A 55,203-nucleotide genomic window follows, 5' to 3' on the forward strand; every position below is an offset into this window, starting at 1 on the left:
AAATCAGCGTGGCGAAAGACCTGGACAAGGTCGAGGTTGAAAAACTTGCGCTCAGCACCGAAGCTGTTCAAAGGGCGCTGGATGGCGCCGTTCCGAAAAAAGTCATTGTCGTACCTGGCCGGATCGTAAATGTCGTCGTTTGATCGCAGAACCTTTTTGCTTATGCCGCTTGCGCTGACCGCTTGCGGCTTTCAGCCTGTTTATGCACCAGGTGGTACTGGCGCGACTCTAAACGGCAGGGTCGCTGTCTCAGCTCCGAGCGACGTGAAAAGTTTTTTGCTTGTCCAGAACCTTGAGCAGAAACTCGGCCGCAGCGCGGCCTCCGGCAGCGAATACAAGCTAGCTGTAAGCGTGTCCACAACCACACGTGCCGCGTCTATCTCAACCTCGAACGAGACCAACCGTTACACAATTGATGGCCGGGCAAATTACTCTCTGACTTCTGAAGAATCCGGCCAAGTAGTGGCATCTGGTCAGGTGATTGATTTCGTTGCCTATTCAGCTGCCGGATCGACTGTTTCCACGTTGGCAGATGAGCGTGATGCAACCGAACGGCTGATGGAGATTCTGTCGGATCATATCGTAACTCGCCTGTACACCAGTCCGGATATCACCGCATGAAGCTTAGCCCGCGTGAGGCCGACGGCTATTTCACCAAACCGGACGTGGATAAGCTGGGTTTGTTGATATATGGGGCCGATGCAATGCGGGTTGCCCTGAAACGTCAGCAGGTTCTGGCGGCACTACTAGGACCGGGTGCCGAAGAGGAAATGCGTTTGACCCGGATGCCTGCTGCAGAACTGCGTGGTGACCCAGCTATGTTGCTCGATGCAGTCAAAGCTGTCGGCTTTTTTCCAGGTGTTCGCGCTGTTTTTGTAGAGGACGCAACTGATACCGCAGCCGCCGCAATTCTCGCAGCGCTAGAAGATTGGTCTGCAGGGGACGCGCAGATTGTTGTCACTGCCGGACAGCTCAAGCCCAGTTCGAAAATCCGCAAAGCGTTCGAAGCACACCCGGAAACCTATGCCATCGGTATATATGACGACCCGCCGTCCCGCGCAGAGGTCGAGCGGGTGTTGATGCAGGCTGGTTTGCAGAACATCCCACGCGACTCGATGTCGGTGCTGTCCGAACTTGCCGCCGCACTCAGCCCGGGAGATTTCGCCCAAACCGTTGAAAAGTTGTCGCTTTATAAACGGGGTGATGATGGCAGTCTTTCCATCGAAGACATCGAAGCATGTTCCCCAAGCTCCACAGAGGCGGCACTTGATGACGTACTAAACGTTGTTGCCGAAGGCAGGGCAGCAGAGATTGGGCCTCTTATCAGAAAATTGCAGGCACAGGGTACAAACGGAGTGACGCTATGCATCGGCGCGACTCGGCATTTCAGGACGCTTTACGCTTGCGTATCCCACCCCGGAGGCGCTGCGCAGGGTATCAGCAAATTGCGTCCTCCTGTTTACGGAAAGCGGCGTGATCGCATTTTACGTCAGGCGCAGGGTTGGGGAGCGCCCAGGTTGCAAACGGCTTTGACTGTGTTGACGGACACGGACTTGTCGCTGCGATCAGCAGGTCAGACTGCACCTGCCATGGCGCTGGTCGAGCGCGCTATGATCCGTCTGGCGATGCTGGCCCGTTCGAGCTAATTCCGGTCGGTCTGGTCCAACCAATCAGCAGCAGCGCGCCCTGCCCAGCGTCCTGTCGCCAAGCACCCGGTCAGCAGATAACCTCCTGTTGGGGCCTCCCAATCCAACATTTCGCCTGCGCAAAAAACCCCTGGCTGGCCCCTAAGCATTAGGTCGTCGTTAACTGCGTCCCTACTCACCCCTCCTGCTGTCGAGATCGCCTCGTCCATTGGGCGAAGGGCAGTGTAATGAATTTGCAGTTTTTTTAGATTTTCAACCAGACGATCAGGCTGCCGTGCATCCGCTTTTGTCATTTCATAGAACAGGGCGATTTTTTGAGCAGGCAACCGCAGTTTGGATTTTAACAAATGCGTCAGTGTCGCCTTGGACCTGCTGGCCGAAATACGTGCTTGGATAGCGTTAGGATCGAAATCGGGAAGAAGATCGACGCGCAACGGCGCCCCTTTTCGTAAGGCTGGCGTAAGCGGATACAGGCCGCCACCCTCAAGGCCTTTGTTGGAAAGTATTGCTTCACCCCGGCTTTGCAGTTCGCCTGCCGACCAGAGTACAGATTTCAACGCTGTGCCAAAATGCGGTTGCATGTGGTGGCTCCAATCAACCGACAAGGCCGAATTAGATGGGGTAAACGGGTTGAGCGAGACATCTTTTCCGGCAAGCAGGCTGGTCCATTTTCCATCGGATCCCAGCCGCGACCAACTTGCCCCTCCTAGGGCTAGAACCGTTGCGTCGGCGTTTAGGTAAAGAACCCCTTTAGGTGTTTCGAAAATCAAATTCTCACCGTCCCAACCCGTCCAACGGCAACGCGTTCTAATCTGAACGCCGGCTGCGTCCAATCGGGACAGCCAGCTGCGAAGCAAGGGAGAGGCCTTCATAACCTTGGGAAAGACGCGCCCGGTCGAACCTGTGAACAGGTCTTGTCCCAACTCTTTCGCCCAATTCTGCACGGCCAGGGCGTCCATCTCGGAAATTACAGGCCATAGCCATGCCGCAGAATCTCCGTAGGCTCCCATTAGTTTCTCAAATGGCTCGTCCTTGGTCAGGTTCAGCCCAGACTTACCGGCCATAAGAAACTTACGGCCCACAGACGGCATTGCCTCGGCTACCAGAACATTGTGACCGGCAAGACTAAGTTGCTCGGCTGCCATCAATCCAGCAGGGCCCGCCCCGATCACCACTGTTTGCGCCATTGTAACCCTCTTGCCATCTGTTCGGATCAGCGCAATTTTTCCATCATGAATGACAGCGATCCGATCTGCCCGCTTTGCGACCGCCCAATACCAGACGGAGGCGGAAGCCTGCACCATCTGATCCCAAAACTCAAAGGTGGCAAGGGCGGGCCCACAGTTCTGTTACATGTGATCTGCCACAAAGAGATTCACGCCACATTGACCGAAGGTGAACTAGCACGCGACTTCAGCTCGGTCGAAACATTGCGTGCCCATCCACGTTTGGCGAAATTCTTGAATTGGGTTCGCAAACGCCCACCTGGGTTCCGATCAAAAGTACCTGGAAAACGACGGGGGCGTTGATCAACCTGGCAAAACCGGGTCACCAAACGCATCTTTGGTCGGTTGCATCAACCCAGCGACTTCAATGCCCAAATAATCTGGCACATTTGAAAACTGAACACCCGGTATGTGCTGAAACTCGATTGTTGTATACGGACGTTTCCACAACCACTCGCGGTTTTTTACTGACCAGATATCGGGTTCAGGCGGGTTGTCAGATGAGAAGGCATAGAAATGCAGGTCAAACCCATAAGGTTCCACGTCTTGAATTGACAACAAACGCATTCCCATTTCCCGGCAAAATGCATCCTCAGCACCAATATCGCCAGTGCGAAGAGTTACCTGACCAATACACGCCTTTTCAAAAGGCGCAGAGGGATCAGCCGCCACCTGCAGTCGATTGTCCTTGAAATCATGCTGCAACAGCTCAATCGAAAACCCTTCTGGGTCGCTCAAATGGCACATGTAACCAATGTCCAGAAACTGATGTGGCGATCCAACTTGAAAGCCCTGATCACGTAATTGAGCCTGCGCCAAGTCCACGTCCGGCACCGTTATCCCAATCTTCCAGTATCTTTGACCCCTATCATGATTATATCCACCACCGCCGGGTATCAGTAATAAATCAGCGTCTTGGCCGGTATAGCCGACTCGCCGATTGGCGCCCTCGGCCTTGACGGTCATGCCCAATGCATTCTGGTAGAACTCCGCCAGTTTCACCGGGTCGGCCACCCGCAGGCACAATGCTGCAATCCTCATTGGCACAACCTGGCAATTCCCGAAGCGACAATGGGGTCAGCCACTAACCTGTCGGCCACTAGGTCACGAGCAGTTGGCAAAAGGTTTTCGGGGTCGACAACCCGATCTACCAAACCGAATTCATATGCCTCGACCGCCGTTATTTTTTGTCCGGCCATCAATATCAACTTAGTCCGAGCCGGTCCGATCAGGGCAGCCATGCGCTTCGGGTCCGAAGGCTGGGGCAGAAAACCCAACTTCATCACCGGATAGAAGATTTTGGCCGCAGGCACTGCTATCCTTAGATCGCAGGCTAAAACCATGCCGTTTGCCCCGCCGGCAAGAGTTCCGTTCAATGCTGCAACTGTCAGGCAAGGCAAGTCTGCAATGGTTCCGGACAGGCGTTCCCACAAATCTGATGTCGTAAGTCCTGCCCGCGCCTCTTCAATGTCCGCTCCCGCGCTAAAGACGCGGCCTGCTCCTGTCAGGATTAGGGCACGAGCTTCTTGTGCAGCCTCGGCAATGCGCAACAATTCTTCGAGCATTGAGCCAGTCAGCGCATTCGCTTTTCCGGGGTTATTCAGCGTAACGGTCCAAAGCCCGTCGTCTTGTTGCAGGTCAATCACGTCAAACCAACCCGCTTGCGAATTTCCTCCTCCCGAAGGGAGATTTCCGTTCCAAGAAATTCATCTGCGTCCGTGGAACACATCCATAGCAATGCACGCGCCGGCCAATCCGCCGGAATGTGTACATCCCAGTCCAACTGGCTGACCGGGTTGATCCCACTTGCCTTGATTACGCGCTGCATGTCCGTAGCAACAGTACCCGGCGATAAGCCCATGGCACGGATGCCGTGCTGCGACTCTTCAAGATGAAGGCATTCCGTCAACATCTTTGCCCCAGCTTTCGATGCGCAATAGTGGCTCCATGCTTCCACCGGGTTCGAAGCAGCTCCTGATGATATAGTCAGTACTGTACCCCCACCGGCAGCTCGCATAAGCGGCAAAACCGCCCGCATTCCGTAAAAGATACCCTTTAAGTTGATATCAATGGCCTGTCCCCACGCCGCGACATCTGCGTTAGACAAATGGAATATGGGGTCGATGACACCTGCATTTCCAACTAGAACGTCAAGACGCCCGAATCGGTCCACGCAATCTGCAACGGCTTGTTCCACTTGCGAAAAGTCACTGACATCGCAAGACAGAGCTATGGCATTGTCACCCAATGCCGAGGCCAAAGCATCAATCTGATCGTGACTGCGCGCAACAAGCGCCACGTTGGCTCCGGCTGCAGCAAAAACGCGTCCAGCTTCTGCTCCGATCCCTCGGCTAGCACCGGTAATAAGTACGGTTTTCCCTTGCATTTGCATCGTCTAATCCCAATCCTTTGAAATTGCATAAAGTCCTACCGCGCAAATGGGGAAAGGGTCCACCCCTTGCCTCTTGACGATCCCCATTACAGGCACGACCATGCAGCAAATTTAAAAAATGAAGGACCCCCTATGTCTGTTTTTCTTCGCCGCAGTTGCGGCGCCGCTTTGGCTTATGCCATTACGACCCAAAGCGCATTCGCTGATTTAACCGCTAATGATGTCTGGTCCGACTGGCAGGCTTATTTGGGCGGAATGGGCTACACCGTGACAGGTGATCAAAGCGTTTCCGGTAATGTCACAACCATCACAGATTTCATCATCAGCTTGGCTGTTCCCGAGTCTTCCGATTCGGTGCAAATGACCATTCCCGAAGTGACATTAACCGAAAATGGTGATGGCACCGTTCAAATCGTTTACCCAGAGAGCTTTCCCGTTACCATCTCTGGTGGTGGCGAAGGCGATAGTTTTTCGGGTGATTTGCTTTACACGAACAAGAACCTGAACATAGTCGTTTCTGGCTCGCCCGATGACATGGCTTACAACTATTCTGCCGCCAGTATGGGATTTGTTGTGAATGCCTTGGACCTCGAAGGAGAAGATATTCCTGAGGACTCAGTCGATGCAAGCCTTGAGATCACTGACGTATCGGGCAATGCCCGCATGCAGATCGGCGAAAATCGTGACATTGTACAAAGCATTACTGCTGCCGGCTTGGCTTACAAACTTGTCGTACAAGACCCGGAAACCGGCCACGATATCAACATAAACGGCAGGTTAGAGCAGTTGGCATTTGACGGAACGACGATAATTCCAGCAATATTCGACGCTGCGGACATCAAAGCCATTTACGAGGCCGGCTTTGCGGTAAATGGAGCGTTTTCGTACACCTCCGGAAGTACGGATATTGAAGGTGTCTCCGAAGATGAGACCTTCTCTATGAGCAGCTCTTCGAAAGGCGGTCGCTTTTCCGGCAGCATAGACGCCAAGCGTCTTGCTTATGAAGTGTCGCAAACAGGCTCGAAACTCGCGATGACCATGTCGGAATTGCCTGTGCCCGTTGAAATCAATGCCGCCAACACAGCGATGGTAATCGAAGTACCTGTTTTGGCAACGGAAGAAGTTCAACCTTTCGCTTTTAGTCTGAACTTGAATGATTTTACCATGTCGGACGTTCTTTGGGGCATGTTTGATCCTACCGGCGCTCTACCACGGGACCCGGCGACCATCGCCATAAATACCTTGGGAACTGCTAAGATTTTGATCGACTTCATGGACCCGGAAGTCAGCGAACAGATTGAATCAGGACAGCTAGAGCCTGCAGAACTACATTCGCTGAAAATCAAAGAGCTTTTGATCTCAATGGTGGGCGCAAATCTCACCGGGGATGGGGATTTTACCTTCGATAACACCAATACCCAGGAATTCGGTGGGATGCCTGCACCGACAGGAGAGTTGAACCTGCAACTAGTGGGCGCCAACGCTTTGATCGATAAGCTTATCGCGATGGGCTTTGTGTCCGAGAGCGATGCAATGGGCGCCCGAATGATGATGGGACTCATGGCTGTTCCAGGTGAGGAACCGGATACGCTGAACTCAAAGATCGAATTCACCGAAAACGGTCAAATCTTGGCTAACGGTCAGCGTATCAAGTGATTTTCAGCTTTGGAAGGACTGAAACACAGCCCTTCGTGACAGGCCACGCCTATCCTGGGCGCGGCTTTTTCTTTGGAGTCCAATTTCACTAACACTGACGCAAATCAAAAAGGGTTCCTGCCACTGACACCAACTACAATTAGCTTGCAGGTCTTGCAGGCTGGTCAGTCCAAGGCTAGGTCCAATGACACCACACCCGGAGGCCTTATGACCCAAACACCAGAAGAGATCAGCATTAATCTGCTGGATGCAGCCCGTAAAGCCGGAGCCGAAGCCGCGGATGCGATTGTTATTGATGGGTCTTCCGTTTCAGTCGATGTGCGCGAAGGTGCGTTGGAACATGCCGAGCGTTCGGAAGGCACAGATTTGGGATTGAGGGTTTTTCTGGGTAACCGACAAGCCATTGTATCCAGTTCTGATAGCCGTCCAGAAACAATTGCTGCGATGGCCGAACGTGCTGTGGCTATGGCCCGCGAAGCTCCCGAGGATCCGTTTGCCGGCTTGGCAGACCCTTCACAGCTGACTTCAAATTGGGATTTGAACGCTCTGGAGCTGTTTGATCCAACTCTTGAACCCAGCGCGGAATCTCTGTTGAAGGACGCATTGGCAGCCGAAGCCGCTGCTCGCGCAGTTTCAGGAGTGACACAAGTATCAGACGCCGCTGCGGCTTATGGGACGCACCGCGTTCATCTGGCCGCTACAAACGGGTTCTCCGGTGGTTACATGCGCAGCAGTCGCTCGACCTCCTGTGTTGCTATCTCGGGCGAGGGCACGGGGATGGAGCGGGACTATGACGGTGACAGTCGAAGCTTCCAATCCGACCTGCGCGATCCTGCCGAAATCGGTCGCACCGCTGGTCAACGGGCTGTCGAAAGAACCGGCGCGCGAAAACCCGAGACGGGTTGCTTTCCAGTTTTATTCGATGAACGTATTTCATCTTCATTAATCGGACATCTTTTGGCTGCCTGCAATGGTGCCGCAATTGCGCGTGGGGCATCATGGTTGAAAGATTGTTTGGGACAACAGGTCCTGCCAGAACATCTGTCGCTGGTCGAAGACCCCCACCGCCCACGCATTTCCGGCTCGCGCCCGTTCGACGCCGAAGGATTGCCAACCCGACAGCGGGCCATCGTTGAGAATGGCATTTTAACGGGCTGGACACTTGATCTGTCCAGCGCACGCAAACTGGGCATGGACTCAACCGGAAACGCAGCACGCGGTGTATCCGGACCTCCATCGCCCAGCAACTGGAACCTGAATCTGACACAGGGAACCCAGAGCCGATCGGATTTGATGAGAGACATGGAAACCGGTCTTTTGGTGACCTCCATGATTGGATCGACGATCAACCCTAATACAGGCGATTACTCCCGCGGTGCGTCTGGTTTTTGGGTCGAAAACGGGGAAATTAGTCACCCAGTCAACGAATGTACCATTGCTGGTAATCTTCGGGAAATGCTAATGCGCATCATTCCGGCCAACGATGCACGATGCTACCTGTCGCGGGTTGTGCCTTCTATTCTGATCGAAGGGATGACTCTTGCCGGCAACTGATTTGTCCTTGCTGATTGAAGCGGCGTATGAAGCAGGAAAAATCGCTACGCGATATACCGGACCTCGCGCGAAGCGCTGGGATAAGCCCGGAGGTGCGGGGCCAGTGACCGAGGCAGATCTTGCGGTGAATGAGATGCTGGAACGCGATCTGTCATCAAATCGGCCCGACTATGGCTGGTTAAGTGAAGAGACTGAGGATTCGTCCGATAGACTGAACCGCGAAAAGGTATTTATCATCGATCCAATCGACGGCACGCGAAACTTCGTCGAAGGTTCCCGAACCTGGGCGCATTCCATTGCCGTGGCCGAGCACGGCGAAGTCACCGCTGCCGTTATTTATCTGCCAATGCGCAATCTGATTTATGCTGCCGCCAAGGGCCAAGGCGCTACCCTGAATGGGGAACCCATACAGACCTCGGACCCAGGCATTATGCATGAAGCAGAAATTCTGGCCGCAAAACCCAATCTAGATCCACGCCACTGGCAATCCGGCAACGTTCCGGTATTCGTCAAAGCGTACCGCCCTTCGCTTGCCTATCGCATGGCACTGGTCGCTCAGGGCAGGTTTGACGGGATGTTGACCCTTCGTCCAAGTTGGGAGTGGGATATTGCAGCCGGAGACCTTATTCTACGCGAAGCAGGTGGCCTTTGCACCGACCGGCTTGGCCAAGACCTGCGCTTCAACAACGCCCATCCCCGCCTAAACGGAGTAGTCGCGGCGGGACCTAACCTGCATGGTCAGATTTTCATCCATCTTGACCCAAGGGGACCGGGATTGCCGGGATGAGCAAACCGCGCTCTCTCAGCCTTGCGGCCTATCGTGTCCTGTCCTGGGGTGTGCCAACTAAAACTGCAGGGACCCAAACACCTCGACCCGATGGTGAATTGTTGTGGGTTCACGTGAACGATCCCGGCAGGATTCGCGTTGTCGATGATTTTTGTCGCAGGTTATTGTTGCTGCGGCCGGAGTTATCTTTGTTACTGACAGCTCCATCCGGCGTCGACGTTTCCACTTGGGAAGATTGTATAGCTTCGCCGATTAATTTACCAACGGATCAGACTGGGGCTGCTCGTGCCTTTTTGGACCATTGGCGTCCTGATATGGGCATCTGGATCGGTGGCGGCGTGACGCCCAATATCGTTACCCAGGCCAATGAACGTGAAGTCCCACTCATCCTTGTCGAGGCGAGCGTGGACGTGAAAGTCGCGCCGGGTGGGCGCTGGTTACCGGATATCAGTCGATATACTCTCAACTGCTTTTCAAAAATTTTGGCGACTTCCGAAAAAACTGCACGGCAAATTCGCCGGCTAGGTATTCAAAACAGCAAGATCGCTGTCTCACCACCCCTTCGGATCAACCCGAACCCACGACCATGGCCTGAAGACGAGTTAATCGAAACCAACCACGCATTGGCGGGTCGCCCAGTTTGGCTGGCAGCTTGGGTTCAAGACAATGAATTCATCTCCGTTCTCACTGCGCACCGTCAGGCAATGCGAATGCTCCCGCGTTTGGCGTTGGTTCTTCATGTCGCCGACGGGTCCGAAATGGTCCAGCTTACGGACAGGCTATCATCTATGGACCTGCGTTGCGCCAATTGGGATGATGGCCAATTGATCGAAGACAGCACGCAAGTCATCCTGTTTTCGGACCCCGAAGACCTTGGCTTGTGGCATCGGATATCGTCGTTGACCTTTATGGCAAACTCGCTTGAGCGGGGCATGGGAGGACATGATCCGTTGATCTCGGTCGCTCTGGGATCCACTGTCATCCACGGGCCCCATGTGGAAAGACATCAGGATGCTTATGACAGGTTGGACAAGGCTGGCGCAGCTTTGAAGATCGCGTCTGCCTCAGAGCTGGGTGACGGTATCGTCGCGTTAATGGCACCGGATCGTGCGGCGGAAATGGCGCTGGCCGGTTGGGCGGTTGTAACGGAGGGGGCGCCACAGGTCGACCAGTTGACAGAATTCGTTCAAAATGAACTGGACTCGCAGAGAACCCAAGATGCGCGCACCTAATTTTTGGAATACCAGCCCCGACAAGCTTGACGTGTGCGCCCGTCTTCTAGCCCCAATTGGGCGAGTTTATGCTGCAGCAACAGCGCGCCGGATTGCGTCTGAGCAAGGGCTAACCCCAGGCGTCCCAGTAATCTGCATTGGCAACTTGCATGCTGGCGGGACAGGCAAGACACCGACTGCGATCTGGGTACTGGAACAATTACGCGATGCCTGGCACAACCCCCATGTTGTCACCCGCGGCTACGGCGGTTCATTGAAAGGTCCCGTTCAAGTCGATCCAGCTCGTCACAGCGTCGCTGAGGTCGGCGACGAGCCGCTGTTGCTTGCGTCCTTTGCCGACGTTTGGGTCGCCAAAGACCGTGCTGCTGGCGCTCGTGCAGCCGCAGAATCCGGTGCTTCGGTCATCGTATTGGACGACGGTTTTCAAAACCCATCTGTGAAAAAGGATTTCTCGATCATTGTAGTCGACGCCGAACGTGGTTTCGGTAACGGGCTGTGCCTTCCCGCCGGACCTTTGAGAGAACCCGTAAGTGTCGGGCTTAAAAGAGCGGACCTCTTACTGTCGTTGGGCGGGGCAAATGCTCAGGAAAAGTTTTCTGCTCAATGGGACGCTAAAGTGAAAGTTCCACGCGCTACCGGACAGTTGACTCCGTTGCAAACAGGCATGGATTGGGCCGATACTCCTGTTCTTGCCTTTGCAGGTATCGGATATCCCGAGAAATTCTTTCAGACCTTGCGCCAGCAAGGTGCGCAGTTGTTACGAGCCGAAGCGCTTGATGACCATCAACTTCTAACTCCGGCCTTGATGGGGCGGCTGGAGAATGACGCTCGAGAAATCGGCGCGCAATTAGTGACAACTGAAAAAGATGCGGTACGCCTGCCCGCCGCTTTTCGCAGTAAAGTCGTAACGCTTCCTGTCCGGCTACAGGTAGACGAAGCCGAACAGGTTAAGGAAATGTTGCTGGGTGTTGCACCGCCGCCGTAACGATGTCTTAGGTCGGGTGGCGACCCTTAGGTAAGGGCAGCCACTTTTGAACTCAGCTGCCCAGTTCGCTTTCGATCAGCTTTTTGAATTCTTCGTAGGATTGGTTGTCAACTTTTTTGCCGTTGACGATGAATGACGGCGTTGCCCGAATGTCATCACGCTCAGCGTTTTCCTGATACCATGCAACCAACGTTTGAGCGCGCGTACCGTCTTGCAAACAAGCGTCAAGTTGCTTGTTGTCGATTCCAGCTAGGCGGCCAATTTTGCGAAGCTCATCCACGATTTCGGTCGGTCCACCTGCGCGCGTCCATTCCGACTGCCCTTCGTAAATCAAGTCTGTGATGCCAAAGAATTTTTCAGGCCCGGCACAGCGCGCTACCATCGAGGCCCACAAACCATAGCGGTCGAAGTAAACCTCACGATAAGTGAACTTGACCTTTCCGGTGTCAATAAAATCCTTCTTGAGCTTCTTGTACGCCCCTTGGTGGAAATTCGCGCAGTGCGGACAGGTATAGGACGCATATTCGATTATCTCGACGGGCGCGTCAGCGGCCCCCTGAACCATTTCGACAATAGTCGAAGTATCCAGATCAGCCTCTTGTGCTTCAGCACTGCCAATTAACGTGGGCGCTGGTGTCGAATTCGGCAAAGTTAACCAATAGCCGCCCGCGGCTACGGCTACGACCGCACAAATTACAGTTGCAATACGGCTCATTCTAAGCCCTTTCTTAGTGTTTCTGTTTGGATAAAACGTTCCGGCCAAGACGTTCAAGGGCCGCGCGTAAATCCACATCATTTACGTCACGCGACACTTTATCGGCCTCAGCTGCGATTTCAGGTGCGATTTCAGGATTTTCCTGTTTCGGTTTGTGGTCGAAGCTGGCCTGCCCATCTGCGAATCCCGTCGGAGCGGTCTGGGTAATTCGGATATTGGTTATTGCGCTAAACCCATAGACCGCATTCACGCGTTCTCGAATTTGTTCCTTTTGCATATCCAGTATCGGGGCCTGAGGTCCGGTCGTAAGCACGGTCAGAGTAGCCCCAAAATTGCCATTGCCATACCCTACTTTCACCGGTCGGGCGATCGCGGCAATGTCTTGGCCCACAATTTCAGCCCAATGGGTCAGCAAACGCGAAACGGCAAACCCGCGGCTCTCGCCAGCGCGCCGAATTTGATCGTTCAGCAAGGTTGCGGTGCGCTTGAACCCGCGGGTAGAAGAACGTCTGCTTTGCATCTGGTTTCCAACTTTTCCGCGCCTATTGTAATGGGTGATGGCCACGGCGCCAGCGAAACTCGACAGGAAGATAGATAAAACTTGCGTGACTCCGCTGAATCAGACGTAAGCACCGCTTTGCTGAGGTGGTACGACGACCATGCTAGAACCATGCCGTGGCGTGTTGCGCCAATGGATCGTGTGGCAGGATGTGTACCCGACCCTTACCGGGTCTGGCTATCCGAAGTCATGCTGCAACAGACAACCGTTGCCGCCGTTCGCGAATATTTCGTCCGCTTTACAACGCGCTGGCCAGACGTAAAGGCTCTGGCGGCTGCTCCCGACGATCAGGTCATGGCTGAATGGGCTGGTTTGGGTTACTACGCCCGCGCCCGCAACTTGTTAAAATGCGCACGGGTCATAGCGACTGTCTACGACGGGAAATTTCCAAGCAGCTATGAAGCCTTGACGAAACTACCGGGCATAGGCCCGTACACCGCTGCAGCGATTGCCGCGATAGCATTTGATCGGCCTGAAACCGTAATGGATGGCAACATTGAGCGCGTTATGGCCAGGCTGTTTGACATTCATGACCCTTTACCAGGTTCAAAGCCCAAACTGAAGAAAAGGGCTGCCGAGCTTACACCGGATGAACGTCCGGGTGATTATGCCCAGGCCGTCATGGATTTGGGCGCCACCATTTGCTCACCTAAGTCGCCAGCTTGTGGCGTTTGCCCAGTTCGAACATGGTGCCGTGCCCAGTCTGCTGGCTCACAATTCGAGTTGCCCAAAAAGTCCCCTAAAAAACCAAAACCGACCCGGCACGGCCACCTGTACATTGCACGGCGAAACGATGGTGCATTGCTTTTGGAACGCAGGCCGGAAAAAGGTTTGCTCGGTGGCATGCTGGGATGGCCTGGATCAGACTGGTCAGAAACCCCTGTGCCTGCGCCACCCTTTCCGGCAGATTGGACCGTGTTGAGGGGCGAGGTCCGCCACACTTTCACGCACTTTCATTTGATACTGCGCATTTGGACCGCAAACTTACCTGACGGAACCATTCCAGAAGGTTTGATCATTCTGGACAAACACAATTTTCGCCCGAATGATCTTCCTACCGTGATGCGCAAAGCCCATTCCCTTTGGCGCGGGCAATAGGTCACTGCGAATTAATTGCGGCGAACTAGACTGCCCACTCCAGGTACGGAGCACCAGGATGATCGAGCCGAACAAATTGTCACGCTGGCGAACTGCATTGCCTTTCTGGGCCTCGTTCCTTCTGATTCCTGTCATCTGGATTTCGGCAATTGCTGGGGGACAGTGGATTCTTTTGGTTCCACTGTCCACTTGGTGGGCCTATGCCGTGCTGGATCATTTTGTTGGCCTGAATCTGGATAACGCTATCCCTGAAACACCTGATGGTCAGCTACGCTGGTACATCCTGTTAACCAACGCCTGGGCACCTGTTCAATTCATCACTCTGTACGGGCTAATCTGGTATGTGAGCGGGTCGCAAACACTGTCATCGCTGGAAAAGATCGGTGTGTTTTTCGGCATGGGCGTGATTTCAGGCACAATTGGGATCAATTATAGCCACGAGTTGATGCATCAATCGGACAAGCTTGAACGATGGCTGGCGGATATTCTGCTCGCCATGGTACTCTATTCTCATTTCCGGTCCGAGCACCTTTTGGTTCATCATCGCTATGTTGGAACTCCACACGACCCAGTAACTGCGCGTTACAACGAAGGGTTTCACCGCTTTTACCCTCGTGTCTTGAGGCAAAGCCTTGTTTCCGCGTTCCGAGCCGAGCAACAAAAACTGGCCCGGAAAGATTTGCCTTGGACCGACAAGACTAATCCATTCTGGCGATACTGGATTCTGCAGGGCAGCATGCTTTTGTTGGCGCTTGCTGTCGGTGGCTGGGCCGGACTAGGCCTGTTTCTGGTCCAGGCTGGCACTGCAATCTGGCAACTGGAATTGGTTAACTACGTCGAACATTACGGGTTAACTCGTAAATATTTGGGCGACGGAAAGTACGAACATGTACGCCCGCGGCATTCCTGGAATTCTTCCCAAAAAGCCTCAAACTGGCTACTGATCAATCTTCAGCGCCATTCTGACCACCACTACAAGCCGAACCGCAGATTTCCTTTGTTGCAACACCATTCACAGGACGCAGCACCGCAGCTCCCTTACGGTTATCCCGTCATGACAGTCGCTGCTATGATCCCACCACTTTGGAGACGTGTCATGAACCCCAGGGTACAAGCCTGGAGGCAACAATATTACCCTGAGATCACGAACTGGCGCCCTTACAACAATGCTCAAAACCCGGCACCTAGGACTTAGGTCAAGCCCGTTTCACCCAGGTGGATTGTCAGCGGATCGTAAAACCCAGATATCCATCGGCAGGCTAACGCCACGGACTGTTTGTTGATTCAAGGCGACAAAACCAGACATTGTTTGTTGTGTACTGGGAGTTTCCTTAGATGATTGCAATCTAACCGCGTCGCTTATGACGACACGGGCGCTGTACTCGCGCGTCATCGCCTCCAGCTTGGCTGCAACATTGACCGCATCGCCAATTACAGCAAATTCCAAACGGTTTGCGCCAATATCGCCCAATACTACGGAGCCATAGTGGACACCAATTCCAACGGCAATTTCAGGCTCCCCGGCGCGGACGCGCTCCAGGTTCCAGCGATCAATGACCCCTACCATAGCTTTTGCACAGGCCATAGCGTTACTGGCATCCAGAGGCGTTGGAACCGGCGTCCCGAAAGTCGCCATTAAACCATCCCCCAAATATTTGTCCAACGTACCGTGGTGACGAAAAACCTCGGTCTCCATTCTTGCGTGAAATCCGCGCAGAACTTCGATCACGTCGTAAGGATCGCGACCAGCCGCAAAGTTTGTGAACCCGACGATATCGATGAACAATACTGCCACGTTTTCTTTCCGAACCTGCTTCAGCGGTTCGTCGTTCTGACTCAGCGCATCAACCACGTTGGGTGAAAAATAGCGGGAAAGATTTGCCCGTTCGCGTTCCAGACCGGCATTGCTCATCAATAGCCGATTGAGACGTTGCATCGAAACGCCCAGCGTCACGGCCACCATCACAAAGACTATGACCTGTTGAACCCGCTGCGGCACCATAAAGCTGTTGGGGTCAAGCATCTCTGCCACGTCAGGATATCCTTGCAAAGCTTCGGCCACTCGCTCGCTGATTCCAGGAATTGGCGACGCAACCCACCAGGCAATGACCCAGCCAATCGTCCACATTCCTGCAGTCCAGGTTCCGATGGCCACTACCGTTCGCCAGGAATAAGCCAGCGTTCCAGCCGCCAAGATGATAAAGAAGTACTGGAAATTGTCGAACCTGTACTGCATGGCCAAGGGCCGAACATCATCGCTGAACGGGTTGGGAACGATCATGGCCGTTGTCATGATCAGAAGGTCCAGAAAGATCAACAGCAACTCTGTTCTTGATTGTCCAACCCGGCCAGCGCGGCGGATCAACCATCCATTCGCGCAAATCAACAGAAGAATGAAGTGATACCACAACACTTCCCAATGCGGGTTTAGAAAGATCAGCAAAACACCGGTCAGACCCATTGCAATCCATCTGGCCCGCACCGCCAGTTCCAGCCCTTCCTGCTTATGCCGTTCCAGCGCGGCCTCGGTATATTTGTTGTCCAGATCAAACTTGTCTGGCTGGGTAAGAAATATCCTATCGATACGGGATTGGCGGGCGCTTATGTCGGTCATTGCCTTAATCTCCCATACGGGCTTTCAGTTACTACACTATGCAACCACCACTGGCGCAAAAACAAAAGACCCCGCCGTAGCCGGCGGGGCAAGGCTTAGTGCCATGTGTCAGGCCACAGGCACCGGCGGTATTGGTGAAATCAGTTGTGCATCTCAGCTCGGATTTGTTGGCGCAACACATCGATCGGCACGGTTTTGCCATCTCGCTTGAAACACCAATAAGTCCAGCCGTTGCAGGAAGGCGCATTTTCCAGATGCGCACCCACCTGATGGATCGAACCCTTTACGTTGTCGCCAACAAGCGTGCCGTCGGCCCTGACCTTGGCCTTGTGGCGCTGGTTCATAGAATAGAGCTCTTCGCCCGGGCGAAGCATGCCGCGTTCGACCAGTTGACCAAAGGGTACACGTGGCTCAGCACGTTTGCTGGCGCTGACTTCAAGCGCTTCTCGGTCAAATTTGCGAACCTTGGCGATACGCTTTTCCGCAACCTTGCGATAACTTTCTTCCCGCTCGATCCCGATAAACTCGCGGCCCAGCATCTTGGCGACTGCTCCGGTCGTTCCTGTTCCAAAAAACGGGTCCAAAACGACGTCTCCCGGATTTGTCGAACCGATCAAAACACGGTGCAGCAAAGATTCAGGCTTTTGCGTTGGGTGCGCCTTGTCACCATTTTCATCCTTAAGCCGCTCATGCCCAGTACAGATTGGCAACACCCAATCACTACGCATTTGCACACCTTCGTTAAGTGCTTTTAGCGCCTCATAGTTGAACGTGTACTTGGCTCCCTCGCGCTTGGAAGCCCAGATCATGGTTTCATGGGCGTTAGTAAACCGCTTGCCTCGAAAATTGGGCATAGGATTCGATTTGCGCCACACGACATCGTTTAATATCCAGTACCCCGCGTCTTGAAGGGCCGCACCGACACGGAAAATATTGTGATATGATCCGATCACCCAGATCGCGCCGTCGGGTTTGAGTAGTCGATGAGCAGCCTTCAGCCATTCTCGCGTGAATTGATCGTAAACGGCAAAGCTCGAAAATTGGTCCCAATGATCGTCAACCGCATCCACCTGGCTGTTGTCTGGTCTATGCAACTGGCCTTTGAGCTGCAGGTTATAGGGCGGGTCCGCAAATATCAGGTCAATCGATGCCGCAGGCAGACTGTTCATCGCTTCGATGCAGTCGCCGGATAGAATCGAGTTTAAAGGGAGCGCGGATGCGCCCTTTGTCTTGGTCGTTGTCATTTCACTGCCTCAGTTCCACGGCGCTTTTGCGCTCATTTGGTTGAGACAAGGATGAGTCAAAGTCGATTCGCCGTCAATTTCTTTTTTGAATCAGAGACTTACAATTTACTCTTGATACAATATATTGTGGACCGGCTTGAAAGAAACTCTATGATGTGGGGTCGCACCAAGATTTTGCAGCGCTTCGCGATGCTGTTTTGTCGGATAACCCGCGTTCGCCTCCCATCCATAACCCGGATGCTGTTGCGCCAAATCCACCATCAGCTTGTCACGCCAGTTCTTTGCGACAATTGAAGCGGCCGCAATCGAGAGTGATTGCGCATCCCCTTTAACCACCGCCTGAGACGGAACGCGAATGTCGCGCGGAATCATGTTTCCGTCGATCAGCAGAAAATCTGGCGTCGGGGTCAACGCTTTCACAGCACGCACCATCGCAAGATGTGACGCTTGCAAGATGTTCAACTCATCAATCTCGGTCACAGATGCCTCGGCTATGGAAATTTGGGCACGGTTGTGAAGCTCTGCGTCCAAAGCGGCCCGACGCTTGGCAGTCAGCTTCTTTGAATCATTCAAACCTTCGGGGATGTCCACCGGATTCAAAATTACAGCCGCAGCTACAACCGGGCCGGCCAAAGGGCCCCGACCTACTTCATCAACACCAGCGATCCTGACACGCCCACCCGCCAGTAGTGCTTGTTCCAGCTCGTAATTCGGTTTCATCATGCACCTAGGCAAATCGCGTTTTAACAAAACCTGCAAGGCGAAAGAGGGGATGACAACAGCCACCCCCTCCCGACGCGACGCTTCTGCGGTGTCGCTCCTGCTCGATATTCGCATTCAATAAACGACGCGATAACCGTGTTGGCGCAAGCAGGCGGGTTCGTAGGCTCGTTTTACCTTTTTCCCGTTCCAGAAGCCAACCTCGCATTGGCTCGGCAATTTTTTTGCATGCTTGTAGTATTTGCTCAGGCAATTTGGCCCCAGCAACGGCCGGGAATTCGAATAATTGTCATACGTGCGTAAGCAGCGCCGAGGTAGGTCGTATCGCGCCACACGATCCGGTAATGGGCGTACACGTGGATATCTTCTACTGGGCTTATTGTATTCAAGACGCGGGGCGCGGGTTATCGCTTGTTTGCGTTCCCGCCGTTCCTGCTTGGAATAATGGTGCAAGGCTGCTCCTACGATGGCAATGGCTGCTAATCCACCCAAAATATCCTTGGCGTCGGCAGCCCGTGCTTTGGAGGCTGAGATGCCCGTGACGATTACGGCTGTAGCGACGATCAGAGCGATGAATTTACGATGCATGGTGCATGTCCTTTCGGATGTTCCAGTGACCCGCAACGGGCCGTGTAAATGATGCTCTGACTCTGTGGCCGGCCCCTTTGGACACGCAATAACAGCTGATTGATATCGGATAGCCGCAGCTAAAAGTCATTGAGGATATTGAATATCGACCGGGCGCATGCGCAGGATGCAGCCTATGAAACACATCCTCTCTTCTCTGGCCGCCTTGGCCTTGGTAACGCTGAGCACCGCGGCTTCTGCCGCCGACTGCTACGCGGATTACAAAGCCAAACAGGACGATCCTCTGCGCCTGCACTATGGCATTATGAAAGTGTCAGCGTGCGACAAGGGACAAGCGACAAAGGAAGTTTCCAAACGGCTTAAATCTTCGGGTTGGACCTTGCTAAACGTGATGTCTGTTTTTGGTACGGAAGGTTTGGATCAAAGGAAGGAAAATGCCGGAAAATACTATCTCCGTTACTGATGCGCGCAGGTCAGGTGTGAGACTGGTCGGGGTAGGTATCGCCGCGATCGTTTTGATCCTGATCACTGCGGCAGCCTTCTTATTTTGGACGCTACCTGACGCCAATGCCTTTAACGCACGGGTTGAACGACTGTTTGTAGAAAGCGACCTGACTGCGCAGGCCGAAATCCGCCTATTGGAGATACTTGCGCAGTCCGGTACGGCATTTGCGGACACTCTGTCCAGTTATCGGATGGTGATTTTTGTTCTGTTGGTCTTTGCCAGCGCCATGCTGATTACTGCATTGGTGTTCCTTGTTATGCTGGTTCTGTTGAACCGTCGCATGGCGCATATAGAACGCACCGGTATTCAGGTGACATCGTTGTTAATTAGCCGCGAGGAAAACACGGTTTACCTGAACAACATGGATTTTCGCCTTACCCCCGCGGCGATGGAAACGCTCTCGGTTTTGGCGGAGTCTCGTATGGACGACGAAGTACTTTCTGGCGCACAAATCGAAGCCGTTATTTCAGGCCGGGACGCTGCAGATTGTGACGAAGCCGCTGGAGCCACACGAATAAAACGCCTGCGCGATGCGTTGGGAAACCAAATGGTCAGCGAGTTGCTGGTGAAGAACATCGCAAAGAGGGGCTATATGCTGTCGATCGAAAAAGATGTGATCCAGATGATCTGAGCTTGCCCGAAACGGTAAATTCCACGTCACGCCCCTTGGAATTGGTCCTGAAAGAACCCATCCTAATAATGCCCTAGCAGTGGAGGCTGATGATGAACGTCCATGCCACGCCAAGGACTAAAGGCTACGGGATTTCCGTTGAAACTCTGCCAGATCGTATTGCGATCTATCGCGGAGACGTGTTGCTGGCGGAAAGCAGCAATGCCAAAGTAATGTACGAAACTAGATTACCACCCGCGATCTATGTCCCGCGCTCAGACCTTTGTGTTGAACTAAGTGCTGAAACCGATTTACAGACTTTTTGCCCGTTCAAAGGCACTGCCACCTATCACGATATCAACTTATCGGGGGAACGGCTTACTAACTCGATTTGGGCTTACGAGGACGCCCTGCCAGAGAGCGCAGCCATACAGGGCCATATTGGGTTCCTGCCAAGTGCCTACACACACATTGATTTGGGCGACAATACCCTGCGCGATCCGGAAGATGGAAACATTAGCGGTCCATTGATCGATTGGTTAATGCGCGGTGCGTCCGACATAAAAACAGCGGAAGAGTTCACCAAAGCTTTATCGGAAAAAATGTTGGAACATGGCATCGCTCTCCAACGACTTAGCGTCTTGGTTTGGTCGTTGCACCCATTGATCGCCGGCAAACACCATATTTGGGAAAAGGATACGGCAGAGATTTCGACCAATGTCCCAACATACGAAATTCATGACCATCCTGCGTTTATTAACAGCCCGTTGCGGCATGTCTCGAATGGTTTGGGTGGAGTACGACAACGTCTTAATGTCGAGCATCCCAACAACAGCTTTCCAATCATGGAAGACTTACGCGCCAAGGGCGGTACTGATTACGTAGCGATGCCGCTGCCATTCTCGGATGGACGCATCAATGTACTTACACTGACCAGCGACCATCCCAAGGGTTTTACCACTGAAAATCTGGGGCTAGTGTTTGAATGCTCAGCTGTTATTGCTCGGTTCTACGAAGTGTTTATGCAGCGCGAAAACGCAAAGGTTCTGCTGGAAACATATGTCGGCAAGCGGACGGGAACGCGTGTTTTGGGTGGAGAGATTCGCCGCGGCGACGGTGACGACATCGACGCGGCTATTATGTTTTGTGACTTGCGAAACTCGACCATTCTTGAGGAAAAACTTGGGCGGGGCGCCTACATCAACCTATTGAATGAATTCTTCGAGACAGTATCTGGCATAGTGCACCAAAACGACGGTGAAGTTCTGAAGTTCATCGGTGATGCTGTTTTGGCTGTTTTCCCGGCCAGTGACAATCCGGCCACCGCCCGCGAGAACGCGCAACGCAGCGCCGTTGAAATCGTTGAAAAGCTAGCTGAAAACCGCCAATCAGTTATGTCCGGTGACTGCGATTGCTCAATCGGCATTGCTTATGGCCGCGTAACATATGGTAATGTCGGATCCCGCGAACGCCTGGACTTCACTGTTATAGGTCAGGCCGCCAATATCGCTGCCAGATTGGGCGAATTCAGCAAGTCCACGGGGCATAAGATTGTCGTTTCAAACGATATCGAGCCGGTCTGCAATCAAGCGATCCCGCTAGGGCAAATCAAGCTTCACAATGTATCGCAACCAGTAACTGCTTATGCATTGCAGGCCGGAAAGGGTTCTGTCGCGCTCAGCTAATTATCAGAGGTTTTGTTTCGCGAAATCAAACATGCGAGGGCACGAAAGCTAGTTTTCAACCACCCAATAGAATGAGGGCCGTTTGCGCAGGTGAAATAGTCGCCTGAATCTGCGCAATCTGATTTCGCGCCATATATGTGTCGGTCAATTTGGCGACTGCTTCGGGATCAGAGAATTGCGACATTTCGTCGGAACCTGTGACCCGTGAAAGCCTATCCTGGAAAATGGCCACTTGGCGGTCGAGATCAAGTTGCGCAATGGACGACGACAGTCCCAATGCTGTTTCCATCATAGATCGCAATGGGGGCATTCCCATCAGATCATACCACTTCCGCCTTTCGCTGCCCTCTTTGTTGGCAATTTCTGGCAACTCGTGCTGTGCATAAAGCGCGATGCGCATCGAGTCATCAGATTCACCCACCGCCGCTTCGAACCGGGCGACAACGTTATCCTCTGCAACCTTCTCCATATTGGTAATCAGGCCGGTTTTGCGCACCTCCCCGGGGCCAAATCCAAACGCCTCGGAAAAGGCACGATAACGGGAATCCGCAAGGCGGTTCGCCAAGGCATCATTCGCTTTGGTACCATCCGAAAGGATCTTTTGAACAAAAAAGCGATTGTTCAAATCCGCCTCCAGACCAAAGGCGCCCAGCGCCACCTGCAGCAACCTTCGATCTGAAACCAGTTCCTCAGCGGTTTGAACTTTGCTGATGTTTTCCAGAAAATAAGCCTTTTCACGCGCATTTACGTTCGAGGCCTCGAAACTTTGAATTTGCGTGTCATAGGTACGTTGCAGAAAACGCCAGCCGGCAACGCCACCAAGTGGAACAACCGGTTGATAAGTCATTGGCTGTACGCCATCAGCCGTTCTTCGCGTGGCAGCAGAGAGCGTAGCGACTTCAGGCATCTGTAATATTGTTCGGCGACCAACGCCTCGGTTGCCTCAGTCAGAACACGCCTGCTGTCCGTATCTGTGAAAATCTGGCTCAGTTCCTCGACACGACGCAAAAGCTGTTGCCGGGCACGATCAGGTTCCGTATCCCCGGACAAAACCAATTGCGCGGCATAGCATACACGGCGTACCGGTGTGTTGGCCTCGTCGGGATGGATTGCGTCGCGCAGCCTAAGGACGTTGGCATCAGGTGTCATAATTGAAAACCTTGAACGACGATCCCCGTTCTCGATCACTACACCGTTGATCAGCACCCTTTCTTTAGGTGCCAGTTTCAGAACCAGTCCACTCATCAAGTGCCCCCCATCTGACGTAAGCCTCTTAATACGGCCATGTTAATTTCCAGTAACGGCTCGACGACTGCATTGCCGTTAAGAACTTTGCTGCTGTGTTGGTCGGTGAATTCGGCCAGATAAAAGATTTTGGCGCGCAGTTCATTTGGCAGCGCGTTGTCTTTGTCTGCAACGCCATTGGCCAGAAGGTTCCAAAGGCGTCTGTTTTCATGCAGTGCCCGGACAAATTCACCAAAATCGGTTGCCTTGCGGGCCGCAGCGGCCTTGAGCCTGCGCGTGATCTGGGAAATCGCTTCGAATTCTGTGTCCCGGGGCGTCCGCGTTGGGGCCGCCGTCTGACTGTATGCCCTTTGGGCACTTAATTGCGGTGTCACGTGAAATCCTTCCAATCGTCCGCTAATTCGTCATCAGAGCCGGGGCGCGATGGTCGCGCCCCGGTTTGGTGCCGTTATTAACGGAATAGCGACAGGATGGACTGCGGCGCCTGGTTCGCAATCGACAGCGACTGTGTCGCCAACTGCTGCTGAACCTGCAACGCCTGCAACCGGGCCGAGGTTTCTTCCATATCGGCGTCGACCAATGCGCCGATACCGGATTTGAACGAGTCGGTCAGCTTTGAAATGAACTCTTTCTGAGTCTCAAGGCGGCCTTCCACGGAACCAAATCCAGCTGCAGCGTCAGCCGCAGCATTCATAAGCCCGTGGATTACGTTTTGTGCGTTGGCCGGACCGTTGTTGCTCGTCACATCGATTGCGGCCAAAGCGCCCAAGTTACCAGAACCTGCATTCCCATACTGACCCGTAACGTTAAGATCGGTGCTACCAGCGTTGGTAAGAACGATTTGTCCTGGGGCTGCAACGTCGTAGTTTACAGTTAAGTCCGGAACATTCAAATTTTCGATCGCCCCCTTGAGGCCGATCGCCACAACATCCTTCGTTGAGGTCGCGGCAATATCTTCGGCAGACAATGTGTAGCTTACTGTCAGTTCGCCTATTGAAACGCTAAGGGTATCTCCGGTTTGCAAAGCCGTGTCATCGATTGTGATAGTTCCAGTGCCGGCGGTATTGTTCAAAGCAAAACCGAAGGTATCACCAACAGTGGATACCCCACTTGTTGTGTCCGCAAATACGTCTTGCGCAGTATAACCCCCGGTTCCCATGTTCGCTGCGCTAACAGTAATAAATTGCGCAGCCACATTACCACTGCTGTCCCGGTCCAGAGAAGACAGAATTTGCGTGTTGCCATCGTTGTCGAGCAAATTTAGCCCATTGAACTGCGCCGCGCTGACAACATCGGTAATCTGAACCTTCAGTGCGTCGATATCCCTTTGGATTGTTGCTCGATCGACGTTTTCATTCTGCGCAGACTGGATATGTTCATTCATATCGGTTAACAGGTCATAGACCGTTTCCGCAGCGTTGCGCGCAACGGAGACCGTCGCCTCACCCAGTGCCAGACTGTCTTTGACTGCTCCAAATCCCCTGACATCCGATTCCATCACTTTCGAGATTGCCCAGACCGCAGCGTTATCCTTGGCATTTGCGACAGTTTTACCTGTTGAGATTGCGTTTTGTGTTTCAGTCAAGCTCTTGTTGACCGATTTAAGGGTTTGCAGCGCAACCATTGCGCCGTTGTTCGTCAGAATGCTGGACATTTTGTCATCCTTTTTTGATCGGGCGCGTTTGACGCCCATGTTAGTCCCGCCACTTAAGCAGGCATTCTGTCGTTCTGACTTTTGCGACTTGCCTTTCAGCCGACGCGCCACCTGTTGTTTCAGGTGCAGGACCACCTTGACCTTTGATCCCCTAACGGAGTGCTAAGATGGCCTGCCCTAAAATCTAGGATTTGAATCAAACCGTGGGCTATGCGCGTTTTTCCAGCTTGACCTCACCACGCATCGGATAACCGCTGCGTTGTCCTGTGGCATCATAAGTCGTGAACTCTTGCCTAACGCGGCGCAGTTCGGACATCCGGTCAGCCACCGCGCGAATCCCTTCGGCCGCGCTGTTCAACAAAGCCTGATTCCGTTCCAGTTTTTTCTGAACAGCAATCAATTCGTCGCTGTCCTGCACTTGCAGTTCATTGATATCGTCAATCAACTTTTCTTTTTCGGGGCTCATTTTGCCCAATCGGTCAAGGTCACCTTCGACCAACGCGGCGCGTTCCAGATCCAACATGTCTTCTAAAGACTTGATAAGGTCATTCGGCATCTGTTTTCTCCATCATTGATTTTACAAGGATTTCAGAGAGGCCAACGCCGCCAGCCTGCGCCAGTTGTCGCGCCTGATGTTGTGTCAGAAAAGATGCGAACTGATCCTCGCCCGCTCCGCCACCAAAGGAATCACTGGTTTTGCCCAATCCGGCGGATTTCAGCATTTCGGCCAGAAAAGTGGCCTCCAGCTCGACCGCGGCGGCCTGAATGCGTGAGGCTTTCGCAGGGACCTGCCCATCAGAGCCAATTGGAAGAATATTCATCGGGTTCTCCGAAATTTGTTTCTAACTTTCTCAAGCAGACCTGAAAGCGGTTAAAAAAAATGTAACCTCCTTGGGGGCAGATATCCGGCATACAAACGGAGCCCGGAGCAAAATGCCCAACCCGCTGATGAACATTATGGCCTCAATCCCGGCTGGCACTTCTGCTGGCGCACCCCAGGCTGACCAACCGGAAGGACAGGAAGGTTCCGATTTCCTCGAGATATTGAACCTGTTCGCCCCGGTGGACCAAGCCACCCAAGACGAAACTGAGATTTCGGCATCGACGGCTGAAGAAATCGAAGCCGAAAACGTCGAAGCGGAGCTGCCCGATCTGGATGGCGAGGTGCCGATGGTCGGAGCGCCGTTGGCCATCGACGCAGAACCGATTCGTCCAACAGCCTCGGCCGAAACGCAGGAGCCTTCGGCAGAATCTGGCACCAAGGTACCAACGCACAGTGCCGTCGCAATCGAACAAGTGACGTCTAAGACGACTGAACTGTTTGAGAATAATCCAGAGACGGAAGCCATTGCTTCGGGCGGTAGAGCCAACGATCCTCAGTTCAGACGTATTAATCGGTCTGCCGAATTGCCTGTTCAGAACAACAGCGCACCGAATGTCCATCGAATCAACACCATTGAGATTGCGCACAAGGCCGCCATTTTGCGCGAGACGGGTGAAATCCCAAAACAGGACAAATTTCCGACGGACATTCCGGAAAAGCTCGATCAGGCGCCGATGAATTCGAACCCTCAAGCCCGCGCGGTCAATTACGTGGCTCCATTCTCAGCCCCTGCTGTTAACACCACGCCTTTGATATTTACGCCTACGCAGGACCCGACAACAGAGTTGGGCGAGTCGATGTTCGACAGTGACCTCGGCACTGTTTCCACGGTTCGAGACGGGCCAAGTTCTTCGGTTATCCGCGACAGCTCGACCCTAGCTGCGACCGTATTTACGCGTCCTGAAACGGCGCGGGCCGTCGCGGGACAGATAGCCGCTGTCGTGACAACAAAACCCGGCTCTGGAAACGTCGAAATCGCCCTCAATCCCGAAGAGCTGGGACGTGTCTCGATATCCATGGGCGGTCGGGAGGACGGCTTTTATCTGATGATCTCGGCAGAAAGGCCGGAAACGCTGGACTTGATGCGACGGCATATTGGCGTTCTGTCGGCCGAGTTTCAGAAACTGGGATTGGGTGACCTTTCCTTTGACCTCAGCATGGCCTGGGGCTCTCACCAAGATGCAAATGATTCACCTCAGCAGGCTCTTTTTGATGACACCGATTCAGAAGACTTGGCCGAACCCGCACCGCGACCCACACCAGCAGGCCTTGAACGCGGCCTTGATCTAAGGCTTTGATCCATGACTACATCAGTAAATTTCCCGTCTCAATCCACACCGGCTGTAGAAAACAACTCCAAGCCGCGCGCATCGATACTGACCTCTGATTTCGAGACTTTCATAAAGATGTTGACCACTCAGGCGCGCTATCAGGACCCATTAAAACCATTGGATTCCGCAGAATATGCGTCGCAGTTGGCCCAGTTTTCTATGGTCGAACAACAGGTGCAAGCTAACGAGCTGTTATCCGGGCTTGCTGTCGCCCTAAGTGGAAGCCAGTTGGATAAGATGTCCAACTGGGTCGGCACTGAAGTACATGCAGCAACCGCCTTTCGATACGATGGTGAACCAGTCGCAATTGAAACGCACGCAGAACCACATGCTGACAGGGCGGAACTGGTTTTCCGTGACGCTGACGGCGTTGTGGTCGCTCGCGTTCCTGTACCCGTAGAAGATGTCGAGTATGCTTGGGCAGGCGAAGACAGTGAAGGTGAGGAGTTGCCCCAAGGTGTCTATTCGGCAACGTTGGAAAGCTACAAGGGTCGCGACAAAATCTCGAACAATCCGGCAGCGGTTTACAGTAGGGTAGTGGAAGCACAAATGCATGATGGCGAGGTCGCTTTAAAACTGGATAGCGGTGCGATTGTTTTAGCGGACTCGATCACGAGCATTCGCAAGGGCGCTTGATCTGGCGGTCTGGGCGGTCCATTGCTTGGGTATCCGCGACTCGCCCAATGACCTGGTACCAACCTGACTGATCCACTTTTCCCCCCGGCCAACTTGGTGGCGCAATTGGAGGCACAAGGGCTTGTCTCATCGCTGGTACGATTCGAAACACTTTTCGGCGGACGCACTAATCGGGTTTGGAAAGTTTTGGGCGGTGACAATGATGCGGTTCTGAAACTGTACCGCGCCCCTTTTGACAATCCACTTTTCCGGAACGACGCAGAATCTGAGGCAAAAACTTTACAGGCACTCAAGTGTACTGGGTTTGTCCCCAAAATAAGGGCGACAGGAGCATTCGAGAGTTCCAATTGGGTGCTCTACGACCATGCACCGGGTACACCTTGGCAAGAAGGTGTTCAGAAAGTTGCTCAACTTCTACGTACACTACACGAATCCAGGATTAAATTAGATGCGCCTGCAGGGTGTAACGGTACTGGTGATCTTGAAGCGCACGCTTTGCGTATCTTGGCGAAATGTCGAACGAACTCCAAAAGCCGCATGGACCGTTACAAACCCAAAACTTATATTGCCCCGACCCGTGATACTCGCTTGATTCACGGCGATCCGGTTCCGGGCAATATTCTGGTATCTTCATCAGGATTGACTCTAATCGATTGGCAATGCCCGGCCTGGGGCGACCCTTGCGAGGATTTGGCAATTTTTTTATCACCTGCCATGCAATACATCTACCGTGGCGCACCACTAACCACGGCAGAAACAGACATGTTCCTAACTGCTTACGGACAGCCAAAAATTGCCGAGCGCTACAACGCACTGCGTGCTTGGTTTGCTTGGCGCATGGCGGCCTATTGCCTTTGGCGAATTGAAAACGGAGCTTTGGATTACTCGGCTGGATTCGATCTGGAAATAGCGACACTCTAAACTTTCAGAGATCAGCCAACGCCATCAACGCGTAGGCTGGCGGCATCAAAGCGCGGCGCCAACGACCCAGTGGAAACCGCCGAGGAGGGGTGGAAATCGGCAGGGGAATTTCCGCTGGTTGCTGCATAGCTAATCGGGCGAGTGCCTGACCGCAATACGACCCCATCGCAACGCCGTTGCCGTGGTAAGCAAACCCCGCAAAGCATCCGGGTTGATCAGGAACGGCGCCCACAAATGGTAACAAGTCCCGGGCAAGACATACGAACCCCGACCAGATATTCGTGACTTCTACCTGCGACCAAGCAGGAAACATAACATGAAAATCCCGGAGCACCTTTTTGCGAATTTTCGCCTCGGCCTTTGGGGAGGATATCAGCCCGCCTCGCATACCAAAGAGAAATCGTTTGTCTGGCATCAGGCGAAAGTAGTGCAGAAGGTGCCGTGTGTCATAGCATATCTGGTTCGAAGACCAGCCCTGTGCCTGTAATTCAACGTCCGTCAGAGGACGCGTTACGAGAACCGTTGATTGCGCAGGCATGTATCGGCCCGCCATCCAAAGTGGAAAGTCTTCACTGGAATAACCGTTTGTGCAAAACAAAACCTTCTCCGCACGCACGCTGCCCAATGGTGTGGAAAGTTGATACCCGACGGCAGTCTTTCGAACGTCCAACGCAGCACTGCGTTGAAATAGTTCCGCACCCTGATCACGCGCCGCCGCCGCCAAACCAAAAAGGTACTTTCTGGGGTTCAGCCCAAACCCGACCGGAGTGGTATACCCCCCAAAAAAAGTGCCACCCAGCCCTAGCGCCGGCAAATCGTCTGCTTCATGCAATACACCGCCTGCTTCACCTTTCTGCCGCAGCTTTTTCATTGCCTTCGCAGAATGGGCAAGCACCGTTTCACCTTTGGAATGGGTGTCGGCTTCAATCCGATACCGCGCCAGCAACTCGGCAACCAGGTCGACTGCATCGACTTCCGCCTGCTCATATGCCTGCGCCGCAACCTCTCCGTACCGTTTTACCAAAGTCTCGGGCTTCAGCTTGGACCCCCCCAGACAACAAAACCCTCCATTTCGACCGGAGGCGCCCCAACCGGGTTTCTCGGCCTCAAGCACAACAACGGATCTGCCTTCTTCGGCCAGATGCAAGGCTGCGGACAGACCTGTGAATCCGCCGCCGATGACTGCGACTTCAGCGTCTGATTCGCCACTTTGGATGGGCCAATCCGGTGCTTGAGTCGTCTCATCCCACCAACAGTTTTGTCTTGGTCCAGGACCATAGCTATAGTTTGGGAAGATGCGCTTCATTCCACACGCGCGGCAGCCAATTCATCCTGCCGTTGCCGCATCATCGCACGTTTCGTCACAAGTGAAGCTGTAATTACCCCAATAGTGACAACGGCAATCATAAGCGTTGAAAGCGCGTTGATCTCGGGGCTTACACCGAGGCGTACTGCCGAGAATATTTTAATTGGAAGCGTCGTTGCTGACGGGCCCGAAGTGAATGAAGCGATCACCAAATCGTCCAGCGAAAGCGTAAAGGCAAGCAACCATCCCGATATCACCGCTGGCGCTATGATTGGAAGCGTAACCAGCCGAAAAGCCTGAGCGGGTGAACACCCCAGATCCAAAGCTGCCTCTTCCAACGAGCGATCGAATGTAACCAATCGCGAAGATACGACCACGGAAACAAAACACATCGAAAACGTCGTATGTGCTAGTACAATGGTCAAGATACCCCGATCCAAACCAATGCCGATAAAAAGCAGCAAAAGCGAAAGGCCAGTTATCACTTCGGGCATCACCAATGGCGCGTAGATCATTCCTGAAAACAAGGTGCGACCAAAAAATCGACCCCCGCGCACCAGGACGTATGCTGCGGCTGTGCCAAGGGCTGTCGCCAAGGTCGAGGAAAATACCGCGACTCGCAAAGTGACCCAAGCGGCATCCAAAAAAGCCTCGTTCTGAGCCAGTTCCCCGTACCATTTAGTCGAGAACCCAGCCCAAACCGTCACCAACTTACTTTCGTTGAAGCTGAAGATAATCAGGATGATCATCGGAATGTATAAGAAAGCAAACCCCAGCGTCAGGGATACAGTATTGAACCAGCTTAACTTGGTCATTGTTCTGCCTCCGTCTGCTTTTGCTGGTTTCGCTGGAACAACACGATCGGAATAACCAGAATTAGCAGAAGGACGACTGCTACAGCACTGGCTACTGGCCAGTCTCGATTCGAGAAGAACTCCTCCCATAAAACTTTGCCTATCATCAGCGTGCCGGACCCACCCAACAGCGACGGGATAACAAATTCACCAATGACTGGGATCATCACCAAAAAGCATCCTGCAATAATTCCGGGTCGCGAAAGCGGCACGGTGATAAGCCAGAACGCCTGTATGCGAGAGCACCCCAAATCTTCGGCAGCCTCGATCAACGACCCATCCAACCTTTCGAGCGCCGAGTAAATTGGTAGGATCATAAATGGAAGATAGGTGTAGACGATCCCGATATATACCGCGGTATTGGTGTTCAAAATGGTCAATGGGGTCGAGATGATACCGGTCCAAAGCAGCAACTGGTTCAGGTAGCCTTCGTTGCTGAGAATACCCATCCACGCATAAACCCGGATCAGAAATGACGTCCAAAAAGGTAGAATCACCAGCATCATCAATGTCGGCCGCCATTCTTGCGGCGCCCGGGCCATTCCATACGCAATCGGATAGCCGACCAACAGCGTGAAAAACGTTGAAATCAGCGCAATCTTGACGCTTGATAAGTAGGCTTTCCAGTAAAGATCATCCTCGGTCAACCAGACGAAGTTTTCAAAATCCAACTGGCTGAAAAACTCTTTGATCCCTGCCCATCCTTGGCTCAGGTCAAGCGTAGGAGTGTAAGGAGGAATGGCAAGTTCGGTGTCCGACAAAGAAATCTTTAATACGATGAAGAAGGGCACCAAGAACAGTGCCAGCAACCATACATAAGGTACTGCTATCAGAAAAGCGCGCCGCATCAGCTGGCCAACAGGACCGCGGCAGTGGCTGTCCAAGACAACCAAACCGGGTCTTCCCAAGAAAATGAGCGCCGCGAAATTCGACGTGTGTTGGCCGTCTGCGCCTTAATTATCGTGCCATTCGGCAACTGGACGTGATAGGTGGATAGGTTCCCTAAATAGGCAATGTCATGCACCTTACCCTGAATCGCGTTAACTGCTTCTGCGGGGCGTTCCGCCGAGATCGTCACCTTTTCTGGCCGGATCGCCAGATGACAAGTTTGCCCATTACTGAACGACGTAGCCGAGGTTGCAGTAATCGGCGCCTGCCCTTCAGCCCAATCGATTTGGTAGGCGTCATCCCCGTTCGCGGTGGCGCGTCCCGGTATAATGTTTACGTCACCAATAAAGTCAGCCACATAAACCGAAGCTGGTGTTTCGTATATTCGATCCGGTGTGGCCACCTGCATCAACTTGCCTTGATCCATTACAGCCACACGACTGGCAACAGTCATGGCTTCTTCCTGATCGTGGGTAACGATCACAAAAGTGGTGCCGGTTTTTTCTTGAATATCCATCAATTCAAACTGCGTATCCTGGCGCAGTTTTTTGTCCAACGCGCCCAGAGGCTCGTCCAGCAGTAGCAATTTAGGGGCTTTGGCTAGGGACCTCGCCAACGCCACCCGCTGACGTTGGCCACCGGAAATTTGATGCGGCTTCCGTCTTGCAAACTGTTCCAATCGGGTCAGCCGCAACATCTCTTCGACACGATCTTCCAAATCGTGCTTGGGCACGTTGTTCCTGCGCAAACCAAAGGCGATGTTGTCCCAAACGCTGAGATGCGGAAACAACGCGTAAGACTGGAACATCATGTTGACAGCACGCTTGTTGGGCGGGATCGGATCAATGTCCTGCCCGCCCAACAAGATGTGCCCATCTGTTGGGGTTTCGAAACCGGCCAACATCCGCATCATTGTGGTTTTGCCACAGCCCGACGGGCCCAACAAAGCAAAGAATTCTTTTTCAAAAATATCCAGAGACAGATTGTCGATAGCCGTAAACTCACCAAACCTTTTGGTGACATTCTGGAATTGGATCAAAGGTTTCGCCTGTGGATCATCCCACGGCGCAAAGACGCTAGAGTTCAAAACGGCCCCCGTTCGTCGGTCTGGAGAAAGGGCAAGGCGCGCATAACGCCTTGCCTGGAAAATCGGATCAGGTGCCCGATTTTATCTTGGTCCAAAGACGCGTAACAACGCGCTGGGTTTTTGCTGGATAGGGCGTCGTGATATACAAGTTCTGCATTGTACTATCATCCGGATAAATCGCCGGATCGCCAATTACGTCCTCTTCCAGAAATTCTTGAGAGGCTTCGTTGCCGTTTGCATAGTACACATAGTTAGAAGCCGTCGCCATGTTGTTGGCGTCCAGAATAAAGTTCAGGAACTTGTGTGCGCCTTCGGGATTCGGTGCATCAGCAGGGATCGCCATCTGGTCGAACCACATCAATGACCCTTCGGCAAAAGGATGGTATTCGATCTCGACCCCGTTTTCAGCTTCGGCAGCACGGTCGCGTGCTTGCAGAATGTCACCTGACCAACCTACAGCAATACAGATATCGCCGTTTGCGAGCGCGTTGATGTATTCTGAGCTGTGAAACTTTTGAATATGAGGACGCACACTAACCAGAATCTCTTCTGTCTTGCCAATCACGTCAGTGTCGTGGCTGTCAGGATCTTCGCCGATGTATTGCAAAACCATCGGAATTATCTCCGAAGGCGCATCAAGGAAATGCACGCCGCAAGACGCGAGCTTCTCCATATTCTCGGGCTTCAGCACTAAGTCCATGCTGTTCAGGGCAACGTCATCACCCAGCACTTCCTTCACCTTTCCGACGTTCACACCAATGCCAGTGGTGCCCCACATGTAGTTGATCGAATAAGCGTTATTTGGGTCGTACCCGGCCGTACGTTCTTGAATGACATCCCAAAGGTTGCCTGCATTAGACAACTGTGACATGTCCAGTTCCTGAAATGCTCCGGCCTGGATCTGACGTTGCAAAAACGTGCCCGACGGAACCACAACGTCGTAGCCCGAACCGCCTGCCAGCATTTTGGTTTCCAGAACCTCGTTACTGTCAAAAACGTCATAGATCAGGGTCAATCCTGTTTCTTCTTCAAACTTGCTTAGCAAGCTTTCATCGATGTAATCCGACCAATTGTAGACCCGCACTTCTTCAGCGAAAGCCGCCGAAGTCCCCAGTGCCATGATCGCTGTCATCGTCAGCGCTTTTAGTTTCATTGTCTTCTCCCTGTAGATGTACGGGTATTTTCCCGTTTTTTAGGATTTGATCAAGTTTTGCGTTTTTCCGAGATCGAGCTTATGGTTTCATGGGGCTTCACTGTTGACAAGTCACAGGGGCCTGAACCGGGATGAACCAATTGGATTTGATCAAAAATAAGGCAACCGCAGCTCAGATGAATAATGAGAAACAACCCGCGCACGAGCAGGTATACCAAACCCTCAAGGCACAGATTCTGTTTGGCGATCTTGTTCCAGGTCAGCCCGTTACAATTCAGGGCCTGAGTGATTCGCTGGGCGTCGGCATGACACCGGTCCGCGAAGCCATCCGCAGGTTAATCTCGGACGGCGCGTTGGTGTTTCAAGGCAACCGCAGAGTCAGCGTTCCGCTGCTGTCGGACGTTCATGTGCAAGAGTTGATATTTGCAAGAAAGGCCATAGAATCAGAGCTTTCCAAGCGAGCTATCGCAAATCTCAACGAGGCGAACATCGATCGGTTGGAGCAGTTGGACAAGCAATTGGATCGCACCATTTCGGAAGGGGACGTGGGCGGCTACCTGCGTTTGAACCACGCCTTTCATGAAACCCTTTACTCCTTTGCCGACGCGCCGATCTTGTCCGATCTGGCTGAGCGTTTGTGGCTGAGATTCGGGCCGTCTTTACGCGTCGTCTGCGGCCGATTCGGCACCCAAAGTTTGCCGGACAGGCACAAGGATATCATCTCGGCACTTCGTAACCGGGACTCAGAAAAGGCCGCGTTGGCCACGGCGCAAGACGTCGAACAAGGCATGGATTTGATATCTGGCGCTCTGGCGACCCGCACTTAGAATGCGATTCGATTGACAGCAATTAATTTGATCATATTCTAGCCCCGAACGCTCTTGCAGGAGATTCTTTGATGTCGACCATTACCAATCACATGCCGACCGCCGAACTACAGGCCCTGGATTCGGCGCATCACATACACCCGTTCTCGGCTAATAACTCGCTGGGGAAAGAAGGCGCGCGCGTCATCACCAGGGCAAAAGGCATCTACCTGACTGACAGCGACGGTGAGGAAATCCTCGATGCAATGGCCGGGCTGTGGTGTGTCAATATCGGCTACGGCCGGGACGAATTGGCCGAAGCAGCTGCACGGCAGATGCGGGAACTTCCCTACTACAACACGTTTTTTAAAACGACTCACGTGCCCGCAATAGCGCTGGCCGCGAAGTTAGCGGAGTTGGCACCCGGTGATTTGAACCATGTGTTTTTTGCTGCGGGCGGGTCCGAAGCGAACGACACCAACATTCGATTGGTCCGTACCTACTGGGCTGAAAAAGGTCAGCCGGAAAAGAACATCATCATTAGCCGCAAGAATGCCTATCACGGATCATCCGTTGGGTCGGCGTCTTTGGGCGGTATGGCTGGAATGCATGCTCAGGGCGGCATCCCGATTCCCAACATCCACCACATCAATCAACCAAACTGGTGGGCAGAAGGCGGCGACTCGCAACCCGAAGAGTTCGGTCTGGCGCGCGCTCGTGAACTGGAAGAGGCCATACTGGAACTGGGCGAAGACCGCGTTGCCGCGTTTATCGCGGAACCCGTACAAGGCGCCGGTGGCGTTATTGTTGCCCCTGATTCTTACTGGCCAGAAATCCAACGCATTTGCGACAAGTATGACATCCTTCTGATTGCGGATGAGGTTATTTGCGGATTTGGCCGGACAGGAAATTGGTTTGGTTCCCAGACAGTTGGAATTAGGCCCGATATCATGACGATCGCCAAAGGCCTGAGTTCGGGATACGCCCCAATCGGTGGTTCGATCGTCAGTGACGAGATTGCAGAAGTGATCGGCGGAACGGAATTCAATCACGGCTACACTTATTCCGGCCACCCGGTCGCGGCTGCGGTCGCTTTGGAAAATCTGCGTATCCTAGAAGAAGAAAAAATCGTGGATCACGTACGGGATGTCGCCGCCCCTTATCTGAAGAAAAAGTGGGAAGCATTGGCAGATCATCCGCTGGTAGGAGAGGCTAAGATCGTCGGCATGATGGCGTCAATTGCGCTTACCCCCGACAAAGCGAGCCGCGCCAAGTTCGCGTCCGATCCCGGCACTGTAGGCTATGTCTGCCGCGATCGGTGTTTCGCGAATAACCTGATAATGCGCCATGTAGGTGACCGTATGATCATCTCACCACCATTGATCCTTACAACCGATGACATCGATGAGATGTTCGTACGCATCCATAAGTCTTTGGATGAGGCGCAGGCCGACATCATCGAAAAAGGACTTATGAAGGCAGCTTCGTAAGGGTTAAAATTTACTTTTCTGGTCACGCAGGGCGGTTGTCTGGGACCGCCCTTCCGTGATCTCAACAGCGGTAATTGTGGCCCTTTCAATTACGTTCACTTCTGACTTCCCGGAGCAAGAAATGCTCAGGAACGCAACCAAGGAGGCCTTTTACCAATCCTTTCGAGCAAGAAATCCATGAAAACCCGGACCTTGGCCGACAACACATTGGACTGAGGATAGATCAGCCACAGAACTGTTTCCTCGGCGATCTTGTAGTCTGGCAGCACTCGAACAAGCACACCCGACGAAAGCTCGTTGTGTACACTCCAAAGTGAGTTTGCTGAAATGCCCGCCCCAGCCAAAGTCGCCAGTTTATGGCTACGACCATCATCCAAAATCAATCGACATTTCGCTCGCCGGGGCGCAAACAGATGCTTGCCACCATTCCGGTCAATTAGCCTGAGTTCGTTGGTGTTGCCGAACGCAATAAACTGATGGTTGTTTAAATCGTCCGGGGCCTCAGGTCTTCCATGCCTTTCAAGGTATTCTGGCGAAGCACATAGTACACGTGTATCGTCAGCTAGTTTACGGCCACGAAAACTGGAATCCTCTAGAACAGCGTTACGAAGAGCAAGATCGAAGCTGCCTTCGATTAGGTTGAACTGCTGGTCCGAAAGCCTCAGGTCAAGCGTCAAATCAGGTTGCTCTGCCATGAATACCGGCAAGATTGGCGCAATGTAAAGTTGCGCAAAAGTACTTGGTGCCGTGAACCTAAGCGTGCCCGAAACGCGGGCGGTTCCTTGACCCAAAGCGGCACGCGCAGCGTTTTCCCGGGCAATAATTTCCTGAGCATATGGCAAGAACTCTGCGCCTTCTGTGGATAGCGCCACTTTACGAGTCGTTCGGTGCATCAAATCGGCACCGATACTTTTCTCTAATTTCGCCATCCAAGCGCTTGCGACAGAAGGCGCGAGGCCAAGTTCTCGGCCAGCGGCGCTAATATTCAGCCTTTCTGCTGCAAGCACAAAAAGGCGTAGGGTATCCGTGTCCATATTATATCCAAAATCCGAATTCTGATGTCAATATCGACCCGTTTATTTCGAAAAATCAATCCTGCAAATATGAACAGAACGAGGAAACCATCCTTGGAGGCGACACAAATGGCCTATTATTCAGTACTTGCCGTTACACCAACCAACGAAGACTGGATCCCAGATTATCTTCCAACGGCGAATAAACTGGTTGCAAAGCATGGCGGCAAATATCTTGCCCGAACTACAACCCACACTCAGGTTGAAGGCCCGTCTCAGCCTGCTGCTTTACGGATCATTCTTGAATGGCCCTCGAAAGAGGCAGCGATGAGCTTCATGAATGATCTCGAATACAAACCTCATCTAGAGGCGCGGACTGCAGGTTCAGAAAGCTATCACTTCGTCATCGATGGCAATGACGATCTTAGCTAGGAAATTCATTCCAAAACGAACTGACCCAGCTCAAAGAGTAGACCAATGCCACGCAAAGCAATTGTAAATTATCACGTTATTGCAGATCAGCGCCAAGCGTATCACATCGACGCTGGTGGGGTTCAGGGAAAGATCATCTCTCCTCCTCATGCGGTAACAGAAGTTAACTTGTACGACGTTCGCGCAGAGACTTCTGTCAGTTTTTCGGACGACAGCATTGGGTTTGTTACTTCGGCTTCCGAAGTGCATTCATTTGAACAAGATGACGAATGGCATCGCGTTTACGATCAGGAACTCGATACACTTCTGTCCAGAAATCTCGGTGCCAAAGAAGTGGTGGTTTTTGATCACACTGTGCGCGTTGACGATCCGAATTCAAACAGGAAACCGGCTCGTAATGTGCACAGCGATTACAGCCCTCAAGGGGCAAAACAGCGGTTGATTGATGTCTTGGGAGAAAAAAAGGCTGCTGTTTGGGAAAAGGGGCATTACGCCTTTGTTAACGTGTGGCGCCCGATTCAAAACCCAATCAATTCGGCACCGCTTGGGTTTGTACGACCCTCAACAGTGGCTGAAACCGACTGGCTGCAGATTGATTTGGTTTATCCCGATCGCAAAGGGCACATCATGGGTTTGGTGGCCAATCCGGATCATGAGTGGGTCTATCAATCTCGAATGACCCCGAACGAAGTTGCCATATTCAACATCTACGACAACCATGGCAAACCCTCCATCGGACACAGCGCGCTTGATTTGATTGAAGACCTGTCTTTGACCATCCCACGCAAGAGCATCGAAAGCCGCACCCTGATCCGTTACTGATAGACGCTCCACGCAAATAGAGGTTGCAATGCCAGACGGAAACGTGATCGCTGAATTCCCTAAACTGAACCGGGGTTACAATTCGGTCTTTCGACCTGATGCGTTGAGTATTGGTTTGGTCGCCCCTCTGGAGGCTCACCATCACAACGCGGTTCCCGACATGTCTCGCCATACGGAAAGAGCGCAACTGGCGGACAAACTCGGTTTCGCAGCACTTTGGTTAAGGGACGTTCCGTTTAACGTTCCTAACTTTGGCGATGCCGGGCAAATATACGACCCATTTGTCTATCTCGGATTGCTCGCCGGGCTGACAAAGGAAATTGCGCTGGGCGTGGCCAGCATCGTTTTGCCACTGCGCCATCCAGCGCATGTTGCGAAGGCCGCAGCTTCGGGGGACCAACTTTCCGGCGGGCGGTTGCTGTTGGGTGTCGCGTCCGGAGATCGGCCCGAAGAATATCCGGCACTGGGTATGACCTATTCTGACAGAGGTGCTCGGTTCCGCGAAAGCCTAGAATACATTCGTAAAATGGCCACTGAGTATCCCGATTTTTCCAATAACCACGGAGAACTGAATGGGCGGTTCGATATGTTGCCCAAACCTGTTGCCAGCCACTTTCCGATTCTGATCACCGGCGGCAGCCAACAATCTCCGGATTGGATATCTGCTAACGGAGATGGTTGGATGACATATCCGCGCGATGCCAAAGCGCAAGCGCAGCTTGTCGAAAACTATCGCGCAAAATCTTCAGCAATTGGCAAACCTCCAAAACCGGTTATGCAATCGCTGTACATTGACCTTGTTGCAGATACCTCGGCCGATCCCAGCCCAATTCATCTCGGCTTTCGGTCTGGCACCAAATTTTTGAAATCCTACCTGCGCGATCTGCAAGACTGCGGGATCAACCATGTGGCCCTGAACCTCCGGTTTAATGGCGGCGATGTCGAAGACACCATGAAACGTCTGGCAGATGAAGTACTGACAGAGTTTCCAACGCAAGGAACAACGCAATGACTAAAACAATACTGGTTACCGGAGCTACGGACGGAATAGGTCTGATGACGGCAAAAACTCTGGCCAATCGTGGACACCACGTCATTTTGCATGGGCGCAGCGTGGCCAAGCTCGCATCTGCCGCTTCTGAAATTGGTCAGGGCATATCAACTTACAGGGCGGATCTATCGTCTTTGCAAGAAGCATATGACTTGGCGATGTCGATACGTACCGACCATGATTGTATTGATGTTCTGATTAACAACGCGGGTGTCTTTAAAATTGGAGACCCGATTTTGCCGAACGGGCAGGATGTTCGATTTGTTGTGAACACACTGGCACCGTACGCTTTGACGAAAGCGTTGCTGCCAATCATCCCAAAGGCAGGCAGAATCCTCAATCTGTCATCAGCGGCCCAAGCACCTGTCGACATCGCAGCCTTAAAAGGTCAATCCCGTTTGGGCGACATGGCCGCCTATGCCCAGAGCAAGCGCGCAATCACCATTTGGTCGCATGAATTGGCCGGTCGCCTTGCTGAAGGTCCCGTAATCATCGCCGTCAATCCCGGTTCACTTCTTGCGTCCAAGATGGTCAAAGAAGGCTTCGGCGTGGCCGGCAACGACTTGCAGATTGGGGTAGACATTCTTTGCCGCCTCGCACTGGACCAGGACTTTGCCAATGACAGCGGAAAATACTGGGACAACGATTTTGGCGGCTTTTCACCGGTCAATTTTGGCGATTCTGAACGTGTCATGAACGCAATCGAAGAACTCGTCTGAAAGTGCATAAATCACGAAATAACGCGGCTTAAAAAATCCCGCGTTTTCTTATCCCTTCTCCTGAGGTGATGGGCGGATTTGTTCGTTTAACGCAATGCCTCCAATAGCTTCAGAGTCGGGTATCCATCCGGTAAAAAACCTTGCGCCAATTGAAATGCGCGAACGGCATTAACCGTGTTTGGTCCAGTCAGTCCGTCAATCCCTTGCGTATCAAAACCAGCTTGGGTCAAACGCTCTTGTAACTCTTTGCGCTCAGTAAAACTAAGCGCCCGGTCGCCCCTTGGCCAAGAGGCGTCAAAAGGTCTACCACCCGCCAATCTATCGGACAGATGACCAACTCCGATGACATAGGCGTCGGCACCGTTATAGGCTTCGATCACATTGAAGTTGTCAAAGGTCATTAACGATACCCCTTTGCCGCCGGCCGGCAGAAGAATCGCTGCACGCCCATAGTCCGGAACGGGTTTGCCATTTCGCCCAACGACCCCACGCTCGGCCCAATCTGACGGCATCTGAGTGAAGTCCCGCCTTGCGGTGGAATAGTCAAAACCGTCTGGCAGTTGAACCTCGACACCCCAAGGTTGACCCATCGTCCAACCATGTCGCGAAAGATAAGCCGCGGCAGATGCCAACGCATCCGTTGGATCATCCGACCAGATGTCGCGCCTTCCGTCGCCATCGAAATCCACCGCATATTTCAGATAGGATGTTGGCATGAATTGCGTATGCCCCATGGCACCGGCCCAGCTGCCGATCATCTTTGAGGGACTGACGTCACCCGAGTGAACAATCTGGAGTGCTGCGATCAGCTGCGTTTCAAAAAACTTGGACCGCCTTGCGTCAAAGGCCAGGGTGGCCAAAGATTGAATAGTCTGGTTGTTACCGCGAAAGCTTCCGAACGAAGTCTCGAGCCCCCAAATCGCAACCACGATCTCTTTTTCTACGCCGTACTTTGTTTCAATACGTTCTAACGCATTTCCATACTTTTCGAGCACGGCACGCCCGTCGACCACGCGCCTGTCTGATACTGCCGAGTCCAGATATTCCCAGATTGTCTTGGAAAACTCAGCCTGATTTCGATCCCGGCGGATAACGTCTGTGTCATAAGTTAAGCCTGCCAACGCACTATCCAGAGTGTATGATGAAACGCCCTGGTCTAATGCCCTTTGCCTGAAGGCACCCAGCCAAGCCTGAAATCTAGCATTTCCCTTAGTCGACACGCGTTGCACCTTTTCCGATGGCCTTACAACCGGCCGGATGGAAACTGTCACATCGGCCGAAGCCAAATGGAACGCTGTATCTAACCCTTTGGGAACCCGCCATTTCACGTTTTCTGTTGTTTCCGCCTGCACGATGGATGCCCACAATGCGACGGTCATTATGCCACCTACGCATTTATGCATTCCGATTTTTCCTGATTACTGCTCAGCCTCAGCATAGCGCAAAACTGAAGTTTCGCAAAATCCTCAGATCTAATTTTCTTGCTCTTTTCCTTCGCGGTCTGCTCGAACACGCACTAGCGCAGCGCGTAGCAACGGAACACGGTTTGGCCGGAAACTCTGGTCTGTAACAGACATTTCGCGCATCCGATCCAAACGAAAGACCCTAAAATCTTTGCGCAAATGACACCAACTTACCAGCATGCTGGCGCGATCCATGTAGACGATGCTTAGCGGGTTAACCCGACGATGTGTTTTATCACCCTTTTCATCGGTGTAAGCGAAATCCACGGCGCGTTCGTCCCACGTTGCCTGCCGTAATTCAGAGACTTCGATTCCCGGTACGGCAGGCCGTTCAAAACGCGTCGCAGTTAACACCGCATGGCTGAGCCGGTGCGATTGTCGCTGCGGCAACCGACCTTGCAATTTACGCAACGCTGTACTGGCCGCTTCAGATAGGGCCGGATCTCCAATCAACTGAACTTCTCGTAAGCCCAGAACCAGCGCTTCCAATTCGTCGTCAGTGAAACCCAATGGCGGCAGCGTTGCGTCTTCGATCAAGGTAAACCCAAATCCCGCCTCACCATCAATCACGGCTCCCAAACCCCGCAGAGTGTCGATATCTCGATGCACTGTGCGCGCTGAAACACCAAGATCTTGCGCCAATTGCGCAGAGGTCTTCGGCGACGGGCCAGAGCGCAGAGCTTGCATAAGCTGAAACAGGCGTGCGGTGCGGGACATAACATAAAATAACCTACGCCTAGTGACAGAAATTGTCATTAGTCCAGCTTATCCCCTTGTCATCACCAAAACTGGAGCGCCCGATGCTGACACTTCTGACCTACCCACCCGCCTTTGGCTTGTTCAGTGCAAGCCCGTTCTGCGTTAAGTCTGCATTGATGCTTCAACATTGCGGCCAAGATTGGCAGCGCTCTGACATGCTGGATCCTCGGAAGATGCCGCATAGAAAACTACCGGTCCTACGAACGCCTGAACGGTTGGTTCCGGACAGTGACCAAATCCGCGATTGGTTAGAGGCTCAGGGCGCAGATTTTGACCATGGTCTAACGGATGTTCAAAAGGCTCAGTCTCGGGCGTTGGTTCGAATGGCAGAGGAGCATCTGTACTTTCAGATCGTACTTGATCGTTGGGGTAATGACACTGTTTGGCCAATCCTGCGGGAGACCTTTTTCACTGAGATACCCGCCATGTTTCGGAAACTGGTGAGTAATTCAATTCGCAAATCAGTATTGAGAGGACTTGAGGCTCAAGGGGTTTCGCGGTTTTCAAAGGCTGAGCGGACAGATCGGATCGAACGTGACCTGAGGGCAATCTCAGAGTTTTTGCGCAATTCGCAATTCTTGTTGGGAGAGAAACCGACATCGGCAGACATGAGTGTTGGGCCGATGCTGGCCGCGATGCGCGCCACGCCCGCAGAAACGTCACTGACACGTCGGATCAAACAGGATAGGCTGCTAAACAGCTATGTATATAGGATGCAGCAGGCTATTCCCTTGTCATGAAACCGTTTGACGATCCTTCCGTCGCCGCCGCGTTCGACGCTTTTCCCGTCAGTACTCGTACCGGCGCTCTCTCACTGCGTGAATTAATTCTAGATACGGCACAATCCATTCCATCTGCTCTTCCCCTGCAAGAGGCGTTGCGCTGGGGGCAACCTGCATATCTTGCGCCCAAGGGATCGACAATTCGGCTGGGCAAGCACAGATCGGCGCCATTTGCCCTTTTCGTGCATTGTCAAAGCCGATTGATGCCGGAATTTACCGCCGCATTTCCCGGCGAGGACCGTATCGACGGTAATCGTGCAATTCTTTTTGACGACCCCCAACAAATCGACGAAACGCGACACGGTTGGTTGATTGCCCGCGCACTTATCTATCACCTTTGACGGCGCTTGCGTTCGACTTTTCGTTTAATCTTATCTTTTTTTCGTTTTGCGCTGACGGCCTTGCGTCGGGTCGACCGCCCTTTGGAACCCCCACCGCGAAGCACAGCTTTATCCTCTATTGATAACAGCTCCAGCTCCAGCCCACCGGTCACAGGCGTCGCCTCGGTCAAGCGAACTGTGACGCGCTGCCCGATACTGATCAATAGCCCCGTATCGGAACCCATCAAAGTGCCCGCCTCGCGATCAAAATGAAAGAACTCGCGCCCTAGTGAACGTACCGGTACCAACCCGTCAGCTCCGGTTTCGTCCATCTTTACGAAAGCTCCAAAACGGGCAATGCCGCTGATGCGGCCGGTGAATTCGTTGCCAACCCTCTCACTTAGATAGGCAGCCAAGTAACGGTCGGTTGTATCGCGTTCCGCCATCATCGAACGACGCTCGGTATCCGAAATATGCGTGGCAGTTTCCTCAAGCCGGTCAATTTCATCTTCAGTCTGACCATCCTTGCCCCAACCATGTGCAGAAATCAGTGCACGGTGCACGACCAAATCTGCATAGCGGCGAATGGGCGATGTAAAATGCGCATAATTTCTAAGCGCCAGCCCGAAATGGCCGAAATTCTCGGGGTTGTAATAGGCTTGCGCCATTGATCGCAGGGTGGTCAGATTGATCAACTCCGCATCTTCAGTTCCAGCAGCGGCATTGAGCAAATCGTTCAGATGGCGGGTTTGTAGAACTTGCCCTTTCGCAAGATTCAAACCTGCGGCCTGCGCGGTTTCCCGCAAGCTTTCCAATTTTTCAGGCGCAGGTTCTTCATGTACGCGAAACAGTAAAGGCCGACGCTTTGCTATCAGGGTTTCCGCAGCAGCAACATTGGCAAGGATCATGAATTCTTCAATCAACCTGTGCGCGTCAAGCCGCTCACGAAACGCCACACTTTCCACTTCGCCCTTATCCGAAAGGACTATCTTGCGCTCGGGGAGGTCCAGTTCCAGTGGTTGCCTAACCGCACGAGCCTTTTTCAGCGCGGCATAGGCAGCATAAAGCGGTTCAATTACCGGCTGCAACAAAGGACCTGTGCGATCATTGGTGTTGCCGTCAATTGCTTCTTGCACCTCTGCGTAGTTCAGCGAGGCCGCAGACCGCATCAGACCTCGTACAAAGCGATGGCCAATTTTGTTGCCGGTTGCGTCGATCTGTATGCGAACAGCAATACACGCTCGCGGAACGCCCTCGTGCAAGGAACAAAGGTCGCCAGATAGACGATCAGGAAGCATTGGCACGACACGGTCGGGAAAATAGCTGGAGTTCCCACGCTTTCTTGCTTCGCGATCCAGGGCGCTTCCGGGTTGTACATAGGCGGCTACATCTGCGATGGCCACCCAGATGACATGTCCTTCGGGGTTTTTGGGGTCGTCATCCGCGTGGGCGTAACAAGCGTCATCGTGGTCCCGCGCGTCCGAGGGGTCGATGGTGAGCAAAGGCAAGTCCCGCAGATCTTCACGGCCCTTAAGACCAACTGGTTTTGCCTTGTCTGCTTCTTCTATCACTTTGTTGGGAAAATCATCCGGAATCCCATGCTGGTGGATTGCAATCAAGGACACAGCCTTGGGCGCCGAAGGATCGCCCAACCGTTCAACGACACGTGCGCGTGGCAGACCCATGCGGTTCTTTGGGCCGGCTTGTTCAGCCTCGACCAATTCACCGTCTTTTGCACCCAGCACAGAGCCGTCGTGAACCAGCCATTCGGTTTGGCCTGCTTTGTCGATTGGTACGATCCGTCCGCCTTCAGCCCCTTTACGGAAGATACCGACGATCTTGCGCGGATTGGTTCCGATGCGACGGATAAGTCGGGCTTCGTAATTGTGGTCTTCCTCGTGCACTACGGTCAGACGGGCCAGAATTCGGTCACCCTCTCCCAAAGCAGGGTCGCTGGCTCGGGAAACAATCAGCACAATGGGTTCAACGCCTTCGCCATGCCACTCCAAAGGGCGCGCGAACAAGTCACCGTCTGCATTCGGAGCCTTTACCTGCAGAACGCTGACCGGTGGCAAACGATCCGGATCACGATAGCTGCGCTTGCGCTTTTCCAGATGCCCTTCGGCCTCAAGCTCTTTGAGCAATCGCTTTAGATCAATCCGATCCGCGCCCTTGATGCCAAAGGCTTTGGCAATGTCGCGTTTTGAGGTCAGGGTGGGGTTCGCCGAGATCCAGTTTAGGACCTCCTGCTTGGTTGGTATGCGAGTCATACTTTCGGCCTAGCACGGGTGTACGACCGCGTCATGACCAAAAAAGCCCAACCGCGTTTTAACTAGACAAGTCCGACGCTGTATCCACGTCGCGTAATTCATCCAGCATAGCAACTCGACTACTTTTTACTGACACCAGTGTTTCAATAAGTGCGAATTCAGTTGACCACCGCACGTTGCGGAACAGATCCCTGGGTAATGCGCAATATCGCTGTGCCCCGACAAGCCAATAGCCGCCATCGAATGCGGGCCCAAAGACCATCTGCGCAGACCCCAGCGACCTGAATGCCGCCGAAATATGCTTGCGTGTGACCCCGGGGATGTCCGCGCCGATTAAACAAACCGGTCCTTTGGGCGCCGACTGCAGCATCCGTGTCATTCGCTGCCCCAAATCCCCGGGTCCCTGTGGCTTTTTAGGCAAGTCAGGCGGCCAGACCCGGCTGTTTGCGCCTTCACGGTCAGGAGAAACAGCAAGGACAATTTGCCAACGTGGATCTCGCAGCCGTCGGATCAAAGCGCTCGTTTGATGTCGGAACCACCAAGCAGCCCTTATCATTCCAAGATCACGGCCCAGCCGCGTTTTGACCCTTCCCGGTCGGGGTTCCTTGACCATTATAACAAGTGTGCGTTGCATTTTTCAGGCGAAGTAATCCGCTAGGATGCGTGTGTAGATCGCCTTGAGCTGTTCAATCTGCGCTACTTCCACGCATTCGTCGACTTGGTGCATTGTTCGGCCAACCAGACCAAATTCGACCACAGGACAATGGTCTTTTATAAAGCGCGCATCAGATGTTCCACCCGACGTCGACAACTCTGGCTTGTTGCCAGTCTCGGCCTCCACAGCGTTCGCGACCAATTTTGATAGTGGCCCCGGAGGTGTCAAAAAGCTTTCGCCAGAAATCTTGATCTGCGTATCGACATCGACGTCAAACTCTTCCGCGACGCGGGTTGCTTGGGCGTTCAGCCATTCGCTGAGGCTAGCGCCGGAATGAAGGTCATTGAACCGAATATTTACCGCACCCTGACACTTGGCCGGGATAACATTTGTGGCAGAGTTGCCCGTATCTACGTTCACGACCGCAAGTGTGCTTGCATCAAAGTGATCGCTGCCCTGATCTAATTGGTGCGTTGCAAGACGATCCATCAAACGGACCATGGCGGGCAACGGGTTTTTTGCCCGATGGGGATAGGCTGAGTGCCCTTGAACACCTGTCACTGTAAACCACGCGGTCATCGAACCTCGGCGGCCAATTTTCATCATTTCGCCCATCGCGTTGGGACAAGTCGGTTCGCCTACCAGACAAACAGACATACGTTCACCGGCGTTCTCCATATAATCCAGCAACGCAATTGTCCCGTCCAAGGCGTCGCCTTCTTCGTCCCCGGTAATGGTCAATATAACAGCCCCGTCAGGTGGGGCATCGCGCACGAAATCCACGGCTGCGGCAGTAAAGGCAGCCACCGCCGATTTCATGTCAGTCGCGCCTCGGCCAAACATAACGCCTTTGCGGATTTCAGCACCGAACGGAGGCGCCGTCCAAGCCGTTTCATCGCCAATGGGCACAACGTCAGTGTGGCCATTGAACCCAAAACTGCGTGGGTGACCCTTTTGTCCCCAGCGTGCAAACAGGTTCGAAACACCGCCTCGGTCAGCACGAAAGCATTCAAACCCTGCCTCGGAAAGAACAGTCTCCAGCAATTCTAATGCGCCACCCTCGGCTGGTGTGACCGACGGACAACGGATCAGGTCTGCCGTCAGTCTGACGGGATCGGTCATTTGGCACCTCGCAAATTGGTTTCCTTCCAGGTTCGCGCACAGATTCAATGAATTGATATGATTGCCAACCCCACAGCCGTAATTTTCTTTCGCGCTCTTAAAGATATTCCAGTTTGCTGGATCTGGAAAATCGAGCTAGTTGACCAAGTGTTCGACTTGCTGCCCACTGTATTATAGCGCTACAGGGCCGCAAAACAGAAAGAAACTATGCGTGTAGTCTTCGCTTTGATCTTACTGGCTTTCTCGGTTCTTACCCAGCAAAGCCAGGCCCAGACACTTACGGTTACGACCGTGACCCGCCCCCCATTTTCATATGTTGAAGATGGCGCACAGGTGGGGTTTTCCATGGACTTATTGGAAGCACTTGCCGAGTCCTTGGACTGGGACTACTCGATCAACCGGGTGGAAACCTTCAGCGACATGCTGGGTGCCGTTCAGGACGGTACTGCCGATCTGGCCATTGCGAACATCTCGATTACCGCTTCACGCGAAACCCAGATGGACTTCAGCCAGCCAATATTTGAGTCTGGATTGCAGATCATGGTCCCCTCGGACGCAGTGCGCAGACCATCTCTTTTGCAGGCTCTACTGTCTGCGGAGCTATTCATCGCAATCGGACTAGCCTTCGCCATCTTGTTAGCGGGCGGAATGACGATGTGGATTTTCGAACGCCGTGCGCAGCCCTACTTTGATCGCAAATTAGATGAGGCGTGGTTTCCATCATTTTGGTGGGCATTGAACCTCGTGGTTAATGGCGGCTTTGAAGAAAGAATGCCACGCACAGCATTCGGACGGATTCTGGGCGTCATCCTGGTTGTTTCTTCGCTATTTATCGTATCCGTTTTCACTGCTCGTATCACATCCGTCATGACGGTGGACGCAATCAGCGGCAATGTGAACTCTGTTAATGACCTTTATGGTAAGCAGGTAGGCACGATTTCAGGCTCCACCGCCGCAAATTTTTTGAACCGGCGCGAGATTGAATTTGTCGGATTCGAGAACCTCGAAGGACTGTTAAACGCTTTTTCCGACAGTGAACTGGATGCTGTTGTATTCGATGCGCCGATATTATCTTATTTTGCTAACCACGACGGGCGCAAAATAGCGTCTATCACCGGCGGTGTATTCATGCGCGAGAACTATGGAATAGTCTTTCCTACCGGCTCGCCTTTGGTCGAAGACGTAAATCAGGCGTTACTGGCTCTCCGGGAAGAAGGCGTTTACGACCAGATTTATCGCACTTGGTTTGGGGCTCGGAACTAAGCCTAGTCTCCACTACCAAAAAATGGGGTCATCTGCGCGACGATTACCGCGTTTTCATCCAGTGCTCGTTGCATTAACGCACGCTCTTCGGGATCAACTTCGTGCCCCTGAGCTTCGCGTTCAGCCAAAGTGCCATAACCGGTGACGTCTAACGGTGCTGTGTCCGCCTGTTTCAGGATAGCCACTGTTTCTCGCACCGCTTCGGCCTCGTCCACGCCACTTGCAAAACACATCAGCGCGGCTCCGGTTGCACCTTCTGGCAGGCCGTCACCTTCTTTGCGACCAATCTGAACCAACAATGTGTAAACTTGCTGGCGCGAAGGCTTCTTTTTCATTTTCATAAAACTGCCATACGCACTGACCAACCGTCAGTCAACAATCTGCTGGCATTCCCAAGATTTTAGACCGAGGCGCAGCAATTCTATGAATTAGTTGAAAAATCTCGGTATTCCGCTACCATGAAGTGAATTTACAACTAGTGTCCTGTTTCAATGTACCGTTCACAATCCACCCCTCTGCCTTTGGAAGACGAAGCCCGGTCGCATTTGAGCAACTGCGGTGTATCGAGCAGTAGATATTTCAGAAAACAACCCAGTTGAAATTTCTGGGGTGCGTGTCATCGGAGACCACACCATGCGACAAAGCCTCGCCATTTCAACACTTTTTGCGCTGATGTTTTTTTTCTGTTTCGCTCTGTTTCACTTTCATTTCGGATACTATTTTTTTGGACAGGCTGGCTTCTCGGTTGGAAATGACGATTCCTTTATTAGCTATCGTTACGCTCAAAACTTGATCGAACATGGCGTCCTGACCTTCAATGTCTCCGACACTCCGGTGGTCGAAGGTTTTTCGAATCCGCTCTTCGTTTTGGTTAGCGCGCTGGTATATGTCGGCTCTGGACCAGATTTACTATATCCCGCTATGGCATTTCTTGGCGCCGCTTCAATTGGCCTGGCAATCGTTCTTCTTAGTCGTATTGCGCAGATACATGGCCATAGGGAATTGGCCGTTCCATTGATGCTTGCGACGGCTTTTTGCCCGCCATTTTGGATTCACGGGACCTCTGGCCTTGAAACATCATGGGTTTTGCTCTTCCAGGTTCTGATTTGGTTGCAGTGTCTGATCGTCAAGGATAGCGAGGGCAACAAAGGTCTCTTTTGGCTGCTGGTGGCGACAGGTGCATTGGTATTGCTACGTACGGATGGTTTCGTTTTTCCTGTCTTGGCGGCCTTGTGGTTGCTAATGCAAGGGCAACGTCGAGCTGCACTCCTTGTTGTAGCCTTTGCGGCGGGACTGTTCGCTGTGCAAGTTGCAGTTCGGTACTGGTACTACGGGTTGGTCCTTCCGTTGCCCGTTTACGTCAAAGTAAGCGGTCCACTATTGGATCGGCTTGTTGTGGCTGGTCGGCTACTCGCTAGCATTTCTGTGAAGAATGGTTTGTTTCTGCCAATGCTCGGTGCATTGTCTGCAGGTCTTGTCTGGATTAGCGGTGTACTCAAAAACCGAAACAGGTCATCTGTTCTTGATCTCCCATTTGAGCTTTGGATGATCGGCGGGCTAGTTGGGTACTATCTTTATGTTGGTGGCGACATCTACAGGGAAAGATTCCTTGTCGTGTTGTTTCCACTCGGCTCTATGTTACTCTTTAAGTTGGTGTCGCGGAACTTTGGGAATTTTGCCCTTATTACCTCTGCTTCGCTCCTGATTTTCTGGCAGATTTCGGCGGCATTGTTGACAGATCGGCGCCTGGACTATGCATTTGAAAAACCAAAATATGATCGCTGGATAACTCTCGGAAAATTTCTTGCCGACAAACATCCTGATGCGCTTTTGGCAACGGGGGCTGCCGGCAAGTTGCCATATTTCAGCGGACTGAACACGATCGACATGCTGGGCCTTAACACACGTGAAATCGCTTTTAGCGAAGCGCATAGCTTTGTCCCAGGACACAACAAGTTTGATCCTGACTTTGTTTTTTCACGGTCTCCCGACATTATCTGCGCGCATTTATTCGGTTCCGGGTCAATGACTTGGGGCATTGAGCAAGATCGTTACACCGATGAAGGTTACCACCTAGTTTACCTTGTCCGTGATCGCGATGTGCCTGGGGACGAAATCTTAGACATGCGCAACGCAACCAAGTCCGAAGTAGCGGACCTGATTGCGGCTGGATACACATACGGCTGTATTCTAAACGGCACCTATCTTGCTTCACTTGCAAGCTAGGCTCATTAGTAAATCAAGACCACAATTTATGAGAACAGCCCTGATAGAATTTGTCGGCGCAATAAAATGTTCGATTGCAAGGCCCTGAAAAATCAGTCTCGCAACAATTCGTTAATGCCTGTTTTCGAGCGGGTCTTTTCATCGACCCTCTTCACAATCACAGCGCAGTAAAGGCTGATGTTGTTCTTAGATGGCATCGAACCTGAAACTACCACCGAATACGGTGGTATCTCTCCATAAGTGACTTCGCCTGTCTCGCGGTCAACAATCTTGGTGGATTTACCGATATAGACGCCCATTCCCAGGACCGAACCTTCGCGAACTATGCAGCCCTCGACCACTTCGGAGCGGGCCCCAATAAAGCAATTGTCCTCGATGATTGTGGGACCCGCTTGCATTGGCTCCAAAACACCGCCGATGCCAACGCCTCCGGATAAATGGACGTTCTTTCCGATTTGCGCGCAAGAGCCGACTGTGGCCCATGTGTCGACCATAGTGCCCTCATCAACAAAGGCACCCAGGTTCACGAATGAAGGCATCAACACTACACCCGGAGCGATGTAGGCCGATTTGCGAACCACACAGTTGGGCACGGCGCGGAACCCTGCAGCGCGCCAATTGTTTTCGCCCCATCCGGCGAACTTGCTGTCCACCTTATCCCACCAACCGCCGTCTTGCGGACCACCAGACTGGATTTCCATATCCTTGATACGAAAGCCCAAAAGCACCGCTTTTTTTGCCCACTGGTTCACATGCCAGCTGCCATCCTCTAGCTTTTCCGCCACACGGAGCGAGCCGCTGTCGAGCGCATTCAGAGTATCCTCGATCGCTTCGCGCTGCTCCCCTTTGGTGGTGGGGGTTATGCTGTCGCGCGCCTCCCACGCGGCTTCGATGGCGGCTTCCAGTTGGGCGTTGGACATAGGGTCGCTCCCTGCAGACTTTGTTCACGTTGGACTTGCCTATACGCAAGCGCACGATCCGCTGCAATGCGATGCAGAGCCAAAGTTTACAGCGAAGTAGCATATATTCAGGACGCAAGCGGGTCAGGCGATATGTTCCCCCCACAGATCAGAACCGCAACACGTTCTTCCGGCTCGGGCTTGTAGGCGCCCGATATTAGTGCCGCCAAAGCGGTCGCACCCGCCGGTTCGACTAGGATGCGATGCGAATACCACAACATCTGCTGGGCTCGGGTAATCGCCTCGTCCGGAACCAGTACCGATGAAATTCCTTGGGCCAGTTCAAAACAAATTGATCCGATTCGGCGCGCGCCCAGAGCGTTTGCCGCTATTCCTGAGACAGTAACATCCACCGGATGGCCTGCCTTCAAAGCTGCGTTAAGTGCACATGAAGTTTCAGGCTCGACCGCCACAACTTTCCTCGCGCCTTGATACCAAGCTAATGCCCCGGCAATCAGACCGCCCCCGCCAACCGCGATCAGTACTGTGTCGGCTTCCAATCCCTGCCGGTCCCATTCGGCAAAGCACGTGCCCTGCCCGGCCACAGTAGCCGGCGCATCATAGGCGTGGATCTGCATTGCACCGGTCGCCTCTTCATAAGCCTGCGCCTCGGTCAATGCGTTAGCGTACTCTCCGGACACGACGCTCAGGTCCGCACCTGTCTTTCTGATCAATGAAATTTTTGACGGCCCAGCGAGTTCCGGAACAAAAATTTTGGCCGGATATCCCAGCGACTGGGCAGCATAAGCCGCTGCTGCACCGTGATTGCCACCTGACGCTGCCACCACGCCTGCCGCAGGAACGTTCATACTTAGCAACGTATTGAAAGCCCCCCGGGCTTTGAAACTACCTGTGTGCTGCATATGCTCAAGCTTCATTTCGATAGGGTAACCAAGCTCGAACGCAGCACTCTGCATTACGGGCGTTATCTGAGCATGTCCCGCAATTCGATCCGACGCTGCCGAAATATCGTTCTTCCAATTCATTCTTGTCTTTCCATGACTGGCACTCTGTCCGCGAACCCTATAGCTGTTTGGAAAACACGCAAGCAGGGATCGTTCAAAATGAGAGAAGACCGCCTCAGCCCCTTTCGCGACGCGCAAACCGACCGCTCGACAGCGCGCGAGGTGCCGGAAACGCCGCAGACCCGCTCGCCTTCTTATCGCCTAGCCTTTGCCGACGATGATTTCCTGTGCCGGGACGAACTGCGTCCAGTGCGTCTGCAACTGGAGCTTCTGAAACCCGAGATGATCATGTCCGAACGACAGATCACCTCAACCATCGTTATGTTTGGCGGAGCCCGCATTCCGGAACCTTCGCAAAAACATACAGCTCGGACGCAAACACTGGCTGGTCTTTCGACTTACTACGACGAAGCACGGGAATTTGCCCGGTTGATGACCGAGAAGTCAAACCAGACCGGATGCCGCGAAAACGTTATTGTCACAGGAGGCGGACCAGGCGTAATGGAAGCTGGAAACCGTGGTGCTCAGGATGCGGGTGGATGCTCGATCGGGTTGAACATCGTTCTGCCGCATGAACAGGCCCCCAATCTATTCGTAACGCCTGATCTCAGCTTCAATTTCCACTACTTCGCGATCCGCAAGATGCATTTCCTGATGCGCGCCCGTGCTATTACAATTTTCCCTGGCGGCTTTGGAACAATGGATGAGCTGTTTGAGTCTCTGACATTGATTCAGACCGGAAGGATGGAGCGAGTGCCATTTTTGCTGTTTGGCCGGGAATTCTGGGAAAGAGTAATCAATTGGAATGCCCTCGCAGACGCCGGTACGATCTCGGACGAGGATTTGGACCTTTTCAGGTTTGTCGACACCGCGCAACAGGCTGTCGATATCATTGAGAACTGGGAGCCAGCTCCGCCCCGCGATCAAATTCCGGGACGCTGAGTTATGAAGACCCCTAAGATTGGCCAGATGCTCCACCTGCGTGGGAATTCCTTGAACAAGGGTGAACCCGTAGCCCTTCCCTTGACCCAGAGCAGCATGTTTCACCTTCCCGGTTCCCCCGAAGGTCATGACACTTATGGCCGCGTGAACAACCCGACATGGGAGCATTTGGAAAGTCTGCTGGCACATTTGGAAGATGCACCTTGCCTGACTTTTCCGTCTGGCATGGCGGCGATCACGGCCGCTCTGTTTGCAACGCTGGCAGCTGGTTCGCGGGTGTTGATCCCAGCTGATGGATACTATGTGACTCGTTTGCTTTCGGATCGCTTCCTATCAAAATTCGGCATAATTGTGGAAAAACGTCCAACCATCGCGTTTACGAAAGGCGGTTTCGATGGATTCGATGTGGTTTTTGTCGAAAGCCCCTCGAACCCTGGTTTGGACATGATCGATTTGGCCTCTGTGGCCCAGCAGGTGCGAAACGCGGGCGGCCTGACCATCGCCGATAACACAACTATGACCCCTTTAGGCCAGCGACCGCTGGATTTAGGCGTCGACGTGGTCATATCGTCGGATACCAAGGCAGTTGGTGGCCATTCAGATTTGCTGATGGGACATGTTGCCTGCCGCAACGCGCAGATCATGGAACAGATCGAAGAGTGGCGCCGTGTTTCTGGTTCAATCCCAGGTCCGCAAGAGGCTTGGTTGCTGCATCGCGGATTAGAGACGCTTGACGTCAGGTTCAATCGTATGTGTGAAACGGCTCAGGTTCTGGCGGAACGGCTGTCCGAGCACCAGGCGATCAGGCAAATCCGCTATCCGGGCTTACCAAATGATCCCTCTCATGCATTGGCTGGTGCGCAGACCGCGCGCTTTGGGTTTCTTCTTTCGATAACACTTGGAAGCGAAGAACAGGCTGAACGCTTCATAAATACGTGTCCATTGCTGCGACCTGCGACGTCTTTTGGCGGCGTCCACAGCTCAGCAGAGCGACGTGCCCGCTGGGGTGACGACGTCGACCCAGCCTTTATCCGTATTTCAGTTGGTTGCGAACCTGTCGAAGAACTTTGGCAAGCTATCGAGGCCAGCCTGAATTCGTCGTGACTATTTCTTGGGCTCACGCAATTCTTTGAACACATAGATCGGCAAAACTACACTGGCTACCAATGCGCCCAACCAGACTAACAGTGTAGCGGCCAACAGGTTGGAAAGCCCGCCAACGGTCAGCCCTGCAGCGATCAAGTCAGTTGCCAGCAAGCCGACAAACGTCACTATCAATGCTATACCACCCTTGAGCGCCGGAGCTTTCTTTTCGCCAAGCTTCAATATCAAAGGTTCAGCCACAACCTGAACAAGTGTAAAAACAATTA

At 53.0% G+C, this 55,203-nt stretch carries 60 protein-coding genes (2 of these 60 running past the window's edge); 29 read left to right on the plus strand and 31 right to left on the minus strand.

The genetic code is table 11. The features are described from left to right. The 3 genes in view from leuS to holA are tightly spaced (each overlapping or abutting the next) and all read left to right on the plus strand, a layout consistent with a single transcriptional unit that may run on beyond the window. On the plus strand, positions 1-143 hold the end of the coding sequence (leuS, locus tag GOV45_RS15000; RefSeq protein ID WP_170479242.1) for a leucine--tRNA ligase. The gene continues 2,395 nt to the left of window position 1, outside the view; 143 of the gene's 2,538 nt are visible here — the last part of the coding sequence; its start codon lies beyond the left edge, outside the window; its stop codon occupies positions 141-143. Next, on the plus strand, positions 130-621 hold the full coding sequence (gene lptE / locus GOV45_RS15005) for an LPS assembly lipoprotein LptE (RefSeq protein WP_170479247.1): 492 nt from the start codon (positions 130-132) through the stop codon (positions 619-621). Before leuS ends, lptE begins: the two co-directional genes overlap by 14 nt. Next, positions 618-1,646 (plus strand): DNA polymerase III subunit delta, encoded by a 1,029-nt coding sequence (holA, locus tag GOV45_RS15010; RefSeq protein ID WP_170479248.1) that lies wholly within the window; start codon positions 618-620, stop codon positions 1,644-1,646. Before lptE ends, holA begins: the two co-directional genes overlap by 4 nt. Here the strand turns inward: holA and GOV45_RS15015 are convergent. Beyond that, entirely contained in the window at positions 1,643-2,833 is a 1,191-nt protein-coding gene (locus tag GOV45_RS15015; protein WP_170479250.1) for a TIGR03862 family flavoprotein, read from the minus strand. The two genes, holA and GOV45_RS15015, sit on opposite strands and share 4 nt — an antisense overlap. A 45-nt stretch (positions 2,834-2,878) precedes the next feature. On the opposite strand from GOV45_RS15015, the gene GOV45_RS15020 reads away from it, so the two are divergent. After that, positions 2,879-3,175, plus strand: a complete 297-nt coding sequence (locus tag GOV45_RS15020; protein WP_170479252.1) for an HNH endonuclease — start codon at positions 2,879-2,881, stop codon at positions 3,173-3,175. Here the strand turns inward: GOV45_RS15020 and GOV45_RS15025 are convergent, their stop codons facing one another. The 3 genes from GOV45_RS15025 to GOV45_RS15035 are packed head-to-tail and all read right to left on the minus strand — an operon-like array spanning position 3,176 to position 5,264. Further along, the gene (locus GOV45_RS15025; RefSeq protein ID WP_170479253.1) at positions 3,176-3,913 is read right to left on the minus strand and encodes a VOC family protein; all 738 of its coding nucleotides are present in this window, start codon (positions 3,911-3,913) and stop codon (positions 3,176-3,178) included. Further along, positions 3,910-4,518, minus strand: a complete 609-nt coding sequence (locus GOV45_RS15030; protein ID WP_170479256.1) for an enoyl-CoA hydratase/isomerase family protein — start codon at positions 4,516-4,518, stop codon at positions 3,910-3,912. Before GOV45_RS15030 ends, GOV45_RS15025 begins: the two co-directional genes overlap by 4 nt. Then, on the minus strand, positions 4,515-5,264 hold the full coding sequence (locus tag GOV45_RS15035; RefSeq protein ID WP_170479258.1) for an SDR family oxidoreductase: 750 nt from the start codon (positions 5,262-5,264) through the stop codon (positions 4,515-4,517). The genes GOV45_RS15030 and GOV45_RS15035 overlap by 4 nt, the downstream gene beginning before the upstream one ends. 132 nt (positions 5,265-5,396) lie before the next feature. On the opposite strand from GOV45_RS15035, the gene GOV45_RS15040 reads away from it, so the two are divergent. The 5 genes from GOV45_RS15040 (at position 5,397) to lpxK (ending at position 11,478) form a co-directional block, all read left to right on the plus strand. Beyond that, positions 5,397-6,920, plus strand: a complete 1,524-nt coding sequence (locus GOV45_RS15040; protein ID WP_170479260.1) for a DUF2125 domain-containing protein — start codon at positions 5,397-5,399, stop codon at positions 6,918-6,920. A gap of 207 nt (positions 6,921-7,127) precedes the next feature. After that, positions 7,128-8,474 (plus strand): TldD/PmbA family protein, encoded by a 1,347-nt coding sequence (locus GOV45_RS15045; RefSeq protein ID WP_170479262.1) that lies wholly within the window; start codon positions 7,128-7,130, stop codon positions 8,472-8,474. After that, positions 8,461-9,261, plus strand: coding sequence for an inositol monophosphatase family protein (locus tag GOV45_RS15050; protein ID WP_170479264.1), 801 nt, complete (start codon positions 8,461-8,463; stop codon positions 9,259-9,261). The genes GOV45_RS15045 and GOV45_RS15050 overlap by 14 nt, the downstream gene beginning before the upstream one ends. Further along, complete coding sequence (locus GOV45_RS15055) at positions 9,258-10,493, plus strand: 3-deoxy-D-manno-octulosonic acid transferase (RefSeq protein WP_170479266.1); 1,236 nt, start codon at positions 9,258-9,260, stop codon at positions 10,491-10,493. The genes GOV45_RS15050 and GOV45_RS15055 overlap by 4 nt, the downstream gene beginning before the upstream one ends. Further along, positions 10,480-11,478, plus strand: coding sequence for a tetraacyldisaccharide 4'-kinase (gene lpxK, locus GOV45_RS15060; RefSeq protein ID WP_170479268.1), 999 nt, complete (start codon positions 10,480-10,482; stop codon positions 11,476-11,478). The genes GOV45_RS15055 and lpxK overlap by 14 nt, the downstream gene beginning before the upstream one ends. Before the next feature lie 52 nt (positions 11,479-11,530). On the opposite strand, the gene GOV45_RS15065 is transcribed toward lpxK, so the two are convergent. Both GOV45_RS15065 and GOV45_RS15070 read right to left on the minus strand, forming a co-directional pair. Next, the gene (locus GOV45_RS15065; protein ID WP_170479270.1) at positions 11,531-12,193 is read right to left on the minus strand and encodes a DsbA family protein; all 663 of its coding nucleotides are present in this window, start codon (positions 12,191-12,193) and stop codon (positions 11,531-11,533) included. A gap of 13 nt (positions 12,194-12,206) precedes the next feature. Then, positions 12,207-12,713, minus strand: a complete 507-nt coding sequence (locus GOV45_RS15070; protein ID WP_170479272.1) for a DUF721 domain-containing protein — start codon at positions 12,711-12,713, stop codon at positions 12,207-12,209. An 81-nt stretch (positions 12,714-12,794) separates the two neighbouring features. On the opposite strand from GOV45_RS15070, the gene mutY reads away from it, so the two are divergent. Both mutY and GOV45_RS15080 read left to right on the plus strand, forming a co-directional pair. Further along, the gene (mutY, locus tag GOV45_RS15075; RefSeq protein ID WP_170479274.1) at positions 12,795-13,850 is read left to right on the plus strand and encodes an A/G-specific adenine glycosylase; all 1,056 of its coding nucleotides are present in this window, start codon (positions 12,795-12,797) and stop codon (positions 13,848-13,850) included. 58 nt (positions 13,851-13,908) lie between these two features. Beyond that, the gene (locus tag GOV45_RS15080) at positions 13,909-15,045 is read left to right on the plus strand and encodes an alkane 1-monooxygenase (protein WP_170479276.1); all 1,137 of its coding nucleotides are present in this window, start codon (positions 13,909-13,911) and stop codon (positions 15,043-15,045) included. A 12-nt stretch (positions 15,046-15,057) separates the two neighbouring features. On the opposite strand, the gene GOV45_RS15085 is transcribed toward GOV45_RS15080, so the two are convergent. The 4 genes from GOV45_RS15085 to GOV45_RS15100 all read right to left on the minus strand — a co-directional run bounded on the left by GOV45_RS15085 (position 15,058) and on the right by GOV45_RS15100 (position 19,016). After that, entirely contained in the window at positions 15,058-16,464 is a 1,407-nt protein-coding gene (locus GOV45_RS15085) for an adenylate/guanylate cyclase domain-containing protein (RefSeq protein WP_170479278.1), read from the minus strand. Between the two features lie 140 nt (positions 16,465-16,604). Continuing rightward, positions 16,605-17,708 carry a site-specific DNA-methyltransferase gene (locus GOV45_RS15090; RefSeq protein WP_170479279.1) on the minus strand — a complete coding sequence of 368 codons (1,104 nt, stop codon included), beginning with the start codon at positions 17,706-17,708 and terminating at the stop codon, positions 16,605-16,607. 105 nt (positions 17,709-17,813) lie between these two features. After that, positions 17,814-18,545, minus strand: coding sequence for a ribonuclease HII (locus GOV45_RS15095; protein WP_170479281.1), 732 nt, complete (start codon positions 18,543-18,545; stop codon positions 17,814-17,816). Further along, positions 18,546-19,016, minus strand: coding sequence for a hypothetical protein (locus GOV45_RS15100; protein ID WP_170479283.1), 471 nt, complete (start codon positions 19,014-19,016; stop codon positions 18,546-18,548). It abuts the gene before it with no gap. Between the two features lie 175 nt (positions 19,017-19,191). Between GOV45_RS15100 and GOV45_RS15105 the strand changes: the two genes are divergently transcribed. The 3 genes from GOV45_RS15105 (at position 19,192) to GOV45_RS15115 (ending at position 21,816) form a co-directional block, all read left to right on the plus strand. After that, a complete protein-coding gene (locus tag GOV45_RS15105) occupies positions 19,192-19,479 on the plus strand; it encodes a hypothetical protein (RefSeq protein WP_170479285.1) in 288 nt (95 codons plus the stop codon). Then, positions 19,451-20,152 (plus strand): winged helix-turn-helix domain-containing protein, encoded by a 702-nt coding sequence (locus tag GOV45_RS15110; protein ID WP_170479287.1) that lies wholly within the window; start codon positions 19,451-19,453, stop codon positions 20,150-20,152. Before GOV45_RS15105 ends, GOV45_RS15110 begins: the two co-directional genes overlap by 29 nt. Positions 20,153-20,244: 92 nt before the next feature. After that, positions 20,245-21,816, plus strand: a complete 1,572-nt coding sequence (locus GOV45_RS15115; RefSeq protein WP_170479289.1) for a DUF427 domain-containing protein — start codon at positions 20,245-20,247, stop codon at positions 21,814-21,816. A 55-nt stretch (positions 21,817-21,871) separates the two neighbouring features. Here the strand turns inward: GOV45_RS15115 and GOV45_RS15120 are convergent, their stop codons facing one another. The 6 genes from GOV45_RS15120 to GOV45_RS15145 all read right to left on the minus strand — a co-directional run bounded on the left by GOV45_RS15120 (position 21,872) and on the right by GOV45_RS15145 (position 25,536). Continuing rightward, a complete protein-coding gene (locus GOV45_RS15120; RefSeq protein WP_170479291.1) occupies positions 21,872-22,663 on the minus strand; it encodes a DUF1217 domain-containing protein in 792 nt (263 codons plus the stop codon). Further along, entirely contained in the window at positions 22,660-23,061 is a 402-nt protein-coding gene (gene flbT, locus GOV45_RS15125; RefSeq protein WP_170479293.1) for a flagellar biosynthesis repressor FlbT, read from the minus strand. The genes GOV45_RS15120 and flbT overlap by 4 nt, the downstream gene beginning before the upstream one ends. Then, positions 23,061-23,435: a flagellar biosynthesis regulator FlaF gene (gene flaF / locus GOV45_RS15130; RefSeq protein WP_170479295.1), complete on the minus strand. Its 375-nt coding sequence runs from the start codon at positions 23,433-23,435 to the stop codon at positions 23,061-23,063. Before flaF ends, flbT begins: the two co-directional genes overlap by 1 nt. Before the next feature lie 77 nt (positions 23,436-23,512). Beyond that, complete coding sequence (locus GOV45_RS15135; RefSeq protein WP_170479297.1) at positions 23,513-24,715, minus strand: flagellin; 1,203 nt, start codon at positions 24,713-24,715, stop codon at positions 23,513-23,515. Positions 24,716-24,923: 208 nt separating this feature from the next. Beyond that, complete coding sequence (locus GOV45_RS15140; protein WP_170479298.1) at positions 24,924-25,271, minus strand: flagellar biosynthesis protein FlgN; 348 nt, start codon at positions 25,269-25,271, stop codon at positions 24,924-24,926. Beyond that, a complete protein-coding gene (locus GOV45_RS15145) occupies positions 25,261-25,536 on the minus strand; it encodes a rod-binding protein (RefSeq protein WP_170479300.1) in 276 nt (91 codons plus the stop codon). The genes GOV45_RS15140 and GOV45_RS15145 overlap by 11 nt, the downstream gene beginning before the upstream one ends. A gap of 112 nt (positions 25,537-25,648) precedes the next feature. On the opposite strand from GOV45_RS15145, the gene GOV45_RS15150 reads away from it, so the two are divergent. The 3 genes from GOV45_RS15150 to GOV45_RS15160 all read left to right on the plus strand — a co-directional run bounded on the left by GOV45_RS15150 (position 25,649) and on the right by GOV45_RS15160 (position 28,486). Then, a complete protein-coding gene (locus GOV45_RS15150) occupies positions 25,649-26,896 on the plus strand; it encodes a flagellar hook-length control protein FliK (protein WP_170479302.1) in 1,248 nt (415 codons plus the stop codon). A gap of 3 nt (positions 26,897-26,899) precedes the next feature. Next, positions 26,900-27,565: a flagellar hook capping FlgD N-terminal domain-containing protein gene (locus GOV45_RS15155; RefSeq protein ID WP_170479304.1), complete on the plus strand. Its 666-nt coding sequence runs from the start codon at positions 26,900-26,902 to the stop codon at positions 27,563-27,565. Positions 27,566-27,661: 96 nt separating this feature from the next. Beyond that, positions 27,662-28,486, plus strand: coding sequence for a phosphotransferase family protein (locus GOV45_RS15160; RefSeq protein ID WP_367648685.1), 825 nt, complete (start codon positions 27,662-27,664; stop codon positions 28,484-28,486). Positions 28,487-28,490: 4 nt separating this feature from the next. Here GOV45_RS15160 and GOV45_RS15165 read toward each other — a convergent pair whose 3' ends face one another. The 5 genes from GOV45_RS15165 to GOV45_RS15185 all read right to left on the minus strand — a co-directional run bounded on the left by GOV45_RS15165 (position 28,491) and on the right by GOV45_RS15185 (position 33,774). Next, positions 28,491-29,792 carry an NAD(P)/FAD-dependent oxidoreductase gene (locus GOV45_RS15165; RefSeq protein ID WP_170479306.1) on the minus strand — a complete coding sequence of 434 codons (1,302 nt, stop codon included), beginning with the start codon at positions 29,790-29,792 and terminating at the stop codon, positions 28,491-28,493. Continuing rightward, complete coding sequence (locus tag GOV45_RS15170; protein WP_170479307.1) at positions 29,789-30,607, minus strand: ABC transporter permease; 819 nt, start codon at positions 30,605-30,607, stop codon at positions 29,789-29,791. The genes GOV45_RS15165 and GOV45_RS15170 overlap by 4 nt, the downstream gene beginning before the upstream one ends. Then, complete coding sequence (locus GOV45_RS15175; RefSeq protein WP_170479309.1) at positions 30,604-31,494, minus strand: ABC transporter permease subunit; 891 nt, start codon at positions 31,492-31,494, stop codon at positions 30,604-30,606. The genes GOV45_RS15170 and GOV45_RS15175 overlap by 4 nt, the downstream gene beginning before the upstream one ends. Next, entirely contained in the window at positions 31,494-32,621 is a 1,128-nt protein-coding gene (locus tag GOV45_RS15180; RefSeq protein ID WP_170479311.1) for an ABC transporter ATP-binding protein, read from the minus strand. The genes GOV45_RS15175 and GOV45_RS15180 overlap by 1 nt, the downstream gene beginning before the upstream one ends. Before the next feature lie 67 nt (positions 32,622-32,688). Next, on the minus strand, positions 32,689-33,774 hold the full coding sequence (locus GOV45_RS15185; RefSeq protein WP_170479313.1) for a polyamine ABC transporter substrate-binding protein: 1,086 nt from the start codon (positions 33,772-33,774) through the stop codon (positions 32,689-32,691). A gap of 176 nt (positions 33,775-33,950) precedes the next feature. Between GOV45_RS15185 and GOV45_RS15190 the strand changes: the two genes are divergently transcribed. Continuing rightward, a complete protein-coding gene (locus GOV45_RS15190) occupies positions 33,951-34,601 on the plus strand; it encodes a GntR family transcriptional regulator (protein ID WP_254448017.1) in 651 nt (216 codons plus the stop codon). Between the two features lie 71 nt (positions 34,602-34,672). Continuing rightward, positions 34,673-36,070 carry an aspartate aminotransferase family protein gene (locus GOV45_RS15195; RefSeq protein ID WP_170479316.1) on the plus strand — a complete coding sequence of 466 codons (1,398 nt, stop codon included), beginning with the start codon at positions 34,673-34,675 and terminating at the stop codon, positions 36,068-36,070. 125 nt (positions 36,071-36,195) lie between these two features. Here GOV45_RS15195 and GOV45_RS15200 read toward each other — a convergent pair whose 3' ends face one another. Then, positions 36,196-37,104 carry a LysR family transcriptional regulator gene (locus tag GOV45_RS15200; protein ID WP_170479318.1) on the minus strand — a complete coding sequence of 303 codons (909 nt, stop codon included), beginning with the start codon at positions 37,102-37,104 and terminating at the stop codon, positions 36,196-36,198. Between the two features lie 108 nt (positions 37,105-37,212). Between GOV45_RS15200 and GOV45_RS15205 the strand changes: the two genes are divergently transcribed. From GOV45_RS15205 to GOV45_RS15220, 4 genes are read left to right on the plus strand one after another with little or no spacing between them, the layout of a single operon-like run. Next, positions 37,213-37,515 carry a DUF1330 domain-containing protein gene (locus tag GOV45_RS15205; RefSeq protein WP_170479320.1) on the plus strand — a complete coding sequence of 101 codons (303 nt, stop codon included), beginning with the start codon at positions 37,213-37,215 and terminating at the stop codon, positions 37,513-37,515. A 45-nt stretch (positions 37,516-37,560) separates the two neighbouring features. Next, a complete protein-coding gene (locus GOV45_RS15210; RefSeq protein ID WP_170479322.1) occupies positions 37,561-38,337 on the plus strand; it encodes a CmcJ/NvfI family oxidoreductase in 777 nt (258 codons plus the stop codon). A gap of 28 nt (positions 38,338-38,365) precedes the next feature. Then, the gene (locus tag GOV45_RS15215) at positions 38,366-39,349 is read left to right on the plus strand and encodes an LLM class oxidoreductase (protein WP_170479324.1); all 984 of its coding nucleotides are present in this window, start codon (positions 38,366-38,368) and stop codon (positions 39,347-39,349) included. Continuing rightward, the gene (locus GOV45_RS15220) at positions 39,346-40,107 is read left to right on the plus strand and encodes an SDR family NAD(P)-dependent oxidoreductase (protein ID WP_170479326.1); all 762 of its coding nucleotides are present in this window, start codon (positions 39,346-39,348) and stop codon (positions 40,105-40,107) included. Before GOV45_RS15215 ends, GOV45_RS15220 begins: the two co-directional genes overlap by 4 nt. Positions 40,108-40,193: 86 nt before the next feature. On the opposite strand, the gene GOV45_RS15225 is transcribed toward GOV45_RS15220, so the two are convergent. Both GOV45_RS15225 and GOV45_RS15230 read right to left on the minus strand, forming a co-directional pair. After that, on the minus strand, positions 40,194-41,486 hold the full coding sequence (locus GOV45_RS15225; protein ID WP_254448018.1) for a lytic murein transglycosylase: 1,293 nt from the start codon (positions 41,484-41,486) through the stop codon (positions 40,194-40,196). A 93-nt stretch (positions 41,487-41,579) separates the two neighbouring features. Then, positions 41,580-42,287 carry a helix-turn-helix transcriptional regulator gene (locus GOV45_RS15230; RefSeq protein WP_170479330.1) on the minus strand — a complete coding sequence of 236 codons (708 nt, stop codon included), beginning with the start codon at positions 42,285-42,287 and terminating at the stop codon, positions 41,580-41,582. Between the two features lie 83 nt (positions 42,288-42,370). Here GOV45_RS15230 and GOV45_RS15235 point away from each other — a divergent pair, with 83 nt between their 5' ends. After that, entirely contained in the window at positions 42,371-43,069 is a 699-nt protein-coding gene (locus GOV45_RS15235) for a glutathione S-transferase family protein (RefSeq protein WP_170479332.1), read from the plus strand. Continuing rightward, a complete protein-coding gene (locus GOV45_RS15240; RefSeq protein ID WP_170479334.1) occupies positions 43,066-43,452 on the plus strand; it encodes a DUF1801 domain-containing protein in 387 nt (128 codons plus the stop codon). The genes GOV45_RS15235 and GOV45_RS15240 overlap by 4 nt, the downstream gene beginning before the upstream one ends. Here GOV45_RS15240 and rnr read toward each other — a convergent pair. The 3 genes from rnr to dapE are packed head-to-tail and all read right to left on the minus strand — an operon-like array spanning position 43,443 to position 47,478. Further along, positions 43,443-45,701 (minus strand): ribonuclease R, encoded by a 2,259-nt coding sequence (gene rnr / locus GOV45_RS15245; protein WP_170479336.1) that lies wholly within the window; start codon positions 45,699-45,701, stop codon positions 43,443-43,445. The genes GOV45_RS15240 and rnr overlap by 10 nt on opposite strands. A gap of 58 nt (positions 45,702-45,759) precedes the next feature. Further along, entirely contained in the window at positions 45,760-46,335 is a 576-nt protein-coding gene (locus tag GOV45_RS15250) for a TIGR04282 family arsenosugar biosynthesis glycosyltransferase (protein ID WP_170479338.1), read from the minus strand. 3 nt (positions 46,336-46,338) lie between these two features. Beyond that, entirely contained in the window at positions 46,339-47,478 is a 1,140-nt protein-coding gene (gene dapE, locus GOV45_RS15255; RefSeq protein ID WP_170479340.1) for a succinyl-diaminopimelate desuccinylase, read from the minus strand. Between the two features lie 207 nt (positions 47,479-47,685). Here dapE and GOV45_RS15260 point away from each other — a divergent pair, with 207 nt between their 5' ends. Continuing rightward, a complete protein-coding gene (locus GOV45_RS15260; RefSeq protein WP_170479342.1) occupies positions 47,686-48,741 on the plus strand; it encodes a transporter substrate-binding domain-containing protein in 1,056 nt (351 codons plus the stop codon). A gap of 2 nt (positions 48,742-48,743) precedes the next feature. On the opposite strand, the gene GOV45_RS15265 is transcribed toward GOV45_RS15260, so the two are convergent. Next, positions 48,744-49,082 (minus strand): hypothetical protein, encoded by a 339-nt coding sequence (locus GOV45_RS15265; protein ID WP_170479344.1) that lies wholly within the window; start codon positions 49,080-49,082, stop codon positions 48,744-48,746. Between the two features lie 292 nt (positions 49,083-49,374). Here GOV45_RS15265 and GOV45_RS15270 point away from each other — a divergent pair, with 292 nt between their 5' ends. Beyond that, entirely contained in the window at positions 49,375-50,967 is a 1,593-nt protein-coding gene (locus tag GOV45_RS15270; RefSeq protein ID WP_170479346.1) for a hypothetical protein, read from the plus strand. A 92-nt stretch (positions 50,968-51,059) separates the two neighbouring features. Here the strand turns inward: GOV45_RS15270 and dapD are convergent, their stop codons facing one another. Then, positions 51,060-51,887: a 2,3,4,5-tetrahydropyridine-2,6-dicarboxylate N-succinyltransferase gene (dapD, locus tag GOV45_RS15275; RefSeq protein WP_170479348.1), complete on the minus strand. Its 828-nt coding sequence runs from the start codon at positions 51,885-51,887 to the stop codon at positions 51,060-51,062. Positions 51,888-51,994: 107 nt separating this feature from the next. Continuing rightward, complete coding sequence (locus GOV45_RS15280) at positions 51,995-52,912, minus strand: threonine/serine dehydratase (protein WP_170479350.1); 918 nt, start codon at positions 52,910-52,912, stop codon at positions 51,995-51,997. 78 nt (positions 52,913-52,990) lie between these two features. Here GOV45_RS15280 and GOV45_RS15285 point away from each other — a divergent pair, with 78 nt between their 5' ends. Together GOV45_RS15285 and GOV45_RS15290 are read left to right on the plus strand one after the other, a co-directional pair. Beyond that, a complete protein-coding gene (locus GOV45_RS15285) occupies positions 52,991-53,833 on the plus strand; it encodes an LOG family protein (RefSeq protein WP_170479352.1) in 843 nt (280 codons plus the stop codon). A 3-nt stretch (positions 53,834-53,836) separates the two neighbouring features. Further along, complete coding sequence (locus tag GOV45_RS15290) at positions 53,837-54,937, plus strand: cystathionine gamma-lyase (RefSeq protein ID WP_170479353.1); 1,101 nt, start codon at positions 53,837-53,839, stop codon at positions 54,935-54,937. Here the strand turns inward: GOV45_RS15290 and GOV45_RS15295 are convergent, their stop codons facing one another. Next, positions 54,938-55,203 carry the 3' portion of a hypothetical protein gene (locus GOV45_RS15295; protein ID WP_170479355.1) on the minus strand. Its footprint extends 118 nt past the window's final position, so the window shows 266 of its 384 coding nt (coding positions 119-384); its start codon lies beyond the right edge, outside the window — the gene reads right to left on this strand; it ends in the stop codon at positions 54,938-54,940.

The sequence above is a fragment of the Ruegeria arenilitoris genome, from assembly GCF_013035425.1.
GTDB lineage: Bacteria > Pseudomonadota > Alphaproteobacteria > Rhodobacterales > Rhodobacteraceae > Ruegeria > Ruegeria arenilitoris_A.

Bases quoted from the DNA above. Each gene is read 5' to 3' on its own strand.
- lptE (WP_170479247.1), top strand. From the start codon at position 130: ATGTCGTCGTTTGATCGCAGAACCTTTTTGCTTATGCCGCTTGCGCTG.
- holA (WP_170479248.1), top strand. From the start codon at position 618: ATGAAGCTTAGCCCGCGTGAGGCCGACGGCTATTTCACCAAACCGGAC.
- GOV45_RS15015 (WP_170479250.1), bottom strand. From the start codon at position 2,833: ATGGCGCAAACAGTGGTGATCGGGGCGGGCCCTGCTGGATTGATGGCA.
- GOV45_RS15020 (WP_170479252.1), top strand. From the start codon at position 2,879: ATGAATGACAGCGATCCGATCTGCCCGCTTTGCGACCGCCCAATACCA.
- GOV45_RS15025 (WP_170479253.1), bottom strand. From the start codon at position 3,913: ATGAGGATTGCAGCATTGTGCCTGCGGGTGGCCGACCCGGTGAAACTG.
- GOV45_RS15035 (WP_170479258.1), bottom strand. From the start codon at position 5,264: ATGCAAATGCAAGGGAAAACCGTACTTATTACCGGTGCTAGCCGAGGG.
- GOV45_RS15040 (WP_170479260.1), top strand. From the start codon at position 5,397: ATGTCTGTTTTTCTTCGCCGCAGTTGCGGCGCCGCTTTGGCTTATGCC.
- GOV45_RS15045 (WP_170479262.1), top strand. From the start codon at position 7,128: ATGACCCAAACACCAGAAGAGATCAGCATTAATCTGCTGGATGCAGCC.
- GOV45_RS15055 (WP_170479266.1), top strand. From the start codon at position 9,258: ATGAGCAAACCGCGCTCTCTCAGCCTTGCGGCCTATCGTGTCCTGTCC.
- lpxK (WP_170479268.1), top strand. From the start codon at position 10,480: ATGCGCGCACCTAATTTTTGGAATACCAGCCCCGACAAGCTTGACGTG.
- GOV45_RS15065 (WP_170479270.1), bottom strand. From the start codon at position 12,193: ATGAGCCGTATTGCAACTGTAATTTGTGCGGTCGTAGCCGTAGCCGCG.
- GOV45_RS15070 (WP_170479272.1), bottom strand. From the start codon at position 12,713: ATGCAAAGCAGACGTTCTTCTACCCGCGGGTTCAAGCGCACCGCAACC.
- GOV45_RS15080 (WP_170479276.1), top strand. From the start codon at position 13,909: ATGATCGAGCCGAACAAATTGTCACGCTGGCGAACTGCATTGCCTTTC.
- GOV45_RS15085 (WP_170479278.1), bottom strand. From the start codon at position 16,464: ATGACCGACATAAGCGCCCGCCAATCCCGTATCGATAGGATATTTCTT.
- GOV45_RS15090 (WP_170479279.1), bottom strand. From the start codon at position 17,708: ATGACAACGACCAAGACAAAGGGCGCATCCGCGCTCCCTTTAAACTCG.
- GOV45_RS15095 (WP_170479281.1), bottom strand. From the start codon at position 18,545: ATGCGAATATCGAGCAGGAGCGACACCGCAGAAGCGTCGCGTCGGGAG.
- GOV45_RS15100 (WP_170479283.1), bottom strand. From the start codon at position 19,016: ATGCATCGTAAATTCATCGCTCTGATCGTCGCTACAGCCGTAATCGTC.
- GOV45_RS15105 (WP_170479285.1), top strand. From the start codon at position 19,192: ATGAAACACATCCTCTCTTCTCTGGCCGCCTTGGCCTTGGTAACGCTG.
- GOV45_RS15110 (WP_170479287.1), top strand. From the start codon at position 19,451: ATGCCGGAAAATACTATCTCCGTTACTGATGCGCGCAGGTCAGGTGTG.
- GOV45_RS15115 (WP_170479289.1), top strand. From the start codon at position 20,245: ATGAACGTCCATGCCACGCCAAGGACTAAAGGCTACGGGATTTCCGTT.
- GOV45_RS15120 (WP_170479291.1), bottom strand. From the start codon at position 22,663: ATGACTTATCAACCGGTTGTTCCACTTGGTGGCGTTGCCGGCTGGCGT.
- flbT (WP_170479293.1), bottom strand. From the start codon at position 23,061: ATGAGTGGACTGGTTCTGAAACTGGCACCTAAAGAAAGGGTGCTGATC.
- GOV45_RS15135 (WP_170479297.1), bottom strand. From the start codon at position 24,715: ATGTCCAGCATTCTGACGAACAACGGCGCAATGGTTGCGCTGCAAACC.
- GOV45_RS15140 (WP_170479298.1), bottom strand. From the start codon at position 25,271: ATGCCGAATGACCTTATCAAGTCTTTAGAAGACATGTTGGATCTGGAA.
- GOV45_RS15145 (WP_170479300.1), bottom strand. From the start codon at position 25,536: ATGAATATTCTTCCAATTGGCTCTGATGGGCAGGTCCCTGCGAAAGCC.
- GOV45_RS15150 (WP_170479302.1), top strand. From the start codon at position 25,649: ATGCCCAACCCGCTGATGAACATTATGGCCTCAATCCCGGCTGGCACT.
- GOV45_RS15155 (WP_170479304.1), top strand. From the start codon at position 26,900: ATGACTACATCAGTAAATTTCCCGTCTCAATCCACACCGGCTGTAGAA.
- GOV45_RS15165 (WP_170479306.1), bottom strand. From the start codon at position 29,792: ATGAAGCGCATCTTCCCAAACTATAGCTATGGTCCTGGACCAAGACAA.
- GOV45_RS15170 (WP_170479307.1), bottom strand. From the start codon at position 30,607: ATGACCAAGTTAAGCTGGTTCAATACTGTATCCCTGACGCTGGGGTTT.
- GOV45_RS15175 (WP_170479309.1), bottom strand. From the start codon at position 31,494: ATGCGGCGCGCTTTTCTGATAGCAGTACCTTATGTATGGTTGCTGGCA.
- GOV45_RS15185 (WP_170479313.1), bottom strand. From the start codon at position 33,774: ATGAAACTAAAAGCGCTGACGATGACAGCGATCATGGCACTGGGGACT.
- GOV45_RS15190 (WP_254448017.1), top strand. From the start codon at position 33,951: ATGAATAATGAGAAACAACCCGCGCACGAGCAGGTATACCAAACCCTC.
- GOV45_RS15195 (WP_170479316.1), top strand. From the start codon at position 34,673: ATGTCGACCATTACCAATCACATGCCGACCGCCGAACTACAGGCCCTG.
- GOV45_RS15200 (WP_170479318.1), bottom strand. From the start codon at position 37,104: ATGGACACGGATACCCTACGCCTTTTTGTGCTTGCAGCAGAAAGGCTG.
- GOV45_RS15205 (WP_170479320.1), top strand. From the start codon at position 37,213: ATGGCCTATTATTCAGTACTTGCCGTTACACCAACCAACGAAGACTGG.
- GOV45_RS15210 (WP_170479322.1), top strand. From the start codon at position 37,561: ATGCCACGCAAAGCAATTGTAAATTATCACGTTATTGCAGATCAGCGC.
- GOV45_RS15215 (WP_170479324.1), top strand. From the start codon at position 38,366: ATGCCAGACGGAAACGTGATCGCTGAATTCCCTAAACTGAACCGGGGT.
- GOV45_RS15220 (WP_170479326.1), top strand. From the start codon at position 39,346: ATGACTAAAACAATACTGGTTACCGGAGCTACGGACGGAATAGGTCTG.
- GOV45_RS15225 (WP_254448018.1), bottom strand. From the start codon at position 41,486: ATGACCGTCGCATTGTGGGCATCCATCGTGCAGGCGGAAACAACAGAA.
- GOV45_RS15230 (WP_170479330.1), bottom strand. From the start codon at position 42,287: ATGTCCCGCACCGCACGCCTGTTTCAGCTTATGCAAGCTCTGCGCTCT.
- GOV45_RS15235 (WP_170479332.1), top strand. From the start codon at position 42,371: ATGCTGACACTTCTGACCTACCCACCCGCCTTTGGCTTGTTCAGTGCA.
- GOV45_RS15240 (WP_170479334.1), top strand. From the start codon at position 43,066: ATGAAACCGTTTGACGATCCTTCCGTCGCCGCCGCGTTCGACGCTTTT.
- rnr (WP_170479336.1), bottom strand. From the start codon at position 45,701: ATGACTCGCATACCAACCAAGCAGGAGGTCCTAAACTGGATCTCGGCG.
- GOV45_RS15250 (WP_170479338.1), bottom strand. From the start codon at position 46,335: ATGCAACGCACACTTGTTATAATGGTCAAGGAACCCCGACCGGGAAGG.
- dapE (WP_170479340.1), bottom strand. From the start codon at position 47,478: ATGACCGATCCCGTCAGACTGACGGCAGACCTGATCCGTTGTCCGTCG.
- GOV45_RS15260 (WP_170479342.1), top strand. From the start codon at position 47,686: ATGCGTGTAGTCTTCGCTTTGATCTTACTGGCTTTCTCGGTTCTTACC.
- GOV45_RS15265 (WP_170479344.1), bottom strand. From the start codon at position 49,082: ATGAAAATGAAAAAGAAGCCTTCGCGCCAGCAAGTTTACACATTGTTG.
- GOV45_RS15270 (WP_170479346.1), top strand. From the start codon at position 49,375: ATGCGACAAAGCCTCGCCATTTCAACACTTTTTGCGCTGATGTTTTTT.
- dapD (WP_170479348.1), bottom strand. From the start codon at position 51,887: ATGTCCAACGCCCAACTGGAAGCCGCCATCGAAGCCGCGTGGGAGGCG.
- GOV45_RS15280 (WP_170479350.1), bottom strand. From the start codon at position 52,912: ATGAATTGGAAGAACGATATTTCGGCAGCGTCGGATCGAATTGCGGGA.
- GOV45_RS15285 (WP_170479352.1), top strand. From the start codon at position 52,991: ATGAGAGAAGACCGCCTCAGCCCCTTTCGCGACGCGCAAACCGACCGC.
- GOV45_RS15290 (WP_170479353.1), top strand. From the start codon at position 53,837: ATGAAGACCCCTAAGATTGGCCAGATGCTCCACCTGCGTGGGAATTCC.